Here is a 57,671-nt window from a genome sequence, read left to right as displayed (position 1 = left end):
GTGGAGCAGTAGGCCGCGTCGAAGTGAAAATCGTGGAGGCGGCGGCCGGCTTCCCGGGCTTCGGCCTCGCCTTGGGGCGTCAGCGGTACGTCGAGCCAGCCGGTGAAGACGCCTGCCAGGTTGGCCTCTGATTGGCCGTGGCGGACCAGAACGAGTTGGGACATAGAGAAAGGGTAGCGTCAGGAGTAAGCCGGGGACGAAGCACGGCCCGGCGGGTGGATTTCGCGTGAAGGCGCGGGAGCAATGCCGCGCCGCGTTGCGTCGCCGCCCGGCGCAACGCGGCGCGCCGTGCTTATTCAAACGGGGAGCGGGTGGCGGTGTTGGCGGGGCGGTGGGCCGCACGAAAGCAGCGGCGTCGGCACACCAGTTTCGAGGCCGCGCCATTGGCGAAAAACCGGCCGCGCGGCTGTATTCCGCCGGGCAGATGCACCACCGGGCGGCGGCCGTTAGTAATTTCGCCGCGGGCCGCCCATTGCCGGGCGGCCGGTTTTTCCTGAATTCATCCTGCGCATGGCAGAGTTTGCAACCCAGCTGCGGCTGGCGCGGCGCGTGGCGCTGCAAGTTTTGGCTTCGTTGTTTCTGGTGTCGCTGGCCTGGGTGCTGGTGTACCGCTGGGTGACGCCACCGGCCACCTGGCTGATGCTGGAGCGCCGCAGCCACCGTCCCGAGGCCGCCTACGGCGGCCTGCTGCCCGAAGACGCCTCGCGCAAGATTCACTACCGCTTCGTCACGCTCCGCGAGGTGTCGCCGCAGCTGCCGCTGGCCCTGGTGGCGGCCGAAGACCAGCGCTTCCTCATGCACCACGGCTTCGATACCGACGCCATCATCAAGGCCGCTAGGCACAACTTCGGGGAGAAGGGCGGCGGTATCCGCGGGGGCAGCACCATCTCGCAGCAGGTGGCCAAAAACGTGTTTCTCTGGCAGGGCCGCAGCTACGTGCGCAAGGCCGCCGAAGCCTACTTTACGGTGCTCATCGAGCTGCTCTGGGGCAAGGAGCGCATTCTGGAAGTGTACCTGAACATTGCCGAAATGGGCGACTGCGTGTTCGGGGCCGAAGCCGCCGCGCAGAAGCACTTTGGTCGCTCGGCCCGGAGCCTGACGCCGGCCCAGGCCGCGCTGCTGGCCGCCGTATTGCCCAACCCGCTGAAGTTTCAGGCCGGGCACCCGGGCCCGCAGGCCCGCACCAAGCAGCAGCGGGTGCTTCGCAACATGCGCCGGCTCGGCGGCACCAAATTCATTGGCAAAATCCTGAACTAAGCCATGCGCACTGCTCACTACCTGCCCAGCCTGGCCCTGGCCGCCCTGCTGCTTTCGTCCTGCTCCCCCGATTCAACGACCAAGCCCGCCGACACCGCCGCAACGGCCGTAGCCGCCCCGGCCTTTACCGCCGCCGACGCGCAGCAAATCCGCACCGTGCTCAGCACCCAGGCCGCCGCCTGGAACCGCGGCGACCTGCCCGCCTACATGCAGGGCTACTGGCAGAGCGACTCGCTGCTGTTCATCGGCAAAAGCGGCCCCCAACACGGCTGGCAGCGCACCCTCACGAACTACCAGCGCAGCTACCCCGATGCCGCCGCCATGGGCCAGCTCGACTTCTCGCAGTTGCGCATCAACCCCATCGACGCCGAAGCCGCCCACGTAGTCGGCCGCTGGCACCTGGCCCGCCCGCAGAAAGGCGACCTGCAGGGCTGGTTCACCTTGCTCTTCCGCAAAATCGACGGCCGCTGGGTAATAGTAGCGGATCATTCGAGCTAAGTGGTTGTCAGTTGCGAGTTGGCAGTTGTCAGTACACAGTCCAAGAAAAAAGGTCTTTCCTGTCGCAGGAAAGACCTTTTTTGAATCTGTTCAGAGGGAATGAAGTACACCCTGACAACTGACAACTGACAACTGACAACTGACAACTGACAACTGACAACTGACAACTGACAACTGACAACTGACAACTCATTTCTTGCCCTCTTCCTCCGCCACGTCGCCGGGGTCTTCGGGCGTGGCTTCGTCCTTCTGCTTTTCGGCTTCCACGGCGGGCACAGCCTCCACGTACACCAGGCCGGTGGCGGCGGCGTGCTCGGCGGCGTGCACGGTGTCTTTCACCAGCAGCATTTCCACCTTGTCGTTGCGCAGTTCCTCAGCCACGCGCTGCACCATCACGGTGCGCTCGGGCAGGTTCACGTCGCGGATGTAGATGGCCAGCACGCGGCCCGGGTGGCGGCGCACCACCTCGCGGTAAATGTTGGCGTCTTCCTGACCCGAGTCGCCGATGAGCACGAAGGGCAGCTGCGGGTAGGTAAGCAGCAGGTTGTCGATTTCCTTGAGTTTGTGGCCGTGGTGCTCGGAGGCGTCGCCGGAGGATTTGCGCTTCAGGGCCATGTCGCGCAGCAGCAGCGGACCGGGCGGAATTTCGTTTAGGGCCAGGAAGTCTTCGAGCAGGTCGTAGAGGTTCCAGGGCGACGACGACACGTAGAAGAAGGGGTTGTTGCGCTTGCCGTTGCGGCCCAGCTGCAGCTGCCGGTAAAACTCGGCCACGCCCTTGAAGGGCATGCGCGAGCGGGCATTGCGCAGCAGCACGGTGCGGGCCATGCGCAGCAGGTCGGTAGCCGAGGTCTGGATGACGGTGTCGTCGAGGTCGGAGATGATGCCGTACTCGGCGTCGGCGGGCGGCACCAGCACGGGCGCCTGCACGGCGCGCTGCAGGGGCAGCGGCCCCGGGGCGTGCAGCAGCTCTACTTCCACCGGGTGCCAGAGAAAATCCACCGCCGGGCTGAGCTGCCGGGGCTCGATGTTGAGGGTAAAATAACCTTCCTCGTCGCTCACCACGGGGTGCTCGGTGCCGTCGCCGGGGCGGATGACGAGCTGGGCGCCGGGCATTTCCTGCGAGTCGAAGCGGCGGTACATGTTCAGCAGGTTGTGCCAGCGCGAGTCGCCGGGGTCGGGCTCGCCGATGCCTTTGTCGGTGAGCACGCGGCCTTTCACGTAGAGGCGCTCGGGCGTGCCGTAGCTGCGGTAGGGGAGCACCTGCACCTGGTGCAGCAGCCCGAGGCGGGCACGGGCGCGGCGCAGCAGGTCGTCGGCGTTTTCGGCCAGGTCGCTGAGGCGGTCGAGGAAGGACATAAGCGGAGGTCGGAATAAAGAGGGGCGAAGCTAGCCAAGCCCGCGCAATGAGGCGGCGGCCCCTGGCGAAGCAGCGGCCATTGACATAACGCAGACCTCCGCGTTGCGTTTCGGGGCGTATGGTTGGGCTATGACTACCAGTTTGTTTGCTTACGGCCGCGCGGCGCCGTAGCCAGCCGCCCGACTACCATCACGGTGCTGCGCAAACAATAAGGCCAGCCGCCCGAAAGCAGCTGGCCTTATCAATGGAAGCTATGCGGGCGCTTAGAGCAGCCCTTGCAGCTCGCGCAGGCCGCTGCTGCTCACCTGGCGGTTGCGGCAGTTCAGCTCGTCGGCCTTGGCCTGAATGGACTGAATGCGGTTGGCCGGGCTGGGGTGGGTGCTCAAAAACTCCGGCGGGCTGCTCTGGCCCTCGTTCTGAGCCTTGATGAAGAAGCCCGCCGCGCCGTCGCAGGCGTAGTAGCCGGGGCCGTTCAGGTAAATAACCGAGTACTGGTCGGCCTCGGTTTCGAAGTCGCGGCTGAACTTGAGCTGGCCGAGGCCGGCGGCAATCTGGGCCAGCTGGCCGGGGTTTTCGCCCAGGGCCACGCTCAGCAGCAGGTTGATGCCATACTCGTTCTGCAGCTGGCGCGAGGTGTGGCGGCGGTCGGCGTGGGCAATTTCGTGGGCCAGCACCCCGGCCAGCTGGCTCTCGTCGTCGAGGTACTTAATCAGGCCCGTAAACACGTAAATGTGGCCGCCGGGCGTGGCAAAGGCGTTCTGGGTCGAGTCTTCCTTGATAATTTTTACGTCCCAGGCGAAGTCGTTGCGGTGCTGCAGGTCGGAAGAGCTGAGCACGCGGTTCACCACCCCGTCGAGCAGCTGGTAGGCGCGGGCGTGGCTGCCGCGCTCCAGCAGCTTGCCTTGGGCACGGTAGGTCGAGTCGGTTTGCTGGGCCACCTGGTTGCCCAGGTTGATGTCGTCTTCGAGGCTGAAGAGAAGTGGGTTGCCGTCTTTGTCGGTGCAGGAAGAAGCGGCGAAGCCCAGCGGCAGGGCCAGGGCGGCCAGCAGGCCAAAGCGGGAGAAAATGCGTCGAAACATGCGTGCTGAGTGGAAAAAGTCGGTGGGGAAAAGCGCGGCTGAGCGGCCCAAAGAAAAAACGGTGCCAAACCCGCTTGGCCCCCGATACGCAGCCGGCTAACGCTCGGTTCGGGCCCACAGGCATATTTCGGGCACCGTACGGGCGTTTTTAGCGTCGTTTTCAGGCCGATAATTTTTGCCGCCCGGTGGAAGCAGGCCGTTTGTGCGCACCGCCGGGCAGCCGCCGCGCCCGCGCCTGCGTACACGCCTGGGCCCGGCTTCGGGCCGCTTGAATTTCCGCCCATGCCCACCACTACCGGCGCCGCCACCCCGCGCCTCAAAGTCCGCAAGAAAAGACTCGTGCCCGTGGAGGCCGACGTGCACGAGCTCTACAAAGACCCCGCCCGCCAGGCCGAGCTGGCCGGCCTGCGCTACTTCCCCGACACCAAGCCCGGCCTGACCCGCAAGCTGGGCCGCAACGCTCACTTTCAGTACCTCGACGCCAAGGGCGAGAAAATCACCGACGAAAAGGTGCTGGCCCGCATCCAGGGCTTCGTCATCCCGCCGGCCTGGACCGACGTGTGGATTGCGCCCTCGCCCAATGCCCACCTGCAGGTGACCGGCCGCGACGCCAAGGGCCGCAAGCAGTACATCTACCACCCGCTCTGGGACCAGGCCCGCTCACTCACCAAGTTCAGCCGCCTGCGCGCCTTCGGCGAAAAGCTGGCGACGCTGCGCCAGCAGCTGCAAAAGGACCTGAAACGCCCCGGCCTCGACAAGCCGAAAGTGGTGGCCCTGGTGCTGACGCTGATGGACCAGTCGTTTATCCGCGTCGGCAACCGCGAGTATGCCAAAAAGAACAAGAGCTACGGCTTGACGACGCTGCGCGACCGGCACGTGCAGGTCGACGGGGCCGACGTGCGCTTTGCCTTCGTAGGCAAGAAGGGCGTGGCCCACGACGTGACCCTGCACGACCGGAAACTGGCCCGGCTGGTGCAGAAGTGTAAGGAAATTCCCGGGCAGCACCTGTTTCAGTACTACAACGCCGAGGGCCAGCGCCAGGAGCTGGAGTCGGGCGACGTGAACGACTACCTGCGCGAGGCCACCGGTTTGCTGCTTTCGGCCAAGGACTTCCGCACCTGGGGCGGCACCGTGCGCATGGTGCAGTGTCTGGAGCAGGTGCTGCGGGCCGAGCCCGAGCTGCCCAAGGACAAAGTGCTGAAGAAAGCGGTGAAAGACGTGGCCAAGGACCTCGGCAACACGCCCACCGTGTGCTCCAAGTACTACATCCACCCGCAGGTGGTAGAGCTGTTCCAATCCGACAAGCTCATCGACTACCTGCGCCGCCACGACGCCGACCCAGGCGACCAGGACCAACTCAATCCGACCGAGCACCTCGTGCTGGACATGTTGTCTGCGACGGTGAAATAGTGAGATGGTGAACTGGTGAGTTTGACGTTCTGGCGGCGCAAACTGCGCGGTTCTGGCCTCCCCAACATCAAACTCACCATCTCACCACATGCTACCGTCCCGAGCCGTCCCGGTCGAAGGCGTGGGTGGCTACGCCGCTTTCGGTTTTGATTTTCAGCTCCGGCGCGGGCTCCACCTGGTTGTTGCGCTTGGTGTCGTAGAAGCGCGTCATCCTGCGCGGGCCAGCCACGCGGGAGCTGTCGGCCACGGTATCCTCGCCGGGGCCGCCGTAGATGTCGATGCGGGGCGAGCGGCGCACCTGCCCGCTGAGCACGAACTCGTCCTTGCCGCCGAGGCCGTGCAGCAGCACTAGTTTGGTTTCGGCGGGGCGGAAGCCGCGGCGGTAAAGCAGCGTGGCCGCCTTGTCGCGGCTGAAGACGGAAACCACCGTGAGCGTGTCGCTCTGGCGCTCCACCACGAACCGCTCGGCCTCGTCGGTGCCGGGCACCACCACTTCTTCGGCGTGGCGGCGGTAAAACTCGGCGGCGGCCTGGGGCAGCGCGGCCCGACGGGCTTGCAGGGCGGCCACCAGGCGCGGGCCTTCCAGCCGGTACACTTCCGGCGGCAGCCGCCGCGCCGCCTGCTCAATCACCTCATCCGTCAGGGCCTGCTGCAGAACGGCGGCGGTGGCCGCGTACTGCTGGCGCGTCATTTCATTGAGGGCCCGCGAGTCGATGAAGCGGGCGTTGCGGGTGTAGCCGCCGATGCTCTGATAGGCGGGTCCGAAGGTGCGGAACTTGCGCACGGCCTTGCTCACCAGCCAGGAAATCAGCCCGTCATCGAAGCGGAAAAACACCTGGTCCCGGTCGACGGGAATGGGGCGGTAGAGGGTGCGTTGGTTCTGCTCCACGGCCACCCAGTCCCACTGGCCCTCGTGCCGGTCCCAGTCGCCCAGCCAGAGGTCGAGCAGGCGGGCGCGCAAAAAGGCGGGCTGGTCGAAGCGGTGGCGGCCGTCGCGGTAAATCTGCTCCAGCGCGTCGTCGCTTTCCATCAAATCCTGGGCGTCGGGGCCGAACTCGAGCGTGAGGTTTTCCTTGCTCTCGTACTTTTCTTCCAGCAGCACCACCTTGCCCCGAAACCGCTCCGAGGCCTTGCCCAGGCCGGTTTCATCGGCCCGGATGTAGTAGGGGCGGGGGCGGGTATGCAGCACGCCTGCCGCCTGGGCCAGCGGCGGCACCACGAAGGCCCCGTAGGGCGTGCCGGCCGAGGTGGCATCGCGCACCACGTTCAGCGCGAAGGTGTGGCGCAGAAACTTCGACAGTGTCTTGTATGGGTCTTTGTCGAGGCTGCGCAGGGCGTAGGTGCGGCCATTGGGGCCGTTCAGCGTCATGCTGGTGGTCTGAAAGCCGCCGCCCATCTTGCCGGGCTGCAGCCCGCCGGGCGCGGCGCGGCGCAAATCGAGCACCGGCAAGGTGACGGGCTGGGCCCAGGTGGTGCGGTAGTGCTGGCCAAACCACAGCCGGCCCGACCAGCCGCGGCGGTAGTGGCGGCCGGCCGTCACGCGGGCGCTGTCGGGGCCCACGGCGGCTTGGGCGGCAGCATCGGGAATGCGGGCGTCGGGCTGGAAGAAGTGCTGCCGGGCGCAGCCCGCCGTGAGCAGGCCGAGCAGCAGCACGGCGCCGGAAGAACAGCGCGTCATGCGGTCGGAGTAGGGCAGAGGTAGGGCATAGAATCTAGGGCTCCTTACGCAAGCGTGCCGGAAATGGCCGAACCGGCCCGCCGCAGGCAACCGCCCCGCCGCCGCTGCGGTATAAGAGGCTGCCTTTCGGGTCGGGGCCGCCGCTGGCCCCACTACCGTTGCCGCTTTGCTGACCTTGCTACCCACGTACCGCTTGCTGCTGTTGGCGCTGAGCCTGCCGGCCGCTTCTCCCCGCGCCCAGGCGCAGGCTCCGCCGTCCGTTATTCCCGCCGATTCGCTGGTGCACGTAGCCGCCGGCCCGCAATACAACCGTGGCTGGCTGCACCAGCTTATGTGGGGCTTTCACTACCGCAAGGAGTGGGCCGAGCCCGTCACCGCGCCGGTATTCAACCTGCGCACGGCCGTGCCCGGCGGGCTGAAGCCGGTGAAGGAAGGCGGCAGCTTCCAGACGCGCAACCTGCGCCTGGTGGCCCCCGACGGCCGCCAGTACGTGCTGCGCAGCGTCGACAAGGACGCCACGGCCGCGCTGCCCGAAGACCTGCGCAACGGCTGGATCGGGCGCCTGATGAAGGACCAGACCAGCGTCATTCACCCCTACGGCGCCTACATCGTGCCCCGGCTGGCCCAGGCCGCCGGGGTGTACCACACCAACCCGCGCCTGTATTTCCTGCCTGACGACCCCGCCCTGGGCGAGTTCCGGCAGGCTTTTGCCAACGCGCTCTACCTCTTCGAAGAGCGGCCCGAGGGCGACCAGCGCATGGTCAGCAGCTTCGGCGCCTCCAACCAGGTCGTCAGCTCCAAGCACGCCTTCACCCAGTTGGTGGCCACGCCCCGGGTGCACGTCGACGCCCGCCACTACCTGCGCAGCCGCCTCTTCGATATGTGGCTGGGCGACTGGAGCCGGCGCGAGGACCAGTGGCGCTGGGCCGCCTTTCGGGGCCCCGACAGCACCACCGTGCTCCGCGCCATTCCCCGCGACCGGGACCACGCCTTTTTCAAGTTCGACGACGGCGTGCTCACGCGCATCGTGAGCTTCGTGAAGACCAACTACCAGACCTTTACCCGCGACATCAAGCTGCACGACGTGGAGGGCCTCAACCGCGCCGCCCGGCCCATGGACAAGTCTCTGCTGGTGTACCTCACCGCGCAGGACTTCCACCAGGTGGCCGACTCCATGCGCCTGGCCCTCACCGATAAAGTTATTGCCGAGGCCCTGCAGGTGTGGCCCAAGGAGGTGTACGCGCTGTCGGGCGAGGAATTTCAGCAGAAGCTGCAGAGCCGCCGTGAGCAGCTGCCCCGCGTGGCCGAGGAGTTTTACCGCCAGCTGGCCCGCGACGTGGAAATTCCGGGCACCGACCAGCCCGAGCGGTTTGTGGTGGAGGCCGCCGGCCCCTGGCAGGCCTGGGTGCGCGTGTACGCCCTGCGCCCCGACGGCAACAACGGCCGCCTGATCGGCCAGCGCCTGTTCGACGCTCGCCAGACCGGCAGCGTGAGCCTCTTCGGCCTCGGCGGCAACGACGAGTTTCAGCTCGTCGGCCAGCCCGACCGCCGCCTGCGCATCCGCATCTACGACGGCCAGGGCCAGGACTTGGTGCAGCAGCTGCAAGTGCCGCCCCGCGCCCTCAAAACCCGCGTGACCATCTACGATTCCGGCGACGGCAACCTGCTGAAAGTCGACAAAAAGCAGGTCGACATCGAAGCCTACCAGCCCAAGGCCAACGAGTACGACGGCCCCGGCTGGCTGCTGCGCCACCGGCTGTATTGATGCTCTAACCCTAAAGCATAAAAAAAGCGCCAGACTACCTCAGTCTGGCGCTTTTTTAATCTAACAGAACTCAACCGCTACCCGCAGCCCGCGTTCTACCTTGACAACTGACAACTGACAACTGACAACTGACAACTGACAACTGACAACTGACAACTGACAACTGACAACTCAGTTGCCGTGGATGTGGTCGATGCGGAACATGCCGGCGGCCAGATTATCCGCCAGCTGTGCCGAAGCTGACTCGCCCGAAGCTGAGCTCATCTGCGCGAAGCGCACCGGCTGCGGGCCGTCGAACAGCTTCAGCACGTTGGCCTTCAGGTGCATTTCGGGCGAGGCGCCTTCCTTAATGTGCAGCGCGGTGGTGCCCGTCGGCAGCGGCAAGGTCAGCGTGCGGATGTTGTTGTACGGGTCGCGGAAGCCGGCCACGTCGAAGAACAGGCCGCCGTTGCCGGGCGCCTTCGACGAGCTGCCGTTGAGCCGTAGGAAGATGTAGCCGTCCGTCCAGTTCCAGATCATCTGGTGCGCGGGGTCCAGCGCCCCGGTTTGGGCCCCGGCGGTGTTGCGCGCCACATCCACGCCGATAGTAATGCGCACGGCTGAGTAGTCGCCCGCCGGCACATCCTCGATGGTCAGGTGCTGCGAGTCGGCTTTGGCCTGGTCGATGAGGTAGTAGCTTTCCGGCTCGGCCCACACCGAGCCGTCGGCGCGCACCAGCTGCACGTTGGTGAGGTAGTAGCGCAGCTCCGTCACCTTAAAATCGTCGCCGGCGGCCGTGGTGTAGGCGGTGTTGTAAGCCAGCGTGCTGCTGCCCACCACGTTTTCTACGTGCATTTCCAATTCACCCAGTTCTTCCTTGGGCTTTACGTGCTTGTTTTCGCAGGCGCTGAGGGCCAGCAAGCCTGCCAGGGCTGGGTAGAGAATCCGTTTCATAGGCAACTGGGCAGTGGGCTGAGCGAAACCACCGCGTCAGCCCCAGACTCGTAAGCCGGGCCCCGCAGGGTTGCCCGAAAGGTAAGATAGTGAGGTGGTGAAATAGTGAGTTGTCGTTCGGTCGGCGCCAACGGCGCACAAAGCTGCGGAAAAACGCAACCGCCCGGCCCCGGTCGGACTACCCTATCTCACCATTTCACCATTTCACCACTCAGGCAAACACCTTCACCTTGTCCTTGTGCTTGGTGCGCATGTACTGGCGGATGATCTGCTGCACGTCCTTGTTGTCGACCTGCGCCTTGATGACGTCCTTGAACGCCTCCAGCCGCCGCGCCGTGAACGTCTCGTCGATGTAGCCGAAGCCCAGGTAGCGGCCATGCTCCACCACCACCACCGACCGCTCGCCCGCCCGGCGCCCCTCGCCGATGATGACGAACGACTGGTGCTCGTAGGTGATGCTCTCGATGGCTTCCTCCACGCGCTGGTTGTACTCCTCGGCCGGCTCCAGCCCGATGCAGGCGCCCTTGCAGCGGTGCACCTGGTAGTCGAAGCACGAGCTGCTGCTTTTGTACAGGTCGCAGAGCTTCTGGCAGAGGTTGTACTTGGCTACCTTGTGGTACAGAAAGCCCTTGGCCTTGAACTGATTGCCCAGCGCGATGATGGGAATTTCCTGGTTGTTGGCATCGGCGCGGCCGTAGTAGAGGCGCTTGTACCCGTTCTCGTCCACGCGCATGTAAATACCGGCCGGAAACACCGAGCGGCGCTGCTGCCGGTTGTAGTGCGGCTTCAGTCGCTTAATCTCCGATGACTCGTGCAGCAGGGCCACCAGCTCCGAGCCCGTCAGCTCCCAGGTGATGTCGGCAATGGAATTCTTGAAATCCAACGACTTGCGCGACTTGTAATCCACCGCGAAGTGCTGCTGAATGCGCTTGTAGATGTTGATGCTCTTGCCCACGTAGATAACGTCGCCGTCCTCGTTGTGGAAGTAGTACACGCCCGCCTCCTGGGGCAGCGCCGCCACTTGCTCGGGCGTCATCAGTGGCGGCAACAGGGCGGTTTTGATGGCCTGCTGCACGGCCGCCACCTTGCGGGCCGTGGGCTTCTTCAGCGCTGCGCGGTTTCCCTCCGGCGCCGCCGCGTCCACGGCCATCAGCTTGGCGGCCGGGGCGGCTTCGTAGCCCGGGGCCTCCGCTTCCTGACTGATCTTGAGCAGGCGGTCGAACAGAATGGCCGTGGCCTCGGCGTCGCCGGCGGCGCGGTGACGGTTGTTGAGCGGAATGCCGATGTTCTGGCACAGCTTGCCCAGCGAGTAGCTCGGTTGCCCCGGAATCAGGGAGCGGCTCAGGCGCACGGTGCACAGCGTCTTGCGCGAGTAGGTGTAGCCCAGATCGGCAAACTCTTTCTTCAGAAACGAGTAGTCGAAGCGCACGTTGTGGGCCACGAACACGCAGCCCTCCGTCATCTGCACCACCTTCTTGGCCACTTCGTGGAAGCGCGGCGCCTCCTTCACCATCTCGTCGGTAATGCCGGTGAGCTGCTGAATGTAGAAGGGGATGGGCCGGCCGGGGTTGAGCAGCGTCGCGTAGGAATCCACCACCTGGTCGCCATCGTGAATGTAGATGGCAATTTCGGTGATGCGGTCCTGCGTGGGCTGGCCCCCGGTGGTTTCAAGGTCGATGATGGCGTACAAATCGGCAGCAGCTAAAAGGCTTTCGGCGTCTAGTGACAATGGATAACAAAGTTAGCCGCCGAAAAGGTGCCGGTGGCTTGCTTGCGGATGATTTGCTAAAAAAATTAGTAATTTTGATCCGGCTAGTTGATCCGTAGCTATGGCATTGGCTATCTTCGTGCTATTCGCACGGTTGTCACCCCGCCAACGCGTCGTCTTGATAAAGACGAAGCCCCGGCAGTTGGCGCTACCGGGGCTTCAAGAAGTGGGTGTTGGTCGCACCCTTCTTCTTGCTCAAGATGAAAAAGGGACGTGCGAAAAAGAAGTCGTTGCTACGCGGCTTCTTTCAAAAAACCGAGAAACTGTGGCTTCAGTTCTTCGGGGCGGCAGTGCGGGTCGGGTTGGAATACCTGATTAAGCATCTGCTGTAGTAGCAGGCGGCAGTTCGTGTTTGCGGACTGCCGCTTTTTACGTGAGGCTCTACGCAAATATAAAGCGTCCGATTTGATTTCGTATTGCAGAAATCAAAATCCAACCGGACAAATCAGCGAAACAAAACTGGGGGCAGTCAATGATGCCCCAACTGTGGCCAAAAAAGAACGGCCCGCCTTTCGACGGACCGTCCCTTCTCTCAACAGCCAGGTTAACCCTAGCGGTTGGATGCTATTTGCGGCGTAGCCTGGAATGGCCAGACTTGCGCCGCGTCAGTGGTAGACAACCGAAGTCATCGGCGGTGTTTTGGTTATTGGGGCCGAAACCGAAGCGCGGCGGTAAAGAAGGGCGCTTGCAGTTTCTAGAGGCTTATACTACCGGCCGAGCTGGCGGGTTACGTCCTCGGGTGGAATTTCTTGCGCCGGCTACTTCCCGATCATGTGCCACAGGCGCCGGTACCACGGCCGGATTTCCGCCTCCGCTTCCTTTTTGCTGGTCTGGTTATCCTCCCCATCCGCCACGTCGCCGAGCAGGAAGCCAAAGGGCTCCAGGGGTTTATAGGCGTCGAAGACGACCTTCAGAATGGCCGTTAGCGGAATGCTCAGAATCATGCCCGGCGTGCCCCACAGCGCCCCACCCAGAATCAAGGCCAAGATAGCCGCCAGCGGATTAATGCTCACCTGCGAGCCGGTAATCATGGGCGTGATGAAGTTGCCCTCCAGGAACTGCACCACCACGAACACGCCGATAACGGCCAGGGCCTGTAGCGGGGAGCCGGTTTCGACTAGGGTGATAATGGCCGGCACAGTGGCCCCGATCATGATGCCGATGTAGGGAATGACGGCCAGCACCGAGGCGAAAATGGCGAAGAACACCGCGAACTTGACGCCCAGGGCCAGCAGCCCGATGGCGTTCAGAATGCTCACGATAACGATGACCTTCAGCAGCCCCGAAATATAGGCCTGCACCACCGTCTGAATGCTGTCGACGGTGTTGAGCACCATCGTGCGCTTGTCGGGGGCCACGAAGCGGAACATGAACTGCCGCAGATGGTCGCGGTAGTACAAAAAGCAGAAGATGTAGATGAGCACCTGCGCCAGGTTGCTGAGCACGTCGGTGGTGGTGCTCAGGGTGGTGCCCAGGTAGGTCGTGCCCGACTTCTTGAGGCTTTTTATCGTCGAATCCTTCACCTCCGCAATGCTCATCGGCTCGTAGCCGAACCGGTCGTGGGCCCAGGCCTGGGCCTGGTTGAAGATTTCCATCATCTTGGCCTGCAGCTTGGGAATCTCGTCGCGGAACTGCGTGAGCTGGGAGCCGAAGCCCAGGATGATGCCCGCGAACAGCAGCAGCACCAGCAGCAGGCAGATGATGATGGCCAGCACCCGGGGCAGCCCGCGCAGCTCCAGCCAGCGGCTGATGGGCAGCAGCAGCAGCGTGAACACCGCCGAAAACGCAATGGGCAGCAGAATTTCGTCGAGCTTGTGGAGCACGAACACCAGCAGCGTGAGCCCGATGAGCACGAACGTATAATGAATCACCGGCGCCTGCCGCACTTCCGGCGTCTGGTGCGGGTGCTGCGGGCGGTTAAAATTGTTGGGAGGAGGAAGCATTTGCTAAAATTGTTGGGAGAAAGGTGTGGTCAAAGCGTGTTGATTTGCGGGCTTTTTCGGAAATTTGAATGAACCTACTCCGAGCAGCGGCGGTTAGGGTACGGTTCGATTTGCCAATGAGAATAGCAAACGAGCCAAACGTGGCAAAGGTGGAAACCCTGCCTTTTCTGCGTTATTTTACCGCTTAAACGTACTGAAGGATATTACCGAATGGCTGAGCAGCAACTGCCCTTAGAAAGCGCGCCAAGCGCCCCCGCCGACCACGGCTACAACGAGGATTCCATCCGTTCGTTGGATTGGCGGGAGCATATCCGCCTGCGCCCGGGCATGTACATCGGCAAGCTGGGCGACGGATCCTCGCCCGACGACGGCATTTACATCCTCGTCAAGGAGGTCATCGACAACTCCATCGACGAGCACATGATGGGCTACGGCCGCACCATCGAGGTCAAAATCACCGAGCAGCGCGTGTCGGTGCGCGACTACGGCCGCGGCATTCCGCTGGGCAAGGTGGTCGACGTGGTGAGCAAAATCAACACCGGCGGCAAGTACGACAGCAAGGTCTTCCAGAAGTCGGTGGGCCTGAACGGGGTGGGTACCAAGGCTGTGAATGCGCTGAGCACCAACTTCGTGGTGCAGAGCGTGCGCGAGGGCATGATGAAGTCGGCCGAGTTTCAGGGCGGCAAGCTCATCAGCGACCCGAAACCCATCAAGACCTCCCAGCGCAACGGGACCATGATGGCCTTCGAGCCGGACCCGACCATCTTCCGCAACTTCCGCTTTATCCCGGACTTCCTGGAAAGCCAGTTCTGGAACTACGCCTATCTGAACGCGGGCCTGACCATCAACTTCAACGGGCAGAAGTTTCACTCCGAAAACGGGCTGCGCGACCTGCTGGAGCGCAAAACCGACCCGGAGGCCATCCGCTACCCGGTCATTCACCTCAAGGGCACGGACATCGAAATGGCCCTGACCCACGGCAACGACTACGGCGAGGAGTACTACTCCTTCGTCAACGGGCAGTACACCACCCAGGGCGGCACCCACCTGGCGGCCTTCCGGGAGGGCATCGTGAAGACCCTGCGCGAGTTTTACAAGAAGGACTACGACGCCACCGACATCCGCGCCAGCATCGTGGGGGCCATTGCCATCCGGGTGCAGGAGCCCGTGTTCGAGTCGCAGACCAAGACCAAGCTGGGCTCGATTACGATGGAGCCCGAGGGCGCCGTGACCGTGCGCAACTTCGTGGTCGACTTCGTGAAGGAGCACCTCGACAACTACCTGCACAAAAATCCCGAGGCGGCCGAAGGCCTCAAGCGCCGCATCGAGCAGAGCGAGCGGGAGCGGAAGGACATGGCGGGCGTGAAGAAGCTGGCCAACCAGCGCGCCAAGAAAGCCAGCCTGCACAACCGCAAGCTGCGCGACTGCCGCTTCCACTTCGGCGAGGGCAAGACGCTGGACAAGGAAGGCCTGACGACGCTATTTATCACCGAGGGCGACTCCGCGTCGGGCTCCATCACCAAGAGCCGCAACGTGGAGCTGGAGGCCGTGTTCAGCCTGCGCGGCAAGCCGCTGAACTGCTTCGGGATGAAAAAGAAAATCGTCTACGAAAACGAGGAGCTGAACCTGCTGCAGCACGCGCTGAACATCGAGGAAGGCCTGGAAGGGCTGCGCTACAACCGCGTGGTCATTGCCACCGACGCCGACGTGGACGGCATGCACATTCGCCTCTTGCTGCTCACCTTCTTCCTGCAGTTCTTCCCCGACCTGGTGCGCAACGGCCACGTCTACATCCTGGAAACCCCGCTGTTCCGGGTGCGCAACAAGAAGCAGACGATTTACTGCTACGACGAGCGCGAAAAGCAGGCCGCCATCAAGAAGCTGGGCCGCAACCCGGAAATCACCCGCTTCAAGGGCCTCGGCGAAATCAGCCCCGACGAGTTCGGCAAGTTCATCGGCGACAACATCCGCCTGGAGCCGGTGATTCTGCAGTCGGACCGCTCCATCCAGAAGCTGCTGACCTACTACATGGGCAAGAACACCCCCGCCCGCCAGGAATTCATCATCGACCACCTGCGCATCGAGAAGGACCTGGTGACTTCCGACACGCTGCCCGCCAGCGAAACCATCGTGCCCGCCGCTGAGGCCGAGCTGGTGTAGCAACCCCCGCCCGTGTCATCCTGAGCAGAGCGAAGGACCTTCCTCACACCCTGCACCAGCTAAGAAGCGCAGCCACCAACGCCCATCGTCTGGGCATGGTGGCTGCGCTTCTGCATTTCGCGCACAGCGGTAAAGCGAGGGTGCTTTGCTTGTAGCGGCGCTGCAGGGTGTGAGGAAGGTCCTTCGCTTTGCTCAGGATGACGTTCTGTTTGAGCGCGACAACTAACCGCCTCAGAAATCCAAATCGTCCGGTTCACCCAGCGCCCGGCGGCCTTCCCGGATGAGGGGTTCGTCGGCCTCAAAATGGCTGCATTTGCGGTGGCGCCGCTTTTCGCGTGGGGGTGCGAGGCTAATACCCAGGCTGATTCGCTGACAGTAGTCTTCGTAGACGCGGGGCAGCGCGGCGCGCAACTGATCCAGGTAATACCGGTTGCCCGCCTGAATGACAGCCTGGCGCCAGTCCGTGTGCGCCTCGATGGGGATGACCACCTGGCCTGCCTCCTGCAGCCGCTCCAGCGCTACCTCCAGGTCGCCGTTGATATCCGAGGCTTCGTAGGCGAGTAGTTCCTGTTTGGTTTCGAACTGCCGCAGCTTCACTGCCGGCTCGAAACGGCGCAGCAGCTCCCGCACCAGGGTATCAAACTCCGGCCCGAAGTTCGGCGCGTGCGGCCGTGGGTCGGGCGGAGTAGCTACTGCTTCGGGCTGTTGCCGACGCCGCTCGGCGTACGCGGCCTGCTCGTAGTGGCTTTCCAGCTCGCCGCGCCGGTCGGGCAGGGTGCGCAGGTAGGCGGTGCCCCGGCGCATGTCCCAGAAGTCGGTCCAGGGCGTGAGCGTCAGGTCGGCGTCGTCGTCCTCGTGCAGGGCCAGGTACTGGCGGTACCGCCAAAAGTCGTGGCAGAGGTCATCCGGCTCCAGGTCGTCCGGGTCGGTCAGCTGGGCCAGGAACGCGTCGAACAGGGCCAGCTCTTCCGGGCTGATGGGCGCAATGACGGCACACGCCGCAATGGCCTCGTGCCAGTCCTCGAAGTCGGCCGTCAGGCGGGCGCCAGGCACCGCCACCAGCCCGGCCCGCCACTGGCACTCCAGGTCGAACAGCTTCTGGTGCTGAATGGCCCAGAGCTGCCGGTAGGCCTCTTGGTCGTGCTGGCGCAGCAGGTATTCCAGGCTGGCTTCGTACTGTTCGCCCTGGTAGTGCAGGTCGCTCAGTACGCGGGCGTAGCTTTTCAGAAACGAGTCCTGGGACCAGGGCTGATAGCCCGCCAGCAGCTCCCGCAGGCGCGGATCAGCCAGCACGTCGGCTTCGGTGGGTGGTTGGGCAGGAGTTGGGGCAGACTCTTCGGCAGCGTTGTCGGACATGGGCGGGCCAGAAACGGGAAAACAAAGGGATAGGGCAGAAGCAAGGGTAAGCTGGCGGCCGGTAACAAGCCGCCCCGGCAGGTTGCTGCCGGGGCGACCCAAATCGGAACGCGGGACGCCGGGCCGGGCGGCTTAGCCGTTGACGGCGGCCTTGGGCGCGGGCTTGCCCGCCGGTGGCGCGGCCGGGGCCGGCGCGTCGTACAGCACGTAATCGGCGTGCTTCACGGCGTCCGTCTGCACGAAGGCCGCCTTGCCGGCCTCGCAGAGCTGCACCAGCTCGTCGTAAAGGGCGTTGCCGGCCGTCAGGCGCTGCTGGGTGGCCGTGGCGGCCCTGGATTCGGCGTCGTGCTGTTCGCCCACTTGCTTGAGCAGGACCTTGTTCTCGTTTTCGAGCTGGTCGAGCAGCCCGGCCGTGAGGCCCTTCACGGCGTAGGTGTCCAGGCCTGCGCGGCCCACGCGCACGCAGCGCACCAGGCCCAGGTACAGGTCGCCGTCGGAGGCCGATTGAAGTCCGCTGGTGCCGAAGGCTTTGTACTGCGGCGTCCGGTCGTGGTGCAGCAGGCCCACCTTGCCCATGATGGTTTGCATGGTGCCCAGCGCGGCGGCGCGGGCGCCCAGCTTGGCCTGGGTAGTGGCGGCCGTGGCCTGCACGCCCTCGTCCTCGGTGGGCAGGGCCACGAAGTCGGTGGTCAGGCGCTGCAGCCCATCGAGGCGGGCGGCCGACACGTCGTAGCTGGCCAGGTCGGCCAGGTCGCGGCGCAGGTACAGCAGCTTTTCGTGGGCCGCCGCCACCAGGTCGGGCTGCGACATGTTGTAGTGAGGGCGTTCAGCCTTCTTTTTCATGGTACTAGAAGAATGGGAGTGGAAAGGATGGCGCGGTATCGATACCCGGTGTGTAATAGGGTCGACGGTAGTAGCCTCAAGCTGTACAATAATTCTCCCAATTGCAACGGTCCCGAGGGCTTTTGCTAACGGCCCCTGAGCCATGGATATCGTCTCAGCGGCTTCCGCTTAGGCGTCGCGAGGCTCCGACAGCTTTCCAAGTGCTGTTGATACGTTCCCAACAGCTTTTGATACCTCCCCAAGTGCTTTTGATACGTTCCCAAGAGCAATGTTTGAGACGTAAAAGGCCCCTGGGAGCGAGTAGGAGGGGGTTGGGCGGAACCAGGGGCCGTGGGCAGCCGCCCCAGTCTATTGTTGCCGACTCCCTACCTTGCAGCTATGAACCTGGAGCTATTCACGGCCCGTCTGCGGCAGGTGATACCGAGGACCGAACGCCTGGCCGCCGGCTTCGACTTCGAGCGGGGCGACTACGGCCGCGTATTCCGGCAGACCAATCCGCTCATCGACGGGCAGCCGCTGTACCGGCTGGAGCCGGCCGACGACTGGTACGAGGGTACGTGCGCCAGCATGGATGGCCGGTGCTTCAGCGCGGCCGGCTATCAGGAAGTCTTGCGCGCCGCGCTAGCCCACCGGGAGGAGCCTCGGGCGCGGCTGGGCGGGGCCGGGCTACTGGATCGGGGCCGCATTCTGGGCTTTGAAACGCAGCTGAGCACGTACGACGGGGCGCCAATTGTGGAAAGCCGGGGTTTGGTGGACGAGGAGGACGCGCCGCCCATCGATACCTGGTTTTATTTGCGGGAGCACGTGCCCGGGCATCAGTTCCCCGTCCTGTATTGCTGGATACCGAAGCCGTTTGAGCCGGTAATGCAGCAGACCATCGACGTGGAAATCATGGGCAGCTACCACTGGCTCGACGAAGCCGACCCGGAGCTGTACGACCAAGTTCTCGCCCGGCTGTAAAAGCGCCACCGTGCCGATAAAACCGTACCTTGCCCGTCTGACTGCTGCTGAAACCGGCCCTTTAGCCGGTAGTGAAGCCGTAGAGTTGCCGCTTACGTTGCCGTTACCGCACACCGCCTTATGACCGCTGCCCCCGCGCTGCCCCAGTTACCCAAAGCCCCCACGGGCATCGATGGCCTCGATGAAATAACCAACGGCGGGCTGCCCCAGGGCCGGCCCACGCTGCTCTGCGGCTCGGCCGGCTGCGGCAAGACGCTGATGAGCGTGGAGTTCCTGGTGCGCGGCATCGAGGAGTTCGACGAGCCGGGCGTGCTGATGGCCTTCGAGGAAACCGCCGACGAGCTGGCCGCCAACGTCACCTCCCTGGGCTTCGACCTCAAGCAGCTGGTGGCCGACAAGAAGCTGCGCCTCGACCACGTGCACGTCGACCGCTCCGAAATTGAGGAAACCGGCGAGTACGACCTGGAGGGCCTGTTTATCCGCCTGGGCTACGCCATCGACTCGATCGGGGCCAAGCGCGTGGTGCTCGATACCATTGAGTCCCTGTTTTCGGGCTTCAGCAACCAGGCCGTGCTGCGTTCCGAAATCCGCCGGCTGTTTCGCTGGCTGAAGGACAAGGGCGTTACCACCATCATCACCGCCGAGCGGGGGGACGGTTCGCTCACGCGCCAGGGCCTGGAGGAGTACGTATCGGACTGCGTGATTCTGCTCGACAACCGGGTCATCAACCAGATTACCACCCGCCGCCTGCGCATCGTGAAGTACCGCGGCAGCACCCACGGCACCAACGAGTACCCCTACCTGATTACCGAGGACGGCATTTCGGTGCTGCCCGTCACCAGCCTGAAGCTGGAGCACGAGGTATCCAACGAGGTGGTATCGACGGGGGTGCCGGGGCTGGACGAAATGTTTACCCGCGGCGGCCTGTACCGCGGCAGCAGCACCCTCATTACCGGCACGGCCGGCACGGCCAAGACCACGCTGGCCGCTGCCTTCGCCGCCGAAGCCTGCCGCCGCGGCGAGCGGTGCCTCTACTTCGCCTTCGAGGAGTCGCCGCAGCAGCTGATGCGCAACATGCGCTCCGTCGGGCTGGACCTGCAGCCCTTCGTGGAGCAGGGGCTGCTGCACATCGAAGCCTCCCGGCCTACGCTCAACGGGCTGGAACAGCACCTGGTGACCCTGCACAAGCTCATCGGCCAGTTCCGGCCCCAGGCCGTGGTCATCGACCCGATCAGCAACCTCGTGTCGGTGGGCAGCATCACGGAAGTACGCGGCATGCTCACCCGCCTCATCGACTACCTGAAGGTGCAGGGCATTACGGCCCTGTTTACGGCCCTGGTGAGCGGGCGCAGCGCCAACCAGGAAATGACCGAGGAAGGTGTCTCGTCGCTGGTCGATACCTGGATTCACGTGCGCGACCTGGAAGGCATCGGCGAGCGAAACCGCGGCGTGAGCATCCTCAAGGCCCGCGGCATGGCCCACTCCAACCAGGTGCGCGAGTTCGTGGTGACCCACGAGGGCATCCGCCTGCTCGACGTGGTCATCGGCCCCGGCGGCATCGTGACGGGGGCTTCGCGCCAGACGCAGTTTCTGCAGGAGCAGGCCGTGGCCGTGGCCGCCCAGCAGGAAATCGAGCGGCGGGAGCGGGAGCTGGAACGCAAGCGCCGGGTGCTCGAAGCTACCATTGCCAACCTGCGCACCGAGTTTGAGTCGGTGGAGGAGGAGCTGCGCCGCTCGAACCAGGAAGAAGAGCAGCGCCACCAGGAACTCTCCCAGGCCCGTCAGCAGATTGCGGCCGGCCACAACGCCCGCCCGGGCAATCATTCGGCCGCTGCGCCCGCAAATTCGTAACAGTCCGGTATGCAGACGACACTGGCCCCTACGCAATCAACTATGGACGAGGAAACCTGGGAACTGCGCCTATATGTGGCCGGGCAGACGGTGAAATCCGTCACCGCCCTGGCCAACCTCAAAAAGTACTGCGAAGAGCACCTGCACGGGCGTTACCGCCTGGAAGTCATCGACCTGATGCAGCACCCCCAGTTGGCCGAGGGGGACCAGATCCTGGCCATTCCCACGTTGGTGCGCAAGGTGCCCTCGCCCATTCGCAAGATCATCGGCGACCTGTCGAACCAGGAGCGGGTGTTGGTGGGCCTCGATATCCGGCCGGGACTGCACAAGTAAGCCAGGCTGTATGGAACCAGAGCAAGCCCCGGATTCGGCCGGGCCCGAATACGTGCTGCACCTCTTCATTACTGGCGCCACGCCCAACTCCACCCAGGCCGTGCGCAACCTGCAGGACATCTGCGAGCGGTACCTGCCGGGGCGCTGCGAGCTGCAGATCGTCGACATCTACCAGCAGCCCGAACTGGCCAGGGCGGAGCGTATCGTGGCCGCGCCCACGCTCATCAAGAAGCAACCGGGGCTGGTGCGCTTCCTGGTCGGCGACCTGTCGGACCGCCGCCGTGTGCTGTCCTTGCTCGGCCTCGTGCCTGACCCCAACGACCCGTACCTCCATGACTGACCGCGGGCCGCTCACTGCCGCTGAGCTGGCGCAGGAAAACGAGGCGCTGCGCCACCGGCTGCAGGAAGCTGAAGACCTCATAACGGCCATCCGCACCGGCACCATCGATGCGCTGGCCGTGCAGGCACCCGAGGGGCCGCGCATCTTCACCCTCGAAGGCGCCGACCAGAGCTACCGCACCCTCATCGAGCAGATGAGCGAGGGCGCGCTGCTGCTCAGCCAGAACGGCACCGTGCTCTACTGCAACGCCTGCCTGGCCGGTATGGTCAAGGCCCCGCTGGAGAGCATGATGGGCGTCGCGTTTCACGACTTCGTGCCCACCGATTGCCAAGCCTACTGGGAAGACCTGCTGGCCAAGGCCTGGCGGGGCAAAAGCAAGGGCGAAATGCCCCTACAGGCTACCAACGGCCAGCAGCGCCCCGTGGCCCTGGCCCTGAACGTGCTGGTGTTCAATCAGACGCCGGTACTGGCCGTCATCGTTACGGATGTGTCGGAGCAGCGCGAAATCAGCGCCATCCGGGCCCGGGTGACCGAGCAGAACACCCTGCTGGAACGCCAGCAGGAAACGCTGCGCACCCAGGCCCAGGCCCAGCAGGCCGCCGAGCAGACCGCTGCCGAAACCAGCCGCATCCTGGAGGGCATGCCGCACATTGCTTGGACGGCCAACTCTGCCGGCCGCAACACCTACCTTAACCGCCGCTGGTTCGAGTACACCGGCCACAACGCGCAGATCGACCCCGCGCACAGCTTCAGCGCCCTTATTCACCCCGACGACCTACCGGGCGCGGTGCAGCGCTGGCGCGAGGCCATCGAGAGCGGGGAAGCGCTGGAAATCGAGTGCCGCATCCGCAGCGCTACGGGCGAGTTTCGCTGGATGCTGGGCCGGGCGCTGCCCTCGCGCAACGAACAGGGCGAGATTATTCAGTGGATCGGGGCCTACACTGACATCCACGAGCACAAAGTCACCCAGGCCCGCGTGGCCGAAGCTCAGGAACTGCTCCGCGCCAGCAACGAGCAGCTGCTGCGCATCAACCGCGACCTGGACAATTTCATTTACACCGCCTCGCACGACCTCAAGGCCCCGATCAACAATATCGAAGGGCTGCTGGCGGCCCTGTTGGGCGAGCTGCCCGCCGAGCTGGTGGCCGGACCTGCCGTCGAGCCGCTGGTGCGCATGATGCAGGGGTCGGTGGACCGCTTCAAGCGCACCATTGAGCACCTGACCGAAGTGACGCGCCTGCAGAAGGAGCACGAGCAGCCCCAGGGGCTGATCGAGCTGGCGCCGGTGGTGCGCGCCGTGATGTTGGACCTGGTGCCCCTGATGGAAGCCTCCGGCGCCCAACTGGACGTGGACGTGCAGCATTGCGCGCCGGTGCCGTTTTCGGAGAAAAACCTGCGCTCGGTGATTTATAACCTGCTCAGTAACGCCCTCAAGTACCGCCACCCCGACCGCACACCCCGGGTGCAGGTGCGCTGCCACGCCACCGCCGAGCACCAGGTGCTGACCGTGCAGGACAACGGTCTGGGCCTGAAGGTGGCCGGCAATGCCAAGCTGTTTGCCATGTTCCAGCGCTTCCACGACCACGTCGAAGGCTCGGGCATCGGGCTCTACATGGTCAAGCGCATCATGGAAAACGCGGGCGGCCACGTCGAGGTCCAAAGCACGGTGGGCGTCGGTTCGACGTTTTCCGTGTACTTCCGCCGCTGAATTCCGTAAGCGTCCCTGCGCGGGCCCCGGCGCCCGCGGCACACCCCCTTTTTGCCGCTGCAATGCCCCTCCCTTCCTGTATTCTGCTCGTTGACGACGACCAAACCACCAATTACCTGAACCGGCTGCTGCTGAAGCGCTTGGCCGTAGCCGACGAACTACTGGTTGCCCAAAATGGCCTGGAAGCCATGGACGCGCTGCAAGCCCGCCGCCCGGGCCCGAAGCCGAGTGAGCCGGTACTGGTGTTTCTGGACGTGAAAATGCCCGTGATGGATGGATTTGAGTTTCTACAGGCTTACGAGCACCTGCCCGCGGCCAATAAACCCGAAACGGTTATCGTGATGCTGACCACCTCCCTGCACCCACAGGACGTGGAGCGGATGCAACAGCTGAAAATTGCCGGCTTTCTGAACAAGCCGCTGACCAAGGAAAAAATTGACGACGTGCTGCTGCAGCACTTCCAGTACGTGCCAGCCGAGTAAGCTCCCCGGTTTATCCGCAACGGCCCGCCAGTGCACAGTGTAGTGCGCCGGCGGGCCGTTGCGTTTCGCGGCAATCAACTAATCCAGAACTTCTGAAGCCGCTTCAAGCTGTAGGCTATGCACCATCTCATGGCGCACAGCGCATAGTAGCATCGTAGGGGAATTTATTTGCTAATAATATTGGCTGAATCAGGCCTCTGTTTCCCGCTTTTGCGGTGTGATTTGTTTGAAAGGTTGGGTTATGACTAATTTTTTTAGGAACTTTATGTGCGCCGATGAGCTTGCAGGGTGTTGTGCTCTGCCCGGCAAACGGTACTTTTGAAGGCCATTGGTATGGCCCGATCAGCCTCACCGCTGCGCGGGCTTTGCCGGGTTTCCCTGGTTTTGATGTTTCCCCCGATGAGTTAACCCTTACGTTTGCGGCCTGCGCACCAATTCCGCAGCAGGCGTGTTTTAAGGAGCCTTTGGCGGTTCGGCGCCGCCAAGGAGAGGTACAAGAACAATAACCGTGGCCCAAGCCACCCCCGCGCGTGTCAAACGACAACCACACCCCCGACGAGCAGAACCTGAACGGCCAGGACCCCGAGTTGTTCGGCGTCGGGGATACCATCGATTTTGGGGCCGCACCCGCCGCGGCCGATAATGACGAAACCGCCGCCCCGGAAACTGCCCACGGCCCCGACGGGGAGCCGCTGGCCGAAGCCGACGAGCTGAGCGCCGAGGAAGCCGACGGCAGCGACGACGCGGCCGAAGAGCTGGCCCTGGCCGTGCAGGCCGAGGAAGGCGACTTCAAGCCGGGCGAAACCATCCACGACATCAGCAGCATCGGCGGCATGTACCAGAACTGGTTTCTGGAATATGCCTCCTACGTGATTCTGGAGCGGGCCGTGCCCGCCATCGAGGATGGCCTCAAGCCCGTGCAGCGCCGCATCCTGCACGCGATGAAGGAAATGGACGACGGCCGCTTCAACAAGGTGGCCAACGTCATCGGGCAGACCATGCAGTACCATCCGCATGGCGACGCCAGCATCGGCGACGCCATCGTGAACCTGGGCCAGAAGGACCTGCTGATCGAAACCCAGGGCAACTGGGGCGACGTGCGCACCGGCGACGGCGCCGCCGCTCCGCGTTACATCGAGGCCCGCCTCTCGAAGTTTGCCCTCGACGTGGTCTTCAACCCCGACACCACCGAGTGGCAGGCCAGCTACGACGGCCGCAAGCGCGAGCCGGTGACCCTGCCGGTGAAATTCCCGCTGCTGCTCGCCCAGGGCATCGAAGGTATTGCCGTGGGTCTGTCGACCAAGATCATGCCCCACAACTTCCGCGAGTTGTGCAAGGCCTCGATTGACGTGCTCAAGGGCCGCGACATCATCCTGTACCCGGACTTTCCCACCGGCGGCCTCTGCGACATCTCGAATTACAATAATGGCGTGCGCGGCGGCAAGCTGCGCCTGCGCGCCACCATCGAGAAGGTCGACAAAACCATGCTCATCATCCGCGACGTGCCCTACGGCACGACGACCACCGGCGTGATGGAAAGCATCGTGAAGGCCTCGGAAGCCAACAAAATCAAGATCAAGAAGGTGGTGGACAACACCGCCGCCGTGGTGGAAATCCAGGTGCACCTGCCCGCGGGCGTGTCGCCGGACCTGACCATGGACGCGCTGTACGCCTTCACCGACTGCGAAATCAGCATCTCGCCCAACACCTGCGTCATCATCGACGAGAAGCCGCGCTTCGTGGCGGTGGAGGACATGCTGCGGCTGAGCACCAGCAAGACGCTGCGCCTGCTGGAGCGGGAGCTGCAGATCCGGCAGGACGAGCTGCAGGAGCGCTGGCATTCGGCCTCGCTGGAGAAAATCTTCATCGAAAACCGCATCTACCGCAAGATCGAGGAGTGCGAAACCTGGGAGCAGATCCTGGAAACCATCGACGCCGGGCTGAAAAAGTACGTGCGCATCGACGGGGAGCGGGAAAAGGCCAATGACACGCGCATCGTGCTGCGCCGCGCCATTACGGAGGATGATTTGACCCGCCTGACGGAAATCCGCATCAAGCGTATCTCGAAGTACGACGGCTTCAAGGCCGACGAGTACATCCAGAAGCTGGAAGCCGAGCTGGAAGAGGTGGCCGACAACCTGGCCAACCTCACGCGCTACGCCATCCGCTACTTCGAGGGCCTGCTGAAGAAGTACGGCGACGCGAAGGAGCGCAAAACCGAGCTGCGCACCTTCGACGTGGTGACGGCCCAGAAAGTGGCCGTGGCCAACCAGAAGCTGTACGTGAACCGCCAGGACGGCTTCGTGGGCCACGGGCTGAAGAAGGACGAGTTCGTGTGTGACTGCTCCGACCTGGACGACATCATTGCCATCCGCCGCGACGGCTCCTTCGTGGTGACCCGGATTGCGGAGAAGACCTTCGTCGGCAAGGACCTGCTGCACGTGGGCGTCTACAACAAGAACGACGACCGGCTGGTGTACAACATGGTGTACCAGGATGGCCCGTCGGGTATCAGCTACGCCAAACGTTTCCTGGTCACGGGCATCACGCGTGATAAGTCCTACGATCTGACCAAAGGCGGCAAGAACTCCAAGGTGCTGTACTTGACGGCCAACCCTAACTCGGAGTCGGAAATCCTGTCGGTGGAGCTGTCGGACAAGGCCCCGGCGCGGGTGAAGAAGTTCGACTTCGACTTTGCCGAGCTGGCCATCAAGGGCAAGGGCTCGATGGGCAACATCGTGACCAAGCAGCCGGTGAAGAAGATTACCCAGAAGTCCAAGGGCGACTCCACGCTCGGCGGGCGCGAGGTGTTCTTCGACGAAGTGGTGGGCCGCCTGAACACCGGCGGGCACGGCCGCTTCCTGGGCACCTTCGATACCGAGGACGCGGTGCTGGCCATCTACAAGGACGGCTCGTACGAACTGACTGCGCCCGACCCGGCCATTCACTTCGTGATGCGCGACCTGGTGCTGCTGCGCAAATTCGAGCCCGACACGGTCATCAACGCGGTGTACCTGGAAGGCGAAACCAAGACGCACTACGTCAAACGGTTCCGCATCGAGACGAGCACCCTGGCCAAGAAATTCGTCTTCATCCCCGAAACCAAGGGCACGCACCTGCTGGTGGCCACCTGCGGCGTGGCGCCCGAAATCGAGGTGAAAGTGCAGAAGGAAAAGAAGGGGGAGAAGCTCTCGGAGCGCCTGCACCTGCACGAGTTCATCGACGTGAAGGGCTGGAAGGCCATGGGCAACAAGCTCAACTATTTCAAGGTGCTCGGCGTGGAGCTGCTCACCGACGAAGGCCCCGAGCCGGAGCGCAAGGCCCAGGCCAAGCGCAAGGGCCCGGCCACCATTCCGCGCCCCGCCTCGGCCACCACGCCCGAGGACGGCCCGCTGCCCGAGCACGACGGCCCGGTGGAAATTTCGGCCGAGGAAGTGGCCCAGGCGCAGGCCCTGTTGCAACGCAAGCCCAAGTCGCAGATGACGCTGTTCTAGGGTACTGCGTCGTTGGTAGTCGGGCAAAAGCTGTGCTACCTGACTACAGGACACCGACCACTGAATTAAACCGCGGCCCGGTTTTGTTGTCTAGCCAAACGGCGGGCGGCAAGGCCGGGCCGCTCTGCGTTTGCAGCCTTTTGGCCGCGGAACCGTATCTTACCCTTGCCGAACCACCCGCCGGCGCTCCTGCTTTACCGTTATGCTCACCGCCCGCCTGCGTTTGTTAGTGCCGCGCCGCCTGCTGCTGGGCCTGGCGTGCTGCTGCCTGCCGAGTCTGGCCGCGCGCGCCGACGACCCCAAGGACGCGCCCAACTCGGTGGACGTGTCGGCGCTGCTGCGCGAGGCCAAAGCCCTGCAGCTGCAGTATCGCGAATCGGCCGCCTTGGCCCGCTACGAGCAGATTCTGGGCGCTTTCCCGCGCAACTACGAAGCGCTGTGGCAGGCCGCCGTGCTCAGCGTCAACATCGGCACCCGCTACACCGACGAAAGCCGCCGGGGGGCCTACTACACCTCCGCCCGGCAGTTTGCCGACCGCGCTTACGCCGTCAACCCTAAGGGCGGGGAAGCCAACTACGCCGTGGCCCTGACCCTGGCCCAGCAGGCCACCATCCGCAGCGCCCGCGACCGGCTCAGCCTCTACAAAAGCATGAAGCCCTACGTGCTGCGCGCCGTGGAATACAGCCCCACGCTGCCCGAGGCCTGGCAGGTGCTCGGCCGCTGGAACTACCGCGTGGCGCACCTGAACTTGGTGGAGCGCGCCTACTGCCGCTTGTTTCTGGGCGGGCCGCCCACCGGCGCCTCCAACACCAAGGCCATGGAAGCCCTGCGCAAAGCCCACAACCTGGACCCCTGCCGCATTCAGTACTACTACGACCTGGCCCGGGTGTACCAGAATCAGCGCCTGCAGCAGTCGGCCCGCGAGGTGCTGAAGGAGGCCGCCGAGTTGCAGCCTATGACCGGCGAGGAGCTGGAAATCAGCCGCCGCTGCCGTAAGATGCTGGAGCAGATGGGCGGTAGCTGAGCAGCGCCTATACCAAAATCAGTCCTGCCGGACGGCCTGCCAGCCGTCCGGCTTTTATTTGATGGCAGACGGTTCGTTTCCCCCTGAATTGGGTTAACTTATTAGCCGGTACAGCCGGCTACTTCCCGGTTGGGCCGCGGCATCATGAGCCAATCGGTAGGAGAGAAGCTGCGCGCAGGCCTCGGAATATTGGTCTGTCTTGGGCTGAGCACACCCGCCGCGGCCCAATCGGACGCTGACGTAGCCGCCCGGTTGCGCCAGCAGCTGACGGCGCTGCCAGCTGGCCAGGCCGAACCAACCGAGCAGGTGCAGCGCTTCTATGGCCAGGCGAATTTCCAGCCGGTCTGGACGACGGCCACGGGTGCCCGGGCCGCCGCCCGGGCCGGCGCCCGGCTGTTGCGGCAGGCCCCCGAGTACGGGCTGCGCCCCGACGAGGCGGCCAACCAGGCCTTGGCCCAAACCCTCGATTCGCTGGCGCTGCCAGGCGCCGGTCTGGATGAGCAGCTCGCTCGCCGCGTGCGGGCGGAGTTGCTGCTGACGACCCGGCTGCTGCAGCTGACCAGCCAGCTGCGCCGTGGCCAGCTGCGCCCCGAAAGCCTGCAGCCTACCTCCTGTGCCGCCGATTCCGTGTTCGACCCGGTGTTCTGGCTGCTCGCGGCCCGGCAGTGCCCCGATTTCAGCCAGCAGGTGCTGGCCGCGCAGCCCCGCAGCCGCAGCTACGTGCGCCTGCTCGGGGCCTGGCAGCGCCTGCTGCGCACCGATTCGGCCGCGGCCCGCCGGCAGCAGTGGCTGGTGGCCGCCAATCTGCAGCGCCTGCGCTGGGAGCCGGTAGCCGACTCGATTTACTGCGTGGTGAACATTCCGGCCTACAGCCTGCAGGTGGTGCGCCGCGCCAAGGTGCTGCGCACGTTCCGGGTGGTAGTAGGCGCACCCGCCACGCCCACCCCCGAGCTGTGCAGCCGCATCCGCTTTTTCGAAACCTCGCCGCGCTGGAACGTGCCGCGCAGCATTGCCACCCGCGAAATGCTACCCCAGTTGCGCCGCAACCCCGGCTTCCTCGACGCCAATAACTACATTCTCTACGACCAGCAGGGCCGCGTACCTAACCCGCGCCGCATCAATTGGAAAGAAGTGTCGGCCGAGTCGTTTCCCTACGTCATTCGGCAGGCCGCCACCAGCGACAATGCCCTGGGCAACGTGGTATTCCGTTTTCCCAACCCGCACGACATTTTTCTGCACGATACGCCGGCCCGGCGGGTGTTCGGCCAACCCCGGCGCGCCCTCAGCCACGGCTGCATCCGCCTGCAGAACCCGCTGCAGCTGGCCGTGTTCCTGCTGCGCCACGACCTGGCCGCCCAGCCCGAGCGGGCCCAGCGCAACGTCGAGCGGATGTGGGACAGCGTCTACGGCGGCTACAGCAAGTATTTCCCGCTGCGCTACCCCATGCCCGTGTACGTGCGCTACCTCACCTGCCACGCCGACGACGGCCCCGCGCTGCGCCAGCTGCCCGACATCTACGGCCGCGACGCCGAGCTGATGGCGGCCTTGCGCGGGGATGCGGCCCCGACCGTCGTGGCCGGGGAGTAGCAGCCGGTAGCGGGCGTTGGAGCCGGGTGCGTACCTTTGCCGCCTCTGCCTTACTTCCGAAAACCGTGTTTCGACCCGTTTGCCGTTTGCTGCCGTTGGTGCTGGCCCCGTTGGTGCTGGCCTGCGGCAGCGCCACGCCCGAGGCGGAACAGCCCGACACCATGGTCGACCTCGGTACGGTGCGCAGCGGGCCCGAAATCCAGGCCAACGAGCTGAACGGGGCCATTGCCCGCCAGCCGCGCAACCCCGTTCTGTACGCCCGCCGGGCCGATTTTCGCGTGAAGGACGGCCAGCTCGACGCCGCGCTGCGGGACATCAACCAGGCCATTGAACTGGACGAAGACGCGCCCGGGGAGTTTTTTCTGACCAAAGCCCGCGTACTGCGCGCCCAGGGCAAGCTGGAAGCCGCCATCGACGCCACGGCCCAGGCCCAGCAGCGCGGCTACAACCCGCCCGAGCTGCACTTGCTGCTCGGCGAAACCAATTTGGCCGCCCGCCGCTACACCACCGCCCTCGACTACCTCGACCGCGTGCTGCGCGAAGACGCCGACAACGCCGCCGCGCTGTTCTACAAGGGCCTCGTGTACGCCAACCTGCGCGACACCGTGCAGGCCCTCGACTACTTGCGCGCCAGCGCCTTGCGCGCCCCGCGCCAGGCCGAAGTACTGCACCAGACGGCCTACCTGCTCAACGCCAACCGTCAGCCCCTGGCCGCCGCGCCCTACATCGAAAGCGGTCTGCGCGCCGACCGCAGCTACGCCGCCCTCTGGTACGACCGGGGCCGCGTGTTCGACTTCGCCGGCCAGCCCGACAGCGCCGCCCGCCAGTACGCCCGCGCCGTCCGCCTCGATACCACGCTCTACCGCGCCGATTACCGCCTCGGCCTCTACCACTACAAGGGCAAGCGCTACGCCCAGGCCATTCGTCCGCTCAGCCGCGCCCGTCGCCGCAGCCAGTACCTGCCCGACGTGGGCCTGATGCTGGCCGAAAGCTACGAGTCGGTGGGCCAGACGCAGTCGGCCTGGATTGCCTACCGGGCCCTGGTGAAGCAGATTCCCGGCAACCGGCACTACACTTACAAAGTCTGGAAAGTCGGTCAGCGGCTACCCAACCGCCAGCTCGATTCATTGAAGCTGGTGTATGGGGCGCCGCCCTTGCCCCAGCCGCGCCGTGTGCCCACCACCGTCCCGACCACCATCGAGCCGCTGGAAGTGAAGCCGCCCACGCTGCTCACGCCCTCCAACTAGCGGCGGTGAATTAATGCGCCCATCGTGGCGTTATCAGCCCGGTAATGCCCAATTCTCCGCTTCCGACGTGGTTTCTGCGTTTGAAGCTGCTAACTTGCGGGCTACCGCAATTTTTTGCACGTTTCATCTAATGATTAACATCACGCTCCCCGACGGCTCCGTGCGTCAGTTCGAAGCGGGTGTGAGCGGCTACGACGTAGCCGCCAGCATCAGCGAAGGCCTGGCCCGTAACGCCTTGGCCGTGCGCGTCAACGGCGAAGTCCGCGACCTGCACCGCCCCATCCAAGACTCCGCCAACCTGGAGATTCTCACATGGAACGACGAGGCGGGGAAGAATACCTTCTGGCACTCCTCGGCCCACTTGCTGGCCGAGGCGCTGGAAGCTTTGTACCCGGGCATTAAGTTCGGCATCGGTCCGCCCATCGAAAACGGCTTCTACTACGACGTGGACCTGGGCGAAGGCCGCAGCATCGGCCCCGACGACTTCGCCAAGATCGAGCAGAAAATGCTGGAACTGGCCAAGAACAAGAGCCGCTACGAGCGCCGCGAGGTGTCGAAAGCCGACGCCATTGCCTACTTCACCGAGAAGGGCGACCCGTACAAGCTGGACCTGCTGGAAGGCCTCGAAGACGGCAGCATCACTTTCTACGAGCAGGGCAACTTCACCGACCTCTGCCGCGGCCCGCATATTCCGGATACCTCCGGCATCAAGGCGGCCAAGCTGCTGAACGTGGCTGGCGCCTACTGGCGCGGCAACGAGAAGAACAAGCAGCTCACCCGCATCTACGCCATTACCTTCCCCAAGGACAAGGAGCTGAAGGAGTACCTGCACAAGCTGGAGGAAGCGCGCAAGCGCGACCACCGCAAGCTGGGCAAGGAGCTGGAGCTGTTCGCGTTTTCGGAGCGGGTAGGAGCGGGGCTGCCGCTGTGGCTGCCCAAGGGCACCGCCCTACGGGAGCGTTTGGAGCAATTCATGCGCCGCGCGCAGGTGAAGGCCGGCTACCAGCCCGTCGTCACGCCGCACATCGGGGCCAAGGAACTGTACGTGACGTCGGGCCACTACGAGAAGTACGGCGCCGACTCGTTCCAGCCCATCAAGACGCCGAACCCGGGCGAGGAGTTCTTCCTCAAGCCCATGAACTGCCCGCACCACTGCGAGATATACAAAACCAAGCCGCGCTCCTACCGCGACCTGCCCCTGCGCCTGGCCGAATTCGGCACGGTGTACCGCTACGAGCAGTCGGGCGAGCTGCACGGCCTGACCCGCGTGCGCGGCTTTACGCAGGACGACGCCCACATCTTCTGCCGCCAGGACCAGGTGAAGGAGGAGTTCCTGAAGGTGATTGATTTGGTGCTGTACACCTTCAAAGCCCTGGGCTTCGAAGACTACACCGCCCAGATTTCGCTGCGCGACCCGGAGAACAAGCAGAAGTACATCGGCAGCGACGAGAACTGGGCCGCCGCCGAATCGGCTATCCAGGAAGCGGCGCTGGAGCGCGGCCTGCGCACCGTCACGGAGCTGGGCGAGGCGGCCTTCTACGGCCCCAAGCTCGACTTCATGGTACGCGACGCCCTCGGCCGCAAGTGGCAGCTGGGCACCATTCAGGTCGACTACAACCTGCCCGAGCGGTTCGAGCTGGAGTACGTGGCCCCGGACAACTCGCGCCAGCGCCCGGTGATGCTGCACCGCGCCCCGTTTGGCTCGCTGGAGCGGTTTGTGGCCGTGCTCATCGAGCACTGCGCCGGCAACTTCCCCTTGTGGCTGGCCCCGGAGCAGTTCATCATCCTGCCGATTTCGGAGAAGTACCACGACTACGCCCAGCAGGTGCTGGCCCAGCTGCAGCAGGCCGACCTGCGCGGCAGCACGGATGAGCGCGACGAGCGAATCGGCCGCAAAATCCGCGACGCCGAGATGCAGAAGATTCCCTACCTGCTGGTGGTGGGCGAGAAGGAAGCTGAAAACGGCATCGTCTCGGTCCGCCGCCACGGCGAAGGCGACCTGGGCTCCATGCCCATCGAGCTGTTCATCCGCAACTTCCAGGCGCAGGTCGAGGAAATGATGAGCGGCCGTGCCGTAACGGCTCATTCGTAAGAGCGAGGCCTCCCGAACGTCATTCCGAGTGAAGTCGAGGAATCTTGCGTGTTTGGTCTGCTAGTAACCTCAACGAGAAGGATGCTATCAGGAGTCAGCACGCGAGATTCCTCGACTTCGCTCGGAACGACGTTCTATTTTAATCGTTCTTCTTTTCCTTACGGCTGTGGAATAGAACTAATCCGCCGCTCCAACCGTTAAAACCCTTGCAGCCCGCCGGAAACACGGTTTTCGGCGGGCTGTATTTTGTCATTCGGGAAAATTGCCGGATATTCGCCCGCTCAAATGGTTGGCGGCGCTGATTTACAGCTGCTTTCCGGCCTTTGACCCGACCACGTTTCACCTAAACTCTGAAGTCTTATCAGAACCCCTAACCGCCGCCTCCCTCCGCGCCAAGTGGAGGAGCCGTTCAAAATCAATGGCAAGATTACGGCCCGCGAAGTCCGCCTGGTAGGCGACAACGTGGAGCAGGGCATTTACCCTACTGAGCAAGCCCGCCGCATGGCGGAAGCGCAGAGCCTGGACCTCGTGGAGATTTCTCCCACGGCCGTCCCGCCGGTATGCCGCGTTATCGACTACTCGAAATTCAAGTACGAGCAGAAGAAGCGCACCCGCGAGATGAAGGCCAAGCAGACGAAGGTGGTGGTCAAAGAAATCCGTTTCGGCCCCAACACCGACGACCACGACTTCGCGTTCAAGCTCAAGCACGCCCAGGAATTCCTGCGTGAAGGCGCCAAAATCAAGGCTTACGTGCATTTCGTGGGCCGTTCCATCGTCTTCAAGGAGCGCGGCGAAATCCTGCTGCTCAAGTTTGCCCAGGCCCTTGAGGATCTGGCCAAAGTAGAGCAGCTGCCCAAGCTCGAAGGCAAGCGCATGTTCCTCTACCTCGCGCCCAAAGCCGTGGTAGTGAAGCCTGCCGGCTCGCCGGCGCCGAAGCCCGCCACGGAAGGCAAGGCTCCGAAAGCTGCTGCTTCCAACGAAGCGGCCGAATAAGTTACTCCAGCGCGGCGTGAGCCGCTCCGTTGTTCAGGCGAGCCGGCCCTAGGCAGCCGGCCGCCGATGTTTTACCCTTCAACCTTTCTCACAATGCCGAAAATGAAAACCAAGTCCGGCGCCAAGAAGCGTTTCTCGCTGACCGGCACGGGCAAAGTAAAGCGCAAGCACGCGTACAAGTCGCACATTCTGACCAAGAAGAGCACGAAGCGTAAGCGCGCCCTGACCCATGTCACCCTGGTTAGCTCCGCTGACATGAACCGGGTGAAGGACATGCTGGTCCTCTAAGCGGCGGCCCGAAGCTCCCGCTGAACATTTTTTCAACCCGGCGTCCGGTTATTCGCCAAGCCCCTTCAGAATGAGGGAGGCACCGGCCGCCAAAAACAAGTAGGTTATGCCAAGAAGCGTCAATAACGTGGCCTCGCGCCACCGTCGCAAAAAGGTAATGCGTCTGGCCAAAGGTTACTTCGGCCGCCGCAAGAATGTCTGGACCGTTGCCAAAAACGCGGTTGAGAAAGGTCTGCTCTACGCTTACCGTGACCGGAAAGCCAAAAAGCGCGACTTTCGTGCCCTGTGGATCCAGCGTATCAACGCCGGTGCCCGCATCCACGGCCTGTCGTACTCGCAGTTCATGGGCGGCCTGAAGAAGGCTGGCATCGACCTGAACCGTAAGGTGCTGGCCGACCTCGCCCTGAACCACCCCGAGGCCTTCAAAGGCATCGTGGAGAAAGTGAAAGCGTAGTTGCTGATAATAGTAGCTTAGCACGAAGAAGCCCGGCCATTTGGTCGGGCTTTTTTATCTTCAAATCCGCGGCGACAGAATCGCCGAAAGCCGTTACGCGCTCAGCGGGCGGCTTTTTTCATTAGTTCAATAATGGTTTGCCGGTCCTCGGCCAACTGCCGGTAAGTTTCAGCCTTTTCCTTCCAAGCGGTCAACTCCTTCTGACATTCTGCCAAGGCCGCTTGTGGACTGGTTTTGTCAGTCAGTTCAGGTTTGCCGAGCAATTTGATATCCGGTTCGCTGGCGCCTGGGACAGGCTGGGCGGGTAGAGAATAAGCAGTTGCAGCTTTTAGCGGCTGGCCTTTACCCATTACCAGCCATTCCAGATCTACTTGGGGGTACTGCGCTTTAATTTTCTCCAATGTATCAAAGCTTGGCTTGGACATACGTCCTCCGAGCATATTGGCCAGTACGGTGCTTCTGACCCCAATAGATACAGCGAATGCACTGACTGATTTGGCGCCTACAATCCTGATTAGCTCCTGAAGCCGTTCGGCAGTGGAATCCATGGCTGAAGAAATATTCCATATCATGAGATGTTGCACATGTGGGGTGTACAACACATCGTCAATGGCTTTTCGCCACAAAAAAACGAAATCTGGCGGGAATTAGGCATTGCTTCAAAAGCATCGTCAGGATTCCGTTTTTCTGGGCACGTAGTGGCAAAAGGGCTTGTGACCACATGCGTATACACTTGGTGCAGTGGCGTAAGCGGGCCAGGTAGTGGCGCAGTAAACGGTTGCAGCTTTCCACGGAGGTGGTTTCAGCCCTGTACGGCTGGGCCACATCGGGTACAGTATAATTGATTAACTATCAGGTGCATGCAAATAGAAAAAGCCGAGTGCCAGGTTAAAGGCACTCGGCTTTTTTGCTATGTAGCGGGGACGAGAGTTGAACTCGTGACCTCAGGGTTATGAATCCTGTGCTCTAACCAACTGAGCTACCCCGCCCTGTTTGGTGGTGCAAAGGTAAAGCGAAGATTTAACCCTACGCAAGCTTTGACGGAAAAAAAAGCCGTGTATCTTGCCGCTAGTACCCAATCTGGCTGATTGCCAGCCAGACAAATTTTTCGCTTCTCTCGCTTCCCTATGCCTCTTTCTGCTACTCGCTCCAAGCACCGGTTCGTGCAGGAATACCCCGTCAACGCCTCGGCTAAGATTCTTTATCCCTACCTCGCTTCGGCCTCCGGGCTGCGCCAATGGTTCTGCCAGGACGTGCAGATGGTGAATCCGCACATCTTCAACTTCGTGTGGGACAACCAGCCCCACCTCGCCGAAATCACCTCGCAGCGCACCAACCGCTCGGTACGCTTCGTGTTCCTGGGGCCGGAGCGCCGGCACATGCCCGATGCCAACTACCTCGACTTTACCATTGAGTCGTCGGAGCTGACGCAGGAGGTCTTTCTGAAGGTCGTGGACTACTCGGAGGAAACCGACGACGTGGAACTGACCGAAATGTGGGACAACCTCGTCCAGAACCTGCGTGAACAGGTAGGCGGCTAAGTCACTTTTCTCAGCACCTTTATGTTCCAATAGGAGCGGCGCCTGCCCGGTATCGGGGCAGGGCTGCTCCTTTTTTATTAGCCAACCGTTTCCCGGCGTCGGGGCATGTACCTTTGCGGCCGTTTTCGGCGTTAAGGAGCCAACTGCTGCGGCTTACTGCTGGTATGAAGAAAATCGATAAACTAATCCTGCAGGCCTTTTTCGGGCCATTTCTGCTCACGTTTGCGGTGGTGGAGTTCGTCTTCCTCACCCAGACGATGATGAAGTACCTCGACGACCTCGTTGGCAAGGACCTGGGGACGGGCGTAATCCTGCAGCTACTGATGTATTTCAGCGTGCTCATCGTGCCCATCTCGCTGCCGCTGGCGGTGCTGCTCTCTTCGCTGATGACCTACGGCAATCTGGGTGAGCACCACGAGCTGACGGCCATCAAGACCTCAGGCGTGTCGCTGACGCGGATTCTACGGCCGGTGATGCTGTTCAGCGCCCTGCTGGCCGGCTTCGCTTTCTGGTTCAACAACACCATCGTGCCCAAGGCCAACCTGAAAGCCTACAGCCTGCTCTGGGACGTGCGCCAGCAGAAGCTGGCGCTGGACATCCGGCCGGGCGTGTTTTATAATGGTATTCCGGGCTACACCATCAAAGTCAACAGCAAAGCCGGCGAGAATGGCGAGAAGCTGTACGGCGTGATGATTTACGACCACAGCGGCAACAGCGGCAACGTGGCCATGGTACTGGCCGACTCGGGCCGCATGGCCACCCGTTACGACGGGCAGTACCTCGCGCTGGAGCTGTTCAACGGCCGCAAGTACGTGGAGCAGCCCACCGCCCGCGACCGGTCCGGCGCCGGTTTCGTGCAGCAGAAGTTTGACCGCACCGACATCATCTTTTCGTTGGCGTCCTTTAGCCTCGACCGTACCAAGGAAGATCTTTTCAAGGAAAACAAGATTATGCTGACGCTGCCGCAGCTTCGCGGCTTCGTCGACTCCATGCAGGTGGTGCTGAACAAGGAGCGGAAGCAAGCCAGCACGCAGTTGAATCCGTATTTTCTCTACCAGCGCTTCGATACCACGGGGCAGGTATTCGACCAGCGCACCGCCGCCTGGCAGGTACCGGCCACGAAAATGCCGGCGTCGTCGGCCATGGTGCTGGAAGCGGCGGCCAACCGGGCCCGCAACATGCAGTCCTACATGACCACGTATTCGGAGCGCCTAAACAGCACCGCCCGCGAAATGGGCAACTACCGCATCGAGATTTTTCGCAAGTATACCCAGTCAGTGGCCATTCTGGTGATGTTTCTGATCGGCGCGCCATTGGGCGCCATCATCAAGAAAGGCGGCCTGGGCGTGCCGGTACTCGTGTCGATCCTGTTCTTTATCATCTTCTACGTCGTGTCCATCATCGGCGAGAAGTACGGGCGCGAGGCGGTGATGCCGGTAGGCGTGGGCATGTGGATGTCCAACTTCGTGCTGCTGCCCGCCGGCCTGTTCTTCCTCTACCAGGCCCGCCGCGACTCCAGCCTCTTCGAAGTCGACTTCTGGCTGCGCCTCTCACGCAAGCTGCCGAAGTGGTTCGTGCGCAAGCCCGCGCCGGTGACGACGGCAGGGTAGAGGCCCCTCCATCTTTCTTGAAATGAAAGCGTTTGCCCAGACCGCAAGTCCGGGCAAACGCTTTTTTAATGCCCGCTGACTGAAGGACGCCGGCTACATTCAATCCGTATTCCGTCCAACGGACCGAATATTTTCTTACCTTTGCGCCACGCCTAGCTATGTTGCCGGCGTATACCCTTTTTCACACCCTTTAATCCAAGACGGGGCTTCCTCCCTATCTGCCGATGAAACTCACTACCGAAGCCAAGCAGGCTATCTTCGAACAGCACGGCGTTGCTAAGACCAAAACCGACACCGGTTCGGCCGAATCGCAAATCGCGCTGTTTACCACGCGTATCTCGCACCTGACGGAGCACCTGAAAGTCAACAAAAAAGACTTCTCGACCCGTCTGGGCCTGCTCAAGCTGGTAGGTAAGCGCCGTCGTCTGCTGAACTACCTGCAGCAGCGCGACATCACCCGCTACCGCGCCATCATCAAGGAGCTGGGCATCCGTAAGTAACCCACTCCAGAAAGCAGGGAGCCCGCCGGCCGGGTTCCCTGCTTTTTTTGCGTTGCCCGGCACACCTCCGTCTGCCGGGCACGTTGTTTTAATCCCGAGCCGGATTCGCTGGCCCGCTTGCCCAAGTCGGAGCCCAGCTTCGCTGCCAAAAACGCTGTTCCAACCCCAAGCTACCCCTGAAGGAATGCCTCCTTACAACGCGGTTACCAAACACATTACCCTGCCCGACGGTCGGCAGATTTCCCTCGAAACCGGCAAGCTGGCCAAGTTCGCCGACGGCGCCGTCGTCGTGCGCCTCGGCGACGCGATGCTGCTGGCCACGGTCGTGTCGCAGCCCTCGCAGCGCGAAGGCGTGGACTTCCTGCCGCTGTCGGTGGATTACCAGGAGAAATTCGGCGGTGCCGGCAAGATTCCCGGCTCGTTCCAGCGCCGCGAAGGCCGCCTGTCGGACTACGAAATCCTGGTATGCCGCCTCGTTGACCGTATCCTGCGCCCGATGTTCCCCAAGGACTATCACTACGAGGTGCAGGTGATGATTTCGCTGATTTCGGCCGATAAGGACGTACAGCCCGATGCCCTGGCCGCCCTGGCCGCGTCGGCTGCCCTGGCTATTTCCGATATTCCCTTCGCCGGCCCCATCTCGGAAGTGCGTGTGGCCCGTATCGACGGCAAGCTGCAGATCAACCCCAAAACCGCCGACATTGCCCGCGCCGACATCGACCTGATCGTGGGCGCCACGGCCGACTCGGTGGCCATGGTGGAAGGCGAGATGAACGAAGTGAGCGAGGAGGAAATGGTGGAAGCCATTGCCTACGCCCACGAGGCCATCAAGGAGCAGGTGCGCGTGCAGCAGGAGCTGGCCCAGGCCATCGAAAAGTCGCACGTGAAGCGCGAGTACCCCAAGTACGACGAGAACGAGGAGCTGAAGAAGCAGATTAACGAAGCCGTGTATCAGGCTGCGTATGAGGTAGCTAAGTCGGGCAACCCGAGCAAGGCCGGCCGCAAGGAAGGCTTCTCGGCCATCAAGAAACCGCTGCTGGAAAAGCTGCTGGCTGAGCAGCCGGAACTGGACCAGAAAATGTTCTCGCGCTACTACGGCTCGGCCGAGAAGAAGGCCATCCGCGACATGATGATCAAGGAGCGCACCCGCCTCGACGGTCGTCAGTTGACGGAAATCCGCCCGATCTGGTCGGAGGTGAACTACCTGCCCGGGGCCCACGGCTCGGCGCTGTTTACCCGCGGTGAAACCCAGTCGCTGACCACGGTGGCCCTGGGCACCAAGCTCGACGAGCAGATTGTGGACTCGGCCATGGTGTCGGGCTACAACAAGTTCCTGCTGCACTACAACTTCCCGGCTTTCTCGACCGGCGAGGTGAAGCCCAACCGCGGCCCCGGCCGCCGGGAAATCGGCCACGGCAACCTGGCCATGCGCTCCATCAAGAAAGTGCTGCCCGCCGAGGACGAAAACCCCTACACCATCCGCGTGGTGTCGGACATCCTGGAGTCGAACGGCTCGTCGTCGATGGCTACCGTGTGTGCCTCGTCGATGGCGCTGATGGACGCCGGCATCAAGCTCAAGGCCGCCGTTTCGGGCATTGCCATGGGCCTCGTGCAGGACAAGGAAACCGGTGAGTACGCCGTGCTGTCGGACATTCTGGGAGACGAGGACCACCTCGGCGACATGGACTTCAAGGTGACCGGCACGGAGAAGGGCATCGTGGCTTGCCAGATGGACATCAAAATCCAGGGTCTGTCGAGCGAAATCATGACCGCCGCGCTGAACCAGGCCCGCGAAGGCCGCCTGCACATCCTGGGCGAAATGGCCAAGACCATCAGCGAAACTGCTGCTGACCTGAAGCCCCACACCCCGCGTTCGACCAAGATTCTGGTGGACAAGGAGTACATCGGCGCCATCATCGGCCCCGGCGGCAAAGTGGTGCAGCAGATCCAGAAGGACACCAACGCCACCATCACCATCGAGGAGAAGGACGAGAAGGGCCACGTGTACATCTACACTTCCAACGCCGACGACATGGCCGCCGCTGTGGGCCGCATCCGCGGTATTGCTGCGACACCGGAAGTAGGCGAGACGTACAGCGGCACGGTGCGCTCCATCCAGGCCTACGGCGCGTTCGTGGAGTTCATGCCCGGCAAGGACGGCCTGCTGCACATTTCCGAAGTGAGCTACGACCGTCTGCCTTCGCTGGAAGGCGTGCTGACGGTAGGCCAGGAAGTGAAGGTGCAACTGGTCGAGGTGGACAAGAAGACCGGCAAATTCCGTTTGTCGATGAAGAGCCTCATGCCGAAGCCGGAAGGCTACGTGGAGCCGTCGGAGCGCCCCGAGCGGGGTGACCGTCCGGAGCGCGGCGACCGGCCCGACCGTGGCCCGCGCCCCGACCGGGGTCCGCGTCCGGAGCGCTTCACCCGCTAGTTTCGCAGGAAGGCCGCTGTATTGCACTGGCGCGAACTTTCGGTCAGGAGGCGCTGTTAGCACCTTCTGACCGAGGTTCCGCAGCCGGGAAACTCTCAATAAGACCAACCTGCACCTTTTTACCCTTCGCGCCCGTCTACAATGAGACAGTTAAAAATCAGCAAGCAGATTACCAACCGCGAAAGTCAGTCGCTGGATAAGTACCTCCAGGAGATTGGCAAGGTAGATCTGCTCACTCCCGACGAGGAGGTAACGCTGGCGCAACGCATCAAGGAAGGCGACCAGCAGGCGCTGGAAAAGCTCACCAAGGCCAACCTCCGTTTCGTGGTATCGGTGGCCAAACAATACCAGAACCAAGGTCTGTCGCTGGGCGATTTGATCAACGAGGGCAACCTCGGCCTGATCAAAGCTGCCAAGCGCTTCGACGAAACCCGCGGCTTTAAGTTCATCTCCTACGCCGTGTGGTGGATTCGCCAGTCGATTCTGCAGGCCCTGGCCGAACAGTCGCGCATCGTGCGTCTGCCCCTGAACCGCGTCGGCTCGCTGAACAAGATCAGCAAGTCCTTCTCGGAATTGGAGCAGAAATTCGAGCGGGAGCCTTCGCCGGAGGAAATTGCCGAAGTGCTGGAGCTGACCACCTCGGAAGTGGTGGATACGCTCAAGATTTCGGGCCGCCACGTATCGGTGGATGCGCCGTTCGTGCAGGGCGAAGAAAACCGCCTGCTCGACGTGCTCGAAAACGAGGACGAGGAGTCGCCCGACATGGGCCTAATGAACGACTCGCTGCGCAAGGAAGTGCAGCGCGCCCTCTCCACGCTGACCAAGCGCGAGGCGGACGTGATTACGCTGTATTTTGGCCTCAACGGCGAGCATTCGCTCACGCTGGAGGAAATCGGCGAGAAGTTCAACCTGACCCGCGAGCGGGTGCGCCAGATCAAGGAAAAGGCTATCCGTCGCCTGCGCCACACCTCGCGCAGCAAGGCGCTGAAGCCGTACCTGGGCTAACAACCTTCCTGGTTTTTGCCAGTGATGAAAACCCCGGCCCTACGGTCGGGGTTTTTGTTTGGCTATTCAGGTCCCCAGAACGTCATGTCGAGCTTGTCGAGACATCTCGCTTGATAGTAATTCCAATCATCAGGTTGCTATCTGGCATCAGCACGCGAGATGTCTCGACAAGCTCGACATGACGTTCTGGGGACTTCACGAACAGCTGCACGCTACAGTCGTGCTACGACGCTTACCTTTGCCGCTCCTTACGGAATTCGCATTTTCAACTCATGGAGAATACTGCTGCAGAACACGTCAAGTGTCTGATTATTGGCTCGGGGCCGGCCGGTTACACGGCCGCCATCTACGCCGCCCGCGCCAACATGGCGCCCGTTATGTACCAGGGCCTGCAGCCCGGCGGGCAGCTGACCATCACCAACGACGTGGAGAACTTCCCCGGCTACCCGGATGGTATCATGGGGCCGGAAATGATGGAAGACCTGAAAAAGCAGGCCGCCCGCTTCGGTACCGATATTCGCTACGGCATTGCCACCTCGGTCGACTTCTCCGGCCACCCGCACCGCGTGACCATCGACGAGAAGCACACGCTGACGGCTGACGCCGTTATCATTGCCACCGGGGCATCGGCCAAGTGGTTGGGGCTGGAGTCGGAGGCGCGGCTGAACGGCTCGGGCGTGTCGGCCTGCGCCGTGTGTGACGGGTTCTTCTACCGCGGCAAGGACGTGGCCATCGTGGGCGCGGGGGATACGGCGGCCGAGGAAGCTACCTACCTGGCCAACCTGTGCAACAAGGTGTACATGCTGGTGCGGAAAGGGGAGATGCGCGCCTCGAAGATCATGCAGAAGCGCGTGCTCGACAATCCCAAGATTGAGGTGCTGTTCGACTCGGCTACCGACGAAATCCTGGGGGAGCACGCCGTGGAAGCCGTGCGGGTGAAGAACCTGCTGACCCACGAGACGCGCGAAATTCCCATCCACGGCTTTTTCGTGGCCATCGGGCACGAGCCGAACTCGGGCATATTCCGCGAGTATTTGCACCACGACGAGCAGGGCTACCTGAAGACGATTCCGGGCACGAGCAAGACCAACGTCGACGGCGTGTTTGCCTGTGGCGACGTGCAGGACTTCGTGTACCGGCAGGCCGTGACGGCCGCCGGCACCGGCTGCATGGCCGCGCTGGACGCCGAGCGGTACCTGGCGGCGCTGGGCGTGCACTAGGCCGCTCCGAGACGCTTTGGCATGTCATATCGAGCTTATCGAGACATCTGGCCCGATAGTATTCTTCTTGTTGAACGAGAAAATTACTTGTGAACGTCAGCACGCAAGATGTCTCGACAAGCTCGACATGACGTTCAGGTGGTGCGGAGGTACCCCGGCAGAATACTAAAAATTGGATTTGGCCGTTGCAACGGGCCGGCTTGCCTTTGGGGCGAGGCGGCCCGTTTTGCTTGGCTTCCGTACCTTTGCGGGCTCCCGAGGGCTGCGCCGGTGAGCGTGGCCCGCGGGGACGTCCACCCAGTCCTATTGCACTTGTCAACCGCATTCAAATTCTGGCTGCTCGGCCTGCTGGCTCTACTGCTGAGCTTCGCCCCCGAGGCGGCCCAGGCGCAACGGCGCCGCACGCCCCGGCCCAAGGCCAAAGCGGGCACTCCCAAGGATTTCTTTAAGATCCGGGCTCCGAAAATCCGCTACGTGCGCCCCGATACGTCGGTGGTCGTCGAGACGGAGGAGCTGCCCGATGACAACTCGGAGGCGGCCAAATCGGTGTTCAAGCCGGCTAAGCCGCTGAGCATCGTCAGCGAGGATACCAGCACGCTCAACTTGGGCGAGCAGAGCATCGTGGAAATGTCGGAGGAAGTGCTCATCGACTCGTCCTGGATCAAGGTGGCGGGCTATTATTCCATCTGGGATACGCGCTACGTGAACCCCTACCGCCGCGACCCGAGCCGCTACCGCGACACGCTCACGCTGCACCTGACCGACCCCGCCCGCCAGCGCCTGGCCCGCATGCCGCTGACCACCACGCCCGTCACCTCGGGCTTCCGCTTCCGCGGCTACCGCTGGCACTACGGCGTGGACCTGGACCTGGAAACCGGCGACTCGGTAAAGGCCGCTTTCGACGGCGTGGTGCGCGTGGTGAACTGGGACGGCGGTGGCTACGGCAACTACATCGTGGTGCGCCACTACAACGGCCTGGAGACGGTGTACGGCCACCTGAGCAAGCAGCTGGTGCGCCCCGGCACCTTCGTGAAGGCTGGCGACCTGATCGGCAAGGGCGGCAGCACCGGGCGCAGCACCGGCTCGCACCTGCACTATGAGGTGCGCTACGAGGGCAACCCCATCAACCCCGAGGAGATTTACAACTTCCCGGAGTACCAGCTGAAGAAGGAAAACCTGGCCATTACGGCCGCCCTGTTTAACTATGCCGGGCAGGCCGCCCGCATGCGCGCCGCGGTGCAGGCCCGCAGCGGCAGCGCCCACCGGCCCACGGCCGCCCGCCGCACCGTGTCGTACCGCGTGCGCTCGGGGGATACGCTGTCGGAAATTGCCGATAAGCACGGCGTCTCCCAGGCTCAGATTCGCCGTTTGAACGACATCACCGGCAAAACCACCCTGCGCGTCGGCCGTACGCTGCGGATCAAGTAAAGAGTTGCCAGTTGCCGGTTGCGAGTTGTCAGTTCGTTCTGAAAGCCTCACGTCCTGACAACTGACAACTCGCAACGGACAACTACTGCATGAAACTCGACATTCTGGTTTTGGCTTCGCACCCCGACGACGCGGAGCTGTGCGCCGGCGGCACCATTGCCGCCGCTATTGCCCAAGGCAAAAAAGTAGGCGTGGTGGACCTCACCCGCGGGGAGCTGGGCAGCCGCGGCACGCCCGAAACCCGCGCCCGGGAGGCCCAGGCCGCCTCCGAGCTGCTGGGCCTGAGCGTGCGCGTCAACCTGGGCCTGTCCGACGGTTTCTTCCGCAACGACCGGGAGCATCAGCTGCCCATCATCCAGGCCGTGCGCCGCTACCAGCCCGACATCGTGCTCTGCAACGCCATCCACGACCGGCACCCCGACCACGGCCGCGGCTCCCAGCTGGCCTCCGAAGCCTGCTTCCTCTCGGGCCTGAAGATGATTGAGACGCTTGGCGAAGACGGACAGCCCCAGGCCGCCTGGCGCCCGGCCCGGGTGTACCACTTCATCCAGGACCGTTACCTCAAGCCCGACTTCGTGGTGGACATTTCGGCTCACTGGGAAACCAAGCGCGCCTCGGTGGCCGCCTACGGCTCGCAGTTCAACGTGGCCGCCGACGGGCAGCCGCACACCCACATTTCCTCGCCGGAGTTCTGGCACTTCGTGGAAGCCCGGGCCCGGGAGTTCGGCCACGCCATCGGGGTGGAGTTCGGGGAAGGCTTCACCGTGGAGCGCCCGATTGGGGTGCGGGATTTGGCGGGGTGGTTTTAATAATACCTTTGAATTAGATAACGAAAATACATTGACTATGAAATACTCCGCAATTCTATTCTTTTTGCTGTCAACGTCCTATTCATGCTCGCCGGACTTTTCAGCTAAAGAATCAGATAGAATGTATATGAAATATATCAAGACAGCTAATGGTAGTATCGATTGGTTTACCTACTCAGCTGCTTACTCTAATTCACCGGATTACATTCTTATAAAGTCGGATACAAGAGTAGATACTGTTTGTGTTGTTGATAATATTTTAGATGTCAAAATAGATAAGGACAAGATGCTGATTCATTGCAATGGGCAGCCTAGCTTATACACCAAAGAAGTTGCTCTCCCTAAAGAAATGGCTGGCTATTTTGTCGAATTGGACACTGATAGAGTAGCGTTTTCTGCAAAGGGAAGAAAATATTTTAAGCTCACAGACGTGCCAGCAGGTGCCAAGGAATACGACGCCCAAATGGGCAGATAGAAAGGTATTTCAGATTCAAGTTCTAGGTAGAAAACAGAACCGCCCAGCTGAATACCAGCCGGGCGGTTCTGTTTTACAGTCTATCAGCCGAACCCTACCGAGCCAACCGATTCTTCTTCCAGTTCGACACCGGCACGGCCGCGCCGCCCGCAGCCGCGCCATTCGAGGCCGTAGCGGCGCCGGCGCCTTTCTGCTCACCGAGCAGAAAGGCGGCCAGCTGGGCCAGCTCGGGGCTGGGCGTGGGCTGCAGCACGCTAGGCTGGAAATGGTTGCGCACGAAGTTCGTATCGAAGTCGTCGGAGGGGAAGGCAGGGTGGTAAAGCACATAGCGGCCGAAGCCCAACCGGACACTTCCAGCCGTGGAGCTTGCGCACATTCTGTGGTGGTGCTCGGCGCGCTACCTTGGCCCCATGATTGACCTGCGCTACAACTACCCGGTGCTGCCGGCCCACCATGAGCTATTCCGGCAAGCCCTGGCGGCGCTGCCGCCCGACGAAGCCTACCTGCTGATGGAGCCGCCCGGCCACTACGCCGCCGACCGGGCCGTGGCCGCCGCCTGGCTGGCGCGCCCCGGTTTCTCCATCGACCCGGATACGGTGCACCTGGGCTGCGGCGGGCACCACGCGCTGGTGGCCATTTTGCTGGCCGCGCAGCTGGCCGGCCGCACCGTGGTGGTCGACGCGGTGGCCTACAACGGCTTTCTGCTGCTGGCCCGGCGCTTCGGGGTGCAGCTGGTGGCCTGCCCGCTCGATGCCGACGGGATGGAGCCGGCGGCGCTGGAACGCCTGTGCCGGCAGCACCGCGCCGCGGCCGTGTACCTGACGCCCACCGTGCACAACCCGCTGGGCCTGGTGATGCCCCTGGCGCGGCGCCGGGAGCTGGTAGAAGTGGCCCGCCGCGCCGACGTGCTGCTCATCGACGACGACGCCTACGGCTTTCTGCAGCCCGAGGCGCCCCCGAGCTTTGCCCAGCTGGCGCCCGAGCGCAGCTTCTACATCTTCAGCCTGGCCAAGGCCGTGGCCCCGGGCGCCAAGCTGTCCTACATCGTCGCGCCGCCGCAGTGGCGGGAGGAGCTGATCAACGCCATCCGCACGCTTACCGGCGGCTCGGTGATGCTGCTCACGCGCCTGCTGGGCACCTGGGCGCAGAACGGCCAGCTGGCCCAGCTCATTGCCGACAAGCAGCGGGAAGCCCGCCGCCGCCAGGCTTTGGCCGCGGCCGCGCTGCGGGGGCTGCCGTACCAGGCTCAGCCTACCAGCTTCCACCTCTGGCTCCCTCTGCCCGCCACCGCCGACGTGCCCGCCCTGGAACGGCAGCTGCTGGCCCGCGGCGTCGAAGTGGTGACCAGCGCGGCTTACCAGCTCAGCTCTAACCCGGCCCACAACGGCCTGCGGCTGGCCTTGGGCAACATCGCCGACGACGCGCTGCTGACCCGCGGCCTGAGCCTCGTGGCCGACACGGTGCTGGGGTGAGAATGGATAGTCCAGCGCCCTTGCATTGCATATTCCACAAAATAGCCCCGCCCGACCGGTACCGGTCGGGCGGGGCTATTTTAGGTGAGACGATTCAGCTTAGCGTCCTGCCAGCCGATTCTTCTTCCAGTTCGATACCGGCACGGCCGCGCCGCCCGCAGGTGCGCCATTCGAGGCTGCGGCGCCGACGCCTTTCTGCTCGGTGAGCAGCTTGGCGGCCAGCACGGCGGCCAGCTGGGCCAGCTCGGGGCTGGGCTGCTGTTGCAGCACGCTGGGCTGGAAATGGTCGCGCACGAAGTTCGTGTCGAAGTCGCCGGAGGTGAAGGCGGGGTGCTGCAGCACGTAGCGGCCGAAGCCCAGGGTGGTTTCGATGCCGGTAATCTGGTACTCCTCGATGGCGCGCAGCATGCGGGCAATGGCTTCCTGGCGGGTGGCGCCGTAGGTGACCAGCTTGGCAATCATCGGGTCGTAGTAGATGGGAATGTCCATGCCCTGCTCGAAGCCGTCGTCGACGCGCACGCCCGGGCCCTGGGGGCGCACGTAGGTTTGCAGGCGGCCGATGTCGGGCAGGAAGTTGTTCTGCGGGTCTTCGGCGTACACCCGCAGCTCCAGGGCGTGGCCGGTGATGCTGAGGTCTTCCTGCCGGAAGGCCAGCGGCTCGCCCTGGGCCACCTTGATCTGCTCCTTCACCAGGTCGAGGCCCGTAATCATTTCCGTAACCGGGTGCTCCACCTGCAGGCGGGTGTTCATTTCCAGGAAGTAAAAGTTGCGCTGATCATCCAGCAGAAACTCCACCGTGCCGGCCCCGGTGTAGTTGCAGGCCCGGGCCACGTCGACGGCGCAGCGGCCCATTTCGGCCCGCAGCTCGGGCGTGAGCACCGCCGAGGGCGCTTCCTCAATCACCTTCTGGTGGCGGCGCTGAATGGAGCATTCCCGCTCAAACAAATGCACGATGTTACCGTGCTCGTCGCCCAAGACCTGGATTTCGATGTGGCGCGGCCCGGTCACGAACTTCTCGATGAACACCGACCCATCCCCGAAAGCCGAGGTGGCTTCGTTGACGGCCAGCTGCATCTGCTCCTCGAACTCCGCGGCGGCGTGCACCAGGCGCATGCCCTTGCCGCCGCCGCCGGCCGAGGCCTTGATGAGCACCGGGAAGCCCACCTGCTCGGCCACGCGCTTGGCCTCCTGCACGTCGCTGATGGCCTCGTCGAGGCCGGGCACCAGCGGGATGTTATAAGCCTTTACGGCCTGCTTGGCCGAGAGCTTGTCGCCCATGATGTTCATGGCCTCGGGCGAGGGGCCCACGAACGTAATGCCGGCGGCCTTCACCATGCGGGCGAATTCGGCGTTTTCGGAGAGGAAGCCGTAGCCGGGGTGAATGGCGTCGACGCCCAGCGCTTGGCAGACTTCGATGATTTTGTCGCCGCGCAGGTAGCTGTCCTTGGAGGCGGGCGGCCCCACGCACACGGCCTCGTCGGCGTAGCGCACGTGCAGGGCGTTGCGGTCGGCTTCGGAGTAGATGGCCACGGTCTGCAGGCCCATTTCGCGGGCCGAGCGCAGCACGCGCAGGGCAATTTCGCCACGGTTGGCGACGAGGAGCTTGGTGATTTTTGTCATGCCGTAGAGGGGCAGGGGGAGGGAAGGGAGTGGCGAAAGTAATAGATAGGGGCAGAAGGCGTAATTTGAACGATAACAGAAGAACGTCATTCCGAGCGCAGCCGAGGAATCTCGCGTGCTGACGCCGGATAGCAACCCGTTCGTTGAACGAGGCTTTTACTATCCGACGTCAGCACGCGAGCTGTCTCGACAAGCTTGACATGACGTTCTTTTGTTCTTCGGGTGAGGTGCTGGTTTACGGTGTCGCTCTATTCGCCATGCCGAATATCGCGGCGCCTAACGCTCGTTGCCTGAGCGCGGTTTCGTAACTTGCGCCACATTTGGCCTGCGCCCTGAATGGCGTGGGCCAAACGGTTTTTTCCGCTTACTCACCCAAAAAGCATCCCCGCGTGGACATTTTTGAGAGAATTGCCGCCAACCGCGGCCCGCTCGGCAGCCATTCGCACTACGCTCACGGCTACTTCACGTTCCCCAAGCTCGAAGGCGAAATCAAGCCGCGCATGATTTTCCGCGGCAAAGAGGTTCTGACCTGGAGCCTGAACAACTACCTGGGCTTGGCCAACCACCCCGAGGTGCGCAAGGCCGACGCTGACGCCGCCGCCGAGTTCGGCATGGCGTTGCCAATGGGCGCCCGCATCATGAGCGGCAACTCCAACTACCACGAGCAGCTGGAGAAAGAGCTGGCCGAGTTCATTCAGAAGGACGACGTGCTGCTGCTCAACTTCGGCTACCAGGGCGTGGTGAGCATCATCGACTCGCTCGTCTCGCGCCACGACGTGATTGTGTACGACGCCGAGTCGCACGCCTGCATCATCGACGGGGTGCGCCTGCACGCGGGCAAGCGCTTCGTGTTTCCGCATAACGATATGGCCAGCCTCGAGAAGCAGCTGGAGCGCGCCAAGCGCATCGTCGACGAGACGGGCGGCGGCATCCTGGTGATTACCGAGGGCGCGTTCGGCATGTCGGGCAACCAGGGCAACCTGAAGGACATCGTGGCCCTGAAGGAGCGGTGGAACTTCCGCCTGTTCGTGGATGATGCCCACGGCTTCGGCACGATGGGCGCTACGGGCGCCGGAACGGGCGAAGAACAGGGCGTGCAGGACGGCATCGACCTTTATTTTTCGACGTTTGCCAAGAGCATGGCCAGCATCGGCGCTTTCGTCGGTGGCCCCGAGCCGGTAATTGAATATTTGCGCTACAACATGCGTAGCCAGATCTTCGCCAAATCCCTGCCCATGCCGCTGGTAGTGGGTGCTTTGAAGCGTTTGGAGCTGCTGCGCAGCCAGCCGGAATTGAAAGAAAACCTGTGGACCATCGTGCGGGCCCTGCAGTCGGGCTTGCGCGAGAAGGGCTTCAACATCGGCACCACCACCACCCCGGTGACGCCGGTGCTGCTCAACGGCGAAATTCCCGACGCGACGGCGCTAACCTTCGATCTGCGTGAGAATTACGGCATTTTCTGCTCCATCGTGGTGTACCCGGTGGTGCCCAAAGGCGTGATTATGCTGCGCCTGATTCCGACGGCCGTGCACACGCTGGCCGACGTCGACCAGACCATTGCCGCCTTCGAAGCCATTGCCAGCAAGCTCGACAAGGGCCTGTACTCAAAACAGCCCGCAACGGCCTAAAACGCGCTTTTGGCCCGAAAAACAAAGCCACCCGTTGCTAAGGCAGCGGGTGGCTTTGTTTTTGTACTTATCGAATAGAATCGGTGGAGGGTGGAAAAGCTAAAATGCGGATTTTGGGTGGTGAAATTGCCCCATACGGGCTGCAATCGGCCTTGAAAAATTTTTTCGAAAATTAGCTTTGATTTGAAATGCCCGTATATTAGCCACGGTCAAACCCTTGTTTCACACCACTAACCCCCCCTCTCTTTCTCATGGCTAACAATTTTGGCAAACTCCGGGACCTCGTTCACTCGCTGGAAGCTGACTTCGAGAAGTTCTACGACAAGAGCAACTCGGCTGCCGGCACCCGTGTGCGCAAAGGCATGCAGGAGCTGAAGAACATGGCTCAGGAAATCCGCGCTGAGGTGCAGAACACCAAGAACAGCGCCACCGACAAGGCTGCCGCTCCGGCCGCTAAAGCCGCTCCGGCCAAGAAAGCCGCTGCTGCTCCGGCCGCTAAGAAAGCCGCTCCGGCCAAGAAGAAGTAAGGACCACGGGCGGCCCGGTCACGCCGCCCGTTGCTTCTCGTCTAACGTTGAAAGGGCTCCTGGTTTGCACCAGGAGCCCTTTCTGCATTTTGCCGAAATCGACTACTCCGTCAATGTGATGAGAAAGTAGTCCTGCTTGCCCTTTTGGGCTACAATGTATTTGCCATGTAGCGGTTCAACATCGGCAGCCTGTTGCTCAACGTCGACTTTCCGGCGGTTGATTTTTACGCCGTTCTGCTGAATCATTTTGCGGGCCGCCCCTTTGGAGGGAAAGATGACGCCGTTGGTGGCTTCGCTCAGGAGGCTAATGACATTCAACTCAGCTAATGACGCACGGGGTACTTCGGCCTGGGGGTTGCCGGCGAATACGGCGAGTAAGGTTTCCTCGTCGAGACTAGCCAGGTCGCCACCACCAAACTGGATTTCCGAGGCGGAAACGGCCGCTTCGTAGGCCGCTTGGCCGTGCACGCGAATGGTCACGTCTTTGGCCAGCGCCTTCTGCAGAATGCGCCGGTTAGGCACTGGCTCGTGTTCAGCTTCCAGGGCCTCAATTTCTTCCTGGCTCAGCAGCGTAAACACGCGAATCAAACGCGGGGCATCGGCATCCTCGGCGCGCAGGAAGAACTGGTAGAACTCGTAGGGGGAGGTCATCGAGGCGTCGAGCCACACGGTGCCCGTCTCCGACTTGCCGTACTTGGTGCCGTCGGCCTTGGTGATAAGCTGGCCGGTGAGGGCATAGGCTTTGCCCTCGCCGCCGGTGAGGCGGCGGATCAGCTCGGTGCCGGTGGTGATGTTACCCCACTGGTCGGAGGCGCCCATTTGCAGGGTGCAGCCCAGGGTTTTGTAGAGGTGGTAGAAGTCGTAGCCCTGCAGCAGCTGGTAGCTGAACTCAGTGTAGCTGATGCCCTCGGCGCCGGTGTCCTCGTTGCCGCCGATGCGGCGCTTCACCGAGTCCTTGGCCATCATATAGTTCACAGTCAGGTGCTTGCCTACTTCGCGCAGGAACTGCAGGAAGCCAAACTCCTTGAACCAGTCGTAGTTGTTGACAACCACCGCGCCGGTAGGCGAGTCGTCGAAGGTCAGGAACTTCTCCAGTTGGGCCTTGATGCCGGCCTGATTGGCGCGCAGGGTGGTTTCGTCGAGCAGGTTGCGCTCGGCCGATTTGCCCGACGGGTCCCCGATCATGCCGGTGGCGCCGCCCACCAGGGCCACGGGGCGGTGGCCGGCGCGCTGCAGGTGCACCAGCAGCATGATGGTGGCCAGGTTGCCGATGTGCAGGGAGGCGGCGGTGGGGTCGAAGCCAATGTAGCCGGAGACGGGCGCGTGGTTGTTCAGTTGCTCGTCGGTGCCGGGCATCATGTCGTGAAACATGCCGCGCCAGCGCAGTTCGTCGATAAGGGACATAAGGAGTTGTCAGTTGCGAGTTGTCAGTTGTCAGGGCAGGAGTGCCAGAACAGCCTGACAACTCGCAACTGACAACAGACAACTTTTTGCCAAAGGTAAGCGCCCGGGGCACTGCCGCGCGCATGGGTTTTACTCGAAGCCTTCCTGCGCCTCCTTGATGCGTTTGGCCACGAAGGGCCGCAGGTCGCCGCGGGGGTGGCGAAACAGCAGCACCTCGCTGCCCCGCACGCGGGCGTAGGGGCTCTGCACCCGCCCGACGACTTCCACGGTTTCGAAGGCCCGCTTGAGGTCTTCGGGCCCGTCGCCCTCGTTGGCGTAGATGAAGGCGCTGACCGAGTCGGGCTGGGGCATCCAGTAGGCGTTGGAGCCGTTCAGGGTGTAGGCGCGGGGCAGGCCCAGGGCGGGCCCGAACCAGTTCAGCGCCCCGGCCTGCCCGTAATTGTCGCCGTAGACGATGCAGTGGGCGCGCTCCTGGGGCGGCAGCTGGTCCAGGGCCCGCTGCACCAGCGGGGCGTACTCGTCCCAGCCGTGCATGTCGGCCACGTCCTGGGGTAGGGCGTGCTGCCGGCCGTCTTCCCAGCGCGTGAGGGCGTCGACGGGCAGCTTTTTGACGTAGCGGGCCAGCTGCTCGACGGACAACACCGGCAGCAGGGCGGGCACCACGGGCAGGGTCAGCAAGACGCCCAGGGCCAGGGCGCCGAACAGGGCCGGGCGGCTGCGGCGGTCGAGGTAGGCGGCGCCCAGAGCTATCAGGGGCGGGTACACGGCGGCGGCGTAGTAGTTTTTGCCCCGGCTCAGCAGCAGCAGGCCGATGACGAAGAAGTAGGCCAGCACCAGCGGGCGGTAGGGCCGGCCGGCGCGGGTGAGGCCGAACCAGAGCCCGGCCAGCCACAGCGGCGCCCCGGCCAGGGTCATGGGCAGCTGCTCGACGAGGAAATTGACGGGCGACACGTTGGTGAGTTGGGTTTCCTGCAGCTTGTGCATGTGGCCGAGCACCGGCCAGTGGTGGGTGGCCTGCCAGACGAGGTTGGGCAGAAAGATGAGAAAAGCCAGGCCCACGCCGCCCCAAAACCAGCGCGTCAGCAGCCAGGGCCGCTCGGCGGGCGTGAGCAGCAAGGCCAGCACCAGGGCCAGCACGTAGAACGCAGTGGTGTACTTGGCCAGCAGCCCCAGCCCGATGCTCAGGCCCAGCCACAGCAGCAGGCGCGGCTCGTGGGTGTGCACGAAGCGCAGCACCAGCCAGCCGTAGAGCGTCCAGAAAAACACGTCGAGGAAATTGGGCTGCAGCAGGCCCTGCATGGCCAGATACACCGGCGCCACCGCCACCGCGAAGCCCGCCGCCAGCTGGGCCCCGCGGCCCCCGCCGGCCTCCCGCGCAATGAGCCCGGTGAGCAGCACGGTGAGGCCCCCGAACAAGGCCGGGAAGAACTTCACCCCGATGACGCTGTGCCCGAACGCGGCCTGCGCCAGCCAGGCCAGCGGCGCCAGCAGCGGCGGAATTTCCTTGTAGCCCCAGGCCAGGTGGTGGGCCATGTCGAGGTAGAGGTACTCGTCGCGGTGCAGGCCGTAGCGGCCCGAAAGCAGCAGCTGCATAAGAAACTTCGCGGCGGCCAGCACCAGCAGCCAGGTATCGAGGCGCACCGGGCGGGCCATCGGGGCAGGAGCGGAAACGGGCATATCTTTGCAGGTGGTGAACTTATGAGATGGTGAAATAGTGAGTTGACGTGCAACTTACCTAGCGCCAGCCCAGCAAACTCACCAGTTCACCACTTCACCACCTCACCGATGCCCGCCCTTTCCGCCGACCAGATCATGCCGCAGCTCCAGAAGGGGCAGTACCAGCCGGTGTACTTTCTGCAAGGGGAGGAGCCGTACTACATCGACCTGGTGTCCGACTTCATCGAGAAAAACGTGCTGAGCGAGATGGACAAGGGCTTCAACCAGGTGGTGCTCTACGGCAAGGACACCGACATTCCGACGGTGCTGGGGCAGGCGCGGCGCTTCCCGATGATGGCCGAACGCACCGTCGTCATCGTGAAGGAGGCCCAGAACCTGCCGGGCCTGGAAGGCGACGCCGGCCAGACCATGCTCGAAGCCTACCTCAAGAACCCGCTGCCGAGCACGGTGCTGGTCTTTGCCCACAAGCACAAAACCCTGGACGGCCGCAAAAAGCTGGGCAAGGCCGTAACCGAGCACGCCGTGCTGATGACCTCCGACAAGCTGCGCGACTACCAGGTGCCCCAGTGGCTGCAGGCCACCATGCGCCAGCGCCAGCGCCCCATTCACGACGAGGCGGTGCAGCTGCTGAGCGAGTACATCGGCCCCGACCTGGCCCGCCTGCTGGGCGAAATCCAGAAGATGGAGCTGAACCTGCAGCCCGGCCAGCCCATCGACGCGGCCACGGTGCAGCGCATGGTGGGCATCAGCAAGGACTACAACATCTTCGAGCTGCAAAAGGCGCTGATCATGCGCGACATCCTAAAGGCCAACCGCATCATCCAGCACTTCGCGCTCAACCCCAAGGACAACCCGCTCATTCCGAACCTGACCATCCTCTTCAACTTCTTCCTGCGCCTGCTGCAGCTGCACACGCTGCCCAACCCCTCGCCGGCCGACTGGAAGAAAATCGGCGTCAACAACAGCTACGCCCAGAAGGAGTACCAGCAGGCCCTGAAAGTCTTCCCGTACCCGCGCACCCGCGACATCATCCGCCTGATCCGCCGGGCCGATCTGCAGAGCAAGGGCGTGGAAGCCGGCTCCATGTCGGAGGCCGATATCCTGCAGGAGCTGGTGTTTATGGTGCTGCACCCGCAGGTGCCGGTGGCGGCCGTGCTGGGCTAGCCCCGACCCGGCGCGGCCTGCCTGCGCGTAGCGGGGGAGGTCGGAATAGATTATATATAGGATTTTTGCGCTATATACTCTGTGTGAAAAACAGGCCGTAATTTTGCCTTGCCGCCAACTGCTCCATTAAAGAAGCTGTTTAACACGTAAGCAGCGCCGCGTACGCCCGGCAGAACGCTGCCGGTACCGGCTTCAGCACCGAGGATGCACTACCCACACCGCACTATGGCCTTACCCGCTACCCATCCGCTGCCGCTCGACGAAGCGGCCCGCCTGCAGGCGTTGCGCCCGTACCAGCTGCTCAATACCATGCAGGACGAAACCTTTGCCGAGCTGGCCCGCCTCACGGCCCAGCTGTTTCGGGTGCCCATCTGCATCATTGCCCTGGTGGAGGAGGAAGTGGTGCGCTTTGGGCTGAACCACGGCCTGCCGCCCGACATGGACCGCGTGAACCGCTGGGAAACGCTGTGCTCGGTGGCCTTGCTGGGCGAGGGCGTGACGGTGTTCGAAAACCTGCACGCCGAGCCCTGCGCCCTGATCAACCCCGGGCTGGTGCAGAACCTGCACCTGGGCTTCTACGCCGGCCACACCCTGCGCACCGCCGACGGGCAGCCCATCGGGGTGCTCTGCGTGATTGACAACCAACCCCGCGCGTTCAGTTCCGCCGAGGCCGCCCTGCTGGAGCGGCTGACGGGCGTGGTGATGAACCTGCTGGATTTGCGCGTGGCCCTGGTGCAGCAGCCGCGCTGGAACCAGGAGCTGTGGGCCGCCATCTACGCCCGCATCGAGGACTCGGTGCAGCGGCTGGAAACCCTGGCCGCGCTGGCCGGCTGGGAAGAAGCCCCCGACAGCTCCAATGCCCTGGCCTACCAGGATTCCGCCCGGCAGGAGATGCTGCGCGTCATCGAGGTGCTGGGCCAGCAGATTCAGGCCGCCCGGCTCTAACCTGGGCGGCTGGGGCTGAGCCAGCGGCCACCCGGGCCCCGGCGTTTTGTGTACGAAAAGCCTCGATTTGTATAGCCGGGGCGGGGGCGGGCCGGCGGACTTTTGCAGGGACGATTATTCACCCGTTTTTCCTGCTACACCGCATGAGCACCCTCCAACGCGTAGCCCTGGGCAGCCAGGGCCTGCAAGTTCCCGCCGAAGGGCTGGGCTGCATGGGCATGAGCCCCATCAACGGCGCCGCCATCTACGGCGCGGCCGACAAGGCCGAAAGCATTGCCACCATTCACCGCGCCCTGGAGCTGGGCGTGAACCTGCTCGACACGGCCGATCTGTACGGCCCGCTGCTCAATGAGCAGCTGGTCGGCCGGGCCATTGCGGGCCGCCGCCCGGACGTTATCCTGGCCACCAAGTTCGGCTTCGAGGTCGACGACCAGCGGCAGGAGTGGACCGGTCGGCTCAACGGCCGCCCCGAGTACCTGCGCCACTGCATCGACCGCAGCCTGCGCAACCTCGGCACCGACTACATCGACCTGTACTACCTGCACCGCATCGACCCGCAGGTGCCGGTGGAGGAAACCGTGGGCGCCATGAGCCGGCTGGTAGACGAAGGCAAGGTGCGCTACCTGGGCCTCTCCGAAGCCCCCGCCGACGCGCTGCGCCGGGCCCACGCCGTGCACCCCATCACGGCCCTGCAGACGGAATACTCGCTGTTCGACCGCACGGTGGAAGAGGCCGGCATCCTGGCCGCGGCCCGCGAGCTGGGCATCGGTTTCGTGGCCTACTCGCCCCTGGGCCGCGGCTTCCTCTCGGGCGACATCAAAACGCCCGACGACTTCGCCGCCGACGACTTCCGCCGCCACTTCCCGCGCTACCAGGGCGAAAACTTCTACAAAAACCTGGAGCTGGTGCGGAAGCTGGAAGCCCTGGCCGCCGACAAGGGCGTCACTGCCGCCCAGCTGGCCTTGGCCTGGGTGCTGACGCAGGGCGTGGTAGCCATTCCGGGCACCAAGCGGCGCAAGTACCTGGAGCAGAACGTGGCCGCCGCCGGCATTGCCCTGTCGGCGCCAGAGCTGGCCGAGCTCGACGCTATCATGCCGGTGGGCAGCGCCGCCGGCGCCGCTTATCCCACCGGGATGTAAGTTGCGTTGTCAGGTAGTATAGAACGTCATGCAGAGGCGTAACCAGCACGTCATGTCGAGCTTGTCGAGACATCTCGCGTGCTTCGTCGAACGACAACCCTAGCTGTATAGTCCCAGGGTGTCGTGGTGTACCTTTTGACGCTACTTACCGCACGGCCCTATGGGACAAATACTCC

General features: G+C 63.2%; 48 protein-coding genes, 1 tRNA gene and 1 pseudogene (1 of these 50 running past the window's edge). 35 read left to right on the top strand and 15 right to left on the bottom strand.

What is annotated here, in order from left to right; translation table 11 throughout:
• Positions 1-164 carry the start of a 2,3-bisphosphoglycerate-dependent phosphoglycerate mutase gene (locus FDY95_RS00250; RefSeq protein ID WP_138074727.1) on the bottom strand. It extends 442 nt beyond the left edge of the window, so 164 of the gene's 606 nt are visible here — the first part of the coding sequence; its start codon is at positions 162-164; its stop codon lies off the left edge, out of view.
• 346 nt (positions 165-510) lie between these two features.
• Between FDY95_RS00250 and mtgA the strand changes: the two genes are divergently transcribed.
• Together mtgA and FDY95_RS00240 are read left to right on the top strand one after the other, a co-directional pair.
• A complete protein-coding gene (gene mtgA / locus FDY95_RS00245; protein ID WP_138074726.1) occupies positions 511-1,257 on the top strand; it encodes a monofunctional biosynthetic peptidoglycan transglycosylase in 747 nt (248 codons plus the stop codon).
• 3 nt (positions 1,258-1,260) lie between these two features.
• A complete protein-coding gene (locus FDY95_RS00240) occupies positions 1,261-1,755 on the top strand; it encodes a YybH family protein (RefSeq protein ID WP_138074725.1) in 495 nt (164 codons plus the stop codon).
• A gap of 189 nt (positions 1,756-1,944) precedes the next feature.
• On the opposite strand, the gene FDY95_RS00230 is transcribed toward FDY95_RS00240, so the two are convergent.
• Positions 1,945-3,111 (bottom strand): App1 family protein, encoded by a 1,167-nt coding sequence (locus FDY95_RS00230; RefSeq protein WP_138074723.1) that lies wholly within the window; start codon positions 3,109-3,111, stop codon positions 1,945-1,947.
• Between the two features lie 264 nt (positions 3,112-3,375).
• Positions 3,376-4,191: a M48 family metalloprotease gene (locus tag FDY95_RS00225; RefSeq protein ID WP_138074722.1), complete on the bottom strand. Its 816-nt coding sequence runs from the start codon at positions 4,189-4,191 to the stop codon at positions 3,376-3,378.
• 282 nt (positions 4,192-4,473) lie between these two features.
• On the opposite strand from FDY95_RS00225, the gene FDY95_RS00220 reads away from it, so the two are divergent.
• Positions 4,474-5,601, top strand: coding sequence for a DNA topoisomerase IB (locus FDY95_RS00220; protein ID WP_138074721.1), 1,128 nt, complete (start codon positions 4,474-4,476; stop codon positions 5,599-5,601).
• A 91-nt stretch (positions 5,602-5,692) separates the two neighbouring features.
• Here FDY95_RS00220 and FDY95_RS00215 read toward each other — a convergent pair whose 3' ends face one another.
• The gene (locus FDY95_RS00215; protein WP_138074720.1) at positions 5,693-7,279 is read right to left on the bottom strand and encodes a hypothetical protein; all 1,587 of its coding nucleotides are present in this window, start codon (positions 7,277-7,279) and stop codon (positions 5,693-5,695) included.
• A 166-nt stretch (positions 7,280-7,445) separates the two neighbouring features.
• Between FDY95_RS00215 and FDY95_RS00210 the strand changes: the two genes are divergently transcribed.
• Entirely contained in the window at positions 7,446-9,044 is a 1,599-nt protein-coding gene (locus tag FDY95_RS00210; protein WP_138074719.1) for a hypothetical protein, read from the top strand.
• A 171-nt stretch (positions 9,045-9,215) separates the two neighbouring features.
• Here the strand turns inward: FDY95_RS00210 and FDY95_RS00205 are convergent, their stop codons facing one another.
• Both FDY95_RS00205 and FDY95_RS00200 read right to left on the bottom strand, forming a co-directional pair.
• Positions 9,216-9,977, bottom strand: a complete 762-nt coding sequence (locus tag FDY95_RS00205; protein ID WP_138074718.1) for an MbnP family protein — start codon at positions 9,975-9,977, stop codon at positions 9,216-9,218.
• A 211-nt stretch (positions 9,978-10,188) separates the two neighbouring features.
• Complete coding sequence (locus tag FDY95_RS00200; protein WP_138074717.1) at positions 10,189-11,667, bottom strand: exonuclease domain-containing protein; 1,479 nt, start codon at positions 11,665-11,667, stop codon at positions 10,189-10,191.
• A 278-nt stretch (positions 11,668-11,945) separates the two neighbouring features.
• On the opposite strand from FDY95_RS00200, the gene FDY95_RS26895 reads away from it, so the two are divergent.
• On the top strand, positions 11,946-12,077 hold the full coding sequence (locus FDY95_RS26895; protein WP_262710153.1) for a hypothetical protein: 132 nt from the start codon (positions 11,946-11,948) through the stop codon (positions 12,075-12,077).
• A 426-nt stretch (positions 12,078-12,503) separates the two neighbouring features.
• On the opposite strand, the gene FDY95_RS00195 is transcribed toward FDY95_RS26895, so the two are convergent.
• Positions 12,504-13,688, bottom strand: a complete 1,185-nt coding sequence (locus tag FDY95_RS00195; protein WP_138074716.1) for an AI-2E family transporter — start codon at positions 13,686-13,688, stop codon at positions 12,504-12,506.
• A gap of 210 nt (positions 13,689-13,898) precedes the next feature.
• Between FDY95_RS00195 and FDY95_RS00190 the strand changes: the two genes are divergently transcribed.
• A complete protein-coding gene (locus FDY95_RS00190) occupies positions 13,899-15,848 on the top strand; it encodes a DNA topoisomerase IV subunit B (protein ID WP_138074715.1) in 1,950 nt (649 codons plus the stop codon).
• Between the two features lie 231 nt (positions 15,849-16,079).
• On the opposite strand, the gene FDY95_RS00185 is transcribed toward FDY95_RS00190, so the two are convergent.
• Both FDY95_RS00185 and FDY95_RS00180 read right to left on the bottom strand, forming a co-directional pair.
• Complete coding sequence (locus FDY95_RS00185; RefSeq protein ID WP_138074714.1) at positions 16,080-17,204, bottom strand: hypothetical protein; 1,125 nt, start codon at positions 17,202-17,204, stop codon at positions 16,080-16,082.
• 132 nt (positions 17,205-17,336) lie between these two features.
• The gene (locus FDY95_RS00180) at positions 17,337-18,047 is read right to left on the bottom strand and encodes a hypothetical protein (RefSeq protein WP_138074713.1); all 711 of its coding nucleotides are present in this window, start codon (positions 18,045-18,047) and stop codon (positions 17,337-17,339) included.
• Positions 18,048-18,425: 378 nt separating this feature from the next.
• Here FDY95_RS00180 and FDY95_RS00175 point away from each other — a divergent pair, with 378 nt between their 5' ends.
• From FDY95_RS00175 to rplT, 14 genes are all read left to right on the top strand, one after another.
• Positions 18,426-19,007: a hypothetical protein gene (locus FDY95_RS00175; protein ID WP_138074712.1), complete on the top strand. Its 582-nt coding sequence runs from the start codon at positions 18,426-18,428 to the stop codon at positions 19,005-19,007.
• A gap of 120 nt (positions 19,008-19,127) precedes the next feature.
• A complete protein-coding gene (gene kaiC, locus FDY95_RS00170) occupies positions 19,128-20,858 on the top strand; it encodes a circadian clock protein KaiC (protein WP_138074711.1) in 1,731 nt (576 codons plus the stop codon).
• Positions 20,859-20,867: 9 nt separating this feature from the next.
• Positions 20,868-21,191, top strand: a complete 324-nt coding sequence (locus tag FDY95_RS00165) for a circadian clock KaiB family protein (RefSeq protein ID WP_138074710.1) — start codon at positions 20,868-20,870, stop codon at positions 21,189-21,191.
• A gap of 10 nt (positions 21,192-21,201) precedes the next feature.
• Positions 21,202-21,531 carry a circadian clock KaiB family protein gene (locus tag FDY95_RS00160; protein ID WP_138074709.1) on the top strand — a complete coding sequence of 110 codons (330 nt, stop codon included), beginning with the start codon at positions 21,202-21,204 and terminating at the stop codon, positions 21,529-21,531.
• The gene (locus FDY95_RS00155) at positions 21,524-23,239 is read left to right on the top strand and encodes an ATP-binding protein (RefSeq protein WP_138074708.1); all 1,716 of its coding nucleotides are present in this window, start codon (positions 21,524-21,526) and stop codon (positions 23,237-23,239) included. The genes FDY95_RS00160 and FDY95_RS00155 overlap by 8 nt, the downstream gene beginning before the upstream one ends.
• Positions 23,240-23,301: 62 nt before the next feature.
• Complete coding sequence (locus FDY95_RS00150) at positions 23,302-23,721, top strand: response regulator (protein WP_138074707.1); 420 nt, start codon at positions 23,302-23,304, stop codon at positions 23,719-23,721.
• A 755-nt stretch (positions 23,722-24,476) separates the two neighbouring features.
• Positions 24,477-27,215 carry a DNA gyrase/topoisomerase IV subunit A gene (locus FDY95_RS00145; protein WP_456237372.1) on the top strand — a complete coding sequence of 913 codons (2,739 nt, stop codon included), beginning with the start codon at positions 24,477-24,479 and terminating at the stop codon, positions 27,213-27,215.
• Positions 27,216-27,417: 202 nt separating this feature from the next.
• Positions 27,418-28,239 (top strand): tetratricopeptide repeat protein, encoded by an 822-nt coding sequence (locus FDY95_RS00140; RefSeq protein WP_138074706.1) that lies wholly within the window; start codon positions 27,418-27,420, stop codon positions 28,237-28,239.
• A gap of 252 nt (positions 28,240-28,491) precedes the next feature.
• Positions 28,492-29,826 (top strand): L,D-transpeptidase family protein, encoded by a 1,335-nt coding sequence (locus FDY95_RS00135; RefSeq protein ID WP_138074705.1) that lies wholly within the window; start codon positions 28,492-28,494, stop codon positions 29,824-29,826.
• 65 nt (positions 29,827-29,891) lie between these two features.
• Complete coding sequence (locus FDY95_RS00130) at positions 29,892-31,073, top strand: tetratricopeptide repeat protein (RefSeq protein WP_138074704.1); 1,182 nt, start codon at positions 29,892-29,894, stop codon at positions 31,071-31,073.
• A gap of 130 nt (positions 31,074-31,203) precedes the next feature.
• Positions 31,204-33,165: a threonine--tRNA ligase gene (gene thrS / locus FDY95_RS00125; RefSeq protein WP_138074703.1), complete on the top strand. Its 1,962-nt coding sequence runs from the start codon at positions 31,204-31,206 to the stop codon at positions 33,163-33,165.
• Positions 33,166-33,561: 396 nt separating this feature from the next.
• A complete protein-coding gene (infC, locus tag FDY95_RS00120) occupies positions 33,562-34,158 on the top strand; it encodes a translation initiation factor IF-3 (RefSeq protein ID WP_246073887.1) in 597 nt (198 codons plus the stop codon).
• Between the two features lie 93 nt (positions 34,159-34,251).
• Positions 34,252-34,446 carry a 50S ribosomal protein L35 gene (gene rpmI, locus FDY95_RS00115; RefSeq protein ID WP_078013514.1) on the top strand — a complete coding sequence of 65 codons (195 nt, stop codon included), beginning with the start codon at positions 34,252-34,254 and terminating at the stop codon, positions 34,444-34,446.
• A 106-nt stretch (positions 34,447-34,552) separates the two neighbouring features.
• A complete protein-coding gene (gene rplT / locus FDY95_RS00110) occupies positions 34,553-34,900 on the top strand; it encodes a 50S ribosomal protein L20 (protein ID WP_111476759.1) in 348 nt (115 codons plus the stop codon).
• 101 nt (positions 34,901-35,001) lie between these two features.
• Here the strand turns inward: rplT and FDY95_RS00105 are convergent, their stop codons facing one another.
• Positions 35,002-35,448: a hypothetical protein gene (locus FDY95_RS00105; RefSeq protein WP_138074701.1), complete on the bottom strand. Its 447-nt coding sequence runs from the start codon at positions 35,446-35,448 to the stop codon at positions 35,002-35,004.
• Between the two features lie 367 nt (positions 35,449-35,815).
• A tRNA-Met gene (locus tag FDY95_RS00100) sits at positions 35,816-35,889 on the bottom strand.
• A 138-nt stretch (positions 35,890-36,027) separates the two neighbouring features.
• Here FDY95_RS00100 and FDY95_RS00095 point away from each other — a divergent pair.
• The 9 genes from FDY95_RS00095 (at position 36,028) to FDY95_RS00055 (ending at position 45,919) form a co-directional block, all read left to right on the top strand.
• Positions 36,028-36,441, top strand: coding sequence for an START-like domain-containing protein (locus FDY95_RS00095; protein WP_138074700.1), 414 nt, complete (start codon positions 36,028-36,030; stop codon positions 36,439-36,441).
• 164 nt (positions 36,442-36,605) lie between these two features.
• Positions 36,606-38,051: an LptF/LptG family permease gene (locus FDY95_RS00090; protein ID WP_138074699.1), complete on the top strand. Its 1,446-nt coding sequence runs from the start codon at positions 36,606-36,608 to the stop codon at positions 38,049-38,051.
• 224 nt (positions 38,052-38,275) lie between these two features.
• Positions 38,276-38,551 carry a 30S ribosomal protein S15 gene (gene rpsO / locus FDY95_RS00085; RefSeq protein WP_111476765.1) on the top strand — a complete coding sequence of 92 codons (276 nt, stop codon included), beginning with the start codon at positions 38,276-38,278 and terminating at the stop codon, positions 38,549-38,551.
• Between the two features lie 184 nt (positions 38,552-38,735).
• Positions 38,736-40,982 (top strand): polyribonucleotide nucleotidyltransferase, encoded by a 2,247-nt coding sequence (gene pnp, locus FDY95_RS00080; RefSeq protein ID WP_138074698.1) that lies wholly within the window; start codon positions 38,736-38,738, stop codon positions 40,980-40,982.
• A gap of 141 nt (positions 40,983-41,123) precedes the next feature.
• The gene (locus FDY95_RS00075; protein ID WP_044513580.1) at positions 41,124-41,987 is read left to right on the top strand and encodes a sigma-70 family RNA polymerase sigma factor; all 864 of its coding nucleotides are present in this window, start codon (positions 41,124-41,126) and stop codon (positions 41,985-41,987) included.
• 272 nt (positions 41,988-42,259) lie between these two features.
• Positions 42,260-43,207 carry a thioredoxin-disulfide reductase gene (gene trxB / locus FDY95_RS00070; RefSeq protein ID WP_138074697.1) on the top strand — a complete coding sequence of 316 codons (948 nt, stop codon included), beginning with the start codon at positions 42,260-42,262 and terminating at the stop codon, positions 43,205-43,207.
• Positions 43,208-43,519: 312 nt separating this feature from the next.
• Complete coding sequence (locus FDY95_RS00065; RefSeq protein WP_246073886.1) at positions 43,520-44,635, top strand: M23 family metallopeptidase; 1,116 nt, start codon at positions 43,520-43,522, stop codon at positions 44,633-44,635.
• A gap of 89 nt (positions 44,636-44,724) precedes the next feature.
• A complete protein-coding gene (gene bshB1, locus FDY95_RS00060) occupies positions 44,725-45,444 on the top strand; it encodes a bacillithiol biosynthesis deacetylase BshB1 (protein ID WP_138074696.1) in 720 nt (239 codons plus the stop codon).
• A 37-nt stretch (positions 45,445-45,481) separates the two neighbouring features.
• Positions 45,482-45,919, top strand: a complete 438-nt coding sequence (locus FDY95_RS00055) for a hypothetical protein (RefSeq protein WP_138074695.1) — start codon at positions 45,482-45,484, stop codon at positions 45,917-45,919.
• A gap of 94 nt (positions 45,920-46,013) precedes the next feature.
• Here FDY95_RS00055 and FDY95_RS00050 read toward each other — a convergent pair whose 3' ends face one another.
• Complete coding sequence (locus FDY95_RS00050) at positions 46,014-46,244, bottom strand: hypothetical protein (protein WP_138074694.1); 231 nt, start codon at positions 46,242-46,244, stop codon at positions 46,014-46,016.
• 34 nt (positions 46,245-46,278) lie between these two features.
• Between FDY95_RS00050 and FDY95_RS00045 the strand changes: the two genes are divergently transcribed.
• Positions 46,279-47,391 (top strand): aminotransferase-like domain-containing protein, encoded by a 1,113-nt coding sequence (locus tag FDY95_RS00045; RefSeq protein WP_138074693.1) that lies wholly within the window; start codon positions 46,279-46,281, stop codon positions 47,389-47,391.
• A 99-nt stretch (positions 47,392-47,490) separates the two neighbouring features.
• Here FDY95_RS00045 and accC read toward each other — a convergent pair whose 3' ends face one another.
• Entirely contained in the window at positions 47,491-49,011 is a 1,521-nt protein-coding gene (gene accC / locus FDY95_RS00040; RefSeq protein WP_138074692.1) for an acetyl-CoA carboxylase biotin carboxylase subunit, read from the bottom strand.
• 389 nt (positions 49,012-49,400) lie between these two features.
• Here accC and FDY95_RS00035 point away from each other — a divergent pair, with 389 nt between their 5' ends.
• Both FDY95_RS00035 and FDY95_RS27030 read left to right on the top strand, forming a co-directional pair.
• On the top strand, positions 49,401-50,639 hold the full coding sequence (locus FDY95_RS00035; RefSeq protein WP_138074691.1) for an aminotransferase class I/II-fold pyridoxal phosphate-dependent enzyme: 1,239 nt from the start codon (positions 49,401-49,403) through the stop codon (positions 50,637-50,639).
• 251 nt (positions 50,640-50,890) lie between these two features.
• A pseudogene (locus FDY95_RS27030) lies at positions 50,891-51,064 on the top strand (histone H1); the annotation flags it as partial.
• 204 nt (positions 51,065-51,268) lie between these two features.
• On the opposite strand, the gene tyrS reads toward FDY95_RS27030, so the two are convergent.
• Both tyrS and FDY95_RS00020 read right to left on the bottom strand, forming a co-directional pair.
• The gene (tyrS, locus tag FDY95_RS00025) at positions 51,269-52,570 is read right to left on the bottom strand and encodes a tyrosine--tRNA ligase (protein ID WP_138074689.1); all 1,302 of its coding nucleotides are present in this window, start codon (positions 52,568-52,570) and stop codon (positions 51,269-51,271) included.
• 129 nt (positions 52,571-52,699) lie between these two features.
• Complete coding sequence (locus tag FDY95_RS00020; protein WP_138074688.1) at positions 52,700-54,247, bottom strand: ArnT family glycosyltransferase; 1,548 nt, start codon at positions 54,245-54,247, stop codon at positions 52,700-52,702.
• 108 nt (positions 54,248-54,355) lie between these two features.
• On the opposite strand from FDY95_RS00020, the gene holA reads away from it, so the two are divergent.
• The 3 genes from holA (at position 54,356) to FDY95_RS00005 (ending at position 57,495) form a co-directional block, all read left to right on the top strand.
• Positions 54,356-55,411 (top strand): DNA polymerase III subunit delta, encoded by a 1,056-nt coding sequence (gene holA / locus FDY95_RS00015; RefSeq protein ID WP_138074687.1) that lies wholly within the window; start codon positions 54,356-54,358, stop codon positions 55,409-55,411.
• Positions 55,412-55,636: 225 nt separating this feature from the next.
• Complete coding sequence (locus FDY95_RS00010; RefSeq protein WP_171025459.1) at positions 55,637-56,356, top strand: GAF domain-containing protein; 720 nt, start codon at positions 55,637-55,639, stop codon at positions 56,354-56,356.
• Positions 56,357-56,499: 143 nt separating this feature from the next.
• Positions 56,500-57,495: an aldo/keto reductase gene (locus FDY95_RS00005; protein ID WP_138074685.1), complete on the top strand. Its 996-nt coding sequence runs from the start codon at positions 56,500-56,502 to the stop codon at positions 57,493-57,495.
• The last annotated feature ends 176 nt before the right edge of the window (positions 57,496-57,671 follow it).

The organism is Hymenobacter jeollabukensis (genome assembly GCF_005771675.1).
Lineage (GTDB): Bacteria > Bacteroidota > Bacteroidia > Cytophagales > Hymenobacteraceae > Solirubrum > Solirubrum jeollabukense.
This window is presented reverse-complemented; position numbering and strand designations above follow the sequence as displayed.

What these genes read in the sequence shown, in the direction of transcription:
- mtgA (WP_138074726.1), top strand. Translation starts at nt 511, where the DNA reads ATGGCAGAGTTTGCAACCCAGCTGCGGCTGGCGCGGCGCGTGGCGCTG.
- FDY95_RS00240 (WP_138074725.1), top strand. Translation starts at nt 1,261, where the DNA reads ATGCGCACTGCTCACTACCTGCCCAGCCTGGCCCTGGCCGCCCTGCTG.
- FDY95_RS00230 (WP_138074723.1), bottom strand. Translation starts at nt 3,111, where the DNA reads ATGTCCTTCCTCGACCGCCTCAGCGACCTGGCCGAAAACGCCGACGAC.
- FDY95_RS00225 (WP_138074722.1), bottom strand. Translation starts at nt 4,191, where the DNA reads ATGTTTCGACGCATTTTCTCCCGCTTTGGCCTGCTGGCCGCCCTGGCC.
- FDY95_RS00220 (WP_138074721.1), top strand. Translation starts at nt 4,474, where the DNA reads ATGCCCACCACTACCGGCGCCGCCACCCCGCGCCTCAAAGTCCGCAAG.
- FDY95_RS00215 (WP_138074720.1), bottom strand. Translation starts at nt 7,279, where the DNA reads ATGACGCGCTGTTCTTCCGGCGCCGTGCTGCTGCTCGGCCTGCTCACG.
- FDY95_RS00205 (WP_138074718.1), bottom strand. Translation starts at nt 9,977, where the DNA reads ATGAAACGGATTCTCTACCCAGCCCTGGCAGGCTTGCTGGCCCTCAGC.
- FDY95_RS26895 (WP_262710153.1), top strand. Translation starts at nt 11,946, where the DNA reads ATGAAAAAGGGACGTGCGAAAAAGAAGTCGTTGCTACGCGGCTTCTTT.
- FDY95_RS00195 (WP_138074716.1), bottom strand. Translation starts at nt 13,688, where the DNA reads ATGCTTCCTCCTCCCAACAATTTTAACCGCCCGCAGCACCCGCACCAG.
- FDY95_RS00190 (WP_138074715.1), top strand. Translation starts at nt 13,899, where the DNA reads ATGGCTGAGCAGCAACTGCCCTTAGAAAGCGCGCCAAGCGCCCCCGCC.
- FDY95_RS00185 (WP_138074714.1), bottom strand. Translation starts at nt 17,204, where the DNA reads ATGTCCGACAACGCTGCCGAAGAGTCTGCCCCAACTCCTGCCCAACCA.
- FDY95_RS00180 (WP_138074713.1), bottom strand. Translation starts at nt 18,047, where the DNA reads ATGAAAAAGAAGGCTGAACGCCCTCACTACAACATGTCGCAGCCCGAC.
- FDY95_RS00175 (WP_138074712.1), top strand. Translation starts at nt 18,426, where the DNA reads ATGAACCTGGAGCTATTCACGGCCCGTCTGCGGCAGGTGATACCGAGG.
- kaiC (WP_138074711.1), top strand. Translation starts at nt 19,128, where the DNA reads ATGACCGCTGCCCCCGCGCTGCCCCAGTTACCCAAAGCCCCCACGGGC.
- FDY95_RS00165 (WP_138074710.1), top strand. Translation starts at nt 20,868, where the DNA reads ATGCAGACGACACTGGCCCCTACGCAATCAACTATGGACGAGGAAACC.
- FDY95_RS00160 (WP_138074709.1), top strand. Translation starts at nt 21,202, where the DNA reads ATGGAACCAGAGCAAGCCCCGGATTCGGCCGGGCCCGAATACGTGCTG.
- FDY95_RS00155 (WP_138074708.1), top strand. Translation starts at nt 21,524, where the DNA reads ATGACTGACCGCGGGCCGCTCACTGCCGCTGAGCTGGCGCAGGAAAAC.
- FDY95_RS00150 (WP_138074707.1), top strand. Translation starts at nt 23,302, where the DNA reads ATGCCCCTCCCTTCCTGTATTCTGCTCGTTGACGACGACCAAACCACC.
- FDY95_RS00140 (WP_138074706.1), top strand. Translation starts at nt 27,418, where the DNA reads ATGCTCACCGCCCGCCTGCGTTTGTTAGTGCCGCGCCGCCTGCTGCTG.
- thrS (WP_138074703.1), top strand. Translation starts at nt 31,204, where the DNA reads ATGATTAACATCACGCTCCCCGACGGCTCCGTGCGTCAGTTCGAAGCG.
- rpmI (WP_078013514.1), top strand. Translation starts at nt 34,252, where the DNA reads ATGCCGAAAATGAAAACCAAGTCCGGCGCCAAGAAGCGTTTCTCGCTG.
- rplT (WP_111476759.1), top strand. Translation starts at nt 34,553, where the DNA reads ATGCCAAGAAGCGTCAATAACGTGGCCTCGCGCCACCGTCGCAAAAAG.
- FDY95_RS00105 (WP_138074701.1), bottom strand. Translation starts at nt 35,448, where the DNA reads ATGGATTCCACTGCCGAACGGCTTCAGGAGCTAATCAGGATTGTAGGC.
- FDY95_RS00095 (WP_138074700.1), top strand. Translation starts at nt 36,028, where the DNA reads ATGCCTCTTTCTGCTACTCGCTCCAAGCACCGGTTCGTGCAGGAATAC.
- FDY95_RS00090 (WP_138074699.1), top strand. Translation starts at nt 36,606, where the DNA reads ATGAAGAAAATCGATAAACTAATCCTGCAGGCCTTTTTCGGGCCATTT.
- rpsO (WP_111476765.1), top strand. Translation starts at nt 38,276, where the DNA reads ATGAAACTCACTACCGAAGCCAAGCAGGCTATCTTCGAACAGCACGGC.
- pnp (WP_138074698.1), top strand. Translation starts at nt 38,736, where the DNA reads ATGCCTCCTTACAACGCGGTTACCAAACACATTACCCTGCCCGACGGT.
- FDY95_RS00075 (WP_044513580.1), top strand. Translation starts at nt 41,124, where the DNA reads ATGAGACAGTTAAAAATCAGCAAGCAGATTACCAACCGCGAAAGTCAG.
- trxB (WP_138074697.1), top strand. Translation starts at nt 42,260, where the DNA reads ATGGAGAATACTGCTGCAGAACACGTCAAGTGTCTGATTATTGGCTCG.
- bshB1 (WP_138074696.1), top strand. Translation starts at nt 44,725, where the DNA reads ATGAAACTCGACATTCTGGTTTTGGCTTCGCACCCCGACGACGCGGAG.
- FDY95_RS00055 (WP_138074695.1), top strand. Translation starts at nt 45,482, where the DNA reads ATGAAATACTCCGCAATTCTATTCTTTTTGCTGTCAACGTCCTATTCA.
- accC (WP_138074692.1), bottom strand. Translation starts at nt 49,011, where the DNA reads ATGACAAAAATCACCAAGCTCCTCGTCGCCAACCGTGGCGAAATTGCC.
- tyrS (WP_138074689.1), bottom strand. Translation starts at nt 52,570, where the DNA reads ATGTCCCTTATCGACGAACTGCGCTGGCGCGGCATGTTTCACGACATG.
- FDY95_RS00020 (WP_138074688.1), bottom strand. Translation starts at nt 54,247, where the DNA reads ATGCCCGTTTCCGCTCCTGCCCCGATGGCCCGCCCGGTGCGCCTCGAT.
- holA (WP_138074687.1), top strand. Translation starts at nt 54,356, where the DNA reads ATGCCCGCCCTTTCCGCCGACCAGATCATGCCGCAGCTCCAGAAGGGG.
- FDY95_RS00010 (WP_171025459.1), top strand. Translation starts at nt 55,637, where the DNA reads ATGGCCTTACCCGCTACCCATCCGCTGCCGCTCGACGAAGCGGCCCGC.
- FDY95_RS00005 (WP_138074685.1), top strand. Translation starts at nt 56,500, where the DNA reads ATGAGCACCCTCCAACGCGTAGCCCTGGGCAGCCAGGGCCTGCAAGTT.